Consider the following 57,671-nt stretch of genomic DNA (forward strand, 5'->3'; position numbering starts at 1 on the left):
GCCGCGGTCATTCAGATAAACCGCGGCGCCTGCATCGCCAGCAAGCCGGCTCCTACAGGTTTGGCATTTAGGCGAGCTCGGCCACTACCGAAGCCAACGCCTTGGCCGGATCCGCCGCCTGGCTGATCGGACGGCCGATCACCAGGTAATCGGAACCGGCATCCAGCGCCTGGCGCGGGGTCAGGATGCGGCGTTGATCGTCCTGGGCGCTGCCCGCCGGACGAATCCCCGGGGTCACCAGTTGCAGCGACGGGTGCGCCGCTTTCAGCGCCTGGGCTTCCAGGGCCGAGCACACCAGCCCATCCATCCCGGCTTTTTCCGCCAGTGCGGCCAGGCGCAACACCTGCTCTTGCGGCTCGATGTCCAGACCGATCCCTGCCAGGTCCTCACGCTCCATGCTGGTCAGCACGGTCACGCCAATCAGCAATGGCTGCGGGCCGCTGCGCTTGTCCAGCACTTCACGGCAAGCCGCCATCATGCGCAGGCCTCCGGAGCAATGCACGTTGACCATCCACACGCCCATCTCCGCCGCCGCTTTCACGGCCATCGCGGTGGTGTTGGGGATGTCATGGAACTTGAGGTCGAGGAACACTTCGAAACCCTTGTCACGCAGGGTGCCGACGATTTCCGAAGCACAGCTGGTAAACAGTTCCTTACCGACTTTGACCCGGCACAGTTTCGGGTCCAACTGATCGGCCAGCTTCAGTGCGGCGTCACGGGTAGGGAAATCCAGGGCGACGATGATGGGAGTCTGGCAGGCGGACATGAGTGGGCTCTCAGGCAAGTCGAAATCGGCGCGCATTGTAGCGGAAGCAACGGCCCTGCGGGACCCGATGATCGGTAAATCGTCGAGAACGCTCAGGCAAGACTAGTCTCTGCGGCAATTGTGTCGAGTTCGATACAGTCCACTGCTCAGCGACGGTCATCGACCCGCGCCTGGCTCTTGCTCCAGTCGGTCAACAGGCTATAAGCCACGGCCAGCAAGGTCGGGCCGATAAACAGGCCAATGAAGCCGAACGCGATCAAGCCGCCAAACACCCCAAGCAACACGATCACCAGCGGTAGATTCCCGCCCCGGCTGATCAGGTAAGGCTTGAGCACGTTGTCCACGCCACTGATGATGAACATGCCCCAGATGCCGAGGAACACCGCCATTCCGTAGTCGCCCTTCCAAACCAGCCAGGCAGTGGCCGGAATCCATACCAGCGGCGGCCCCATGGGAATCAGGCTGAGCATGAAGGTCACGATACCGAGCACCAACGCCCCGGGAACGCCGGCAATCAGGAAGCCGATCAGCGCCAGCACGGCCTGGGCCGCGGCGGTGCCGATCACACCGTTCACCACCCGTTGCACCGTGCCCGCCACCAGCTCGATGTAATACCCGGCACGGTGGCCGATCAGGCGCTCCAGCAAACCATGGACAAAGGCCGCCAACCGCGGGCCGTCGCGGTAGAAAAAAAACACGAAGACAATGCTCAGGGTCAGCTCGAGAATGCCGCTGCCAATCTGCGCGCTACGCGCCAGCAACCAGTTGCCGACCTGGCCCAGATAAGGCTTGAGCGACACCATCATCGCCGCACCCTGCTGATCGATACTGTTCCAGATGACTACCAGCCGCTCGCCCACCAGGGGAATGCTGCCCAGCCAGGTCGGCGCTTCAGGCAGGCCGTCGACCTGCACATCCTTGATGAACGCCGTGGCGTCGCGCACATGGTCCGCCAGGTTGAACCCGAGCCACACCAGGGGTGCCGCCACCAGCACCATCCAGCCCACGGTCAGCAAGGCTGCCGCCAGGGATTCGCGGCCATTGAGCCAGCGGGTCAGCAGGCGCATCAGTGGCCAACTGGCAAAGGCCAGTACTGCGCCCCAGAACAGGGCCGACCAGAACGGCGCCATCACCCAGAAGCTCGCGCCAAACAGCACCAGGAGCAGGATCTGCACCAACAGCCGATCGTTATTGATCATCACAGTCTCGAAAAAATCATGTCAGCAAAAAGAGTAGGCGAACACGCCCCGCGTGTTCGCCGTATAACGCCTAGCGCAGCAGTTTGATATGCAGGCCGGAACCGTCGACAGCACCGGTTTCCATCCGTGCCGCACGTACGCCCTGCTCGATCAGCGACTGACGCCAGGCTTCGGCATTGGGGCCGGAGACACTGACTCGCAAGGTGGTGTCCAGGTTCAGTCCCCGGGAGATCAAACGCAGCCAGGTGTCATCGGGTGTTTCAGTGAGCTTGGGGAAGTCGAGTTCGCCGGTGCTCTTGAGCTCGCGCAGCAAGGTCGCGGAGGTCGGCAGCAAATCCCCCAGCGGGGCGACGGCGTCGAATTGTTCGACGTGCAGATAGGCTTTGCGATTACCCCGCGTGATGCTGTAAAGCGCCACCAGCGTATTTTCCCGAGGAGCGGCCAGGCGTAACAGCAGGTACGCCTGCTCATTATCGGCGCCATAGAGCTTGGCGTTGCTGAACACTTCGTTGGCCCACAGGCTGCTTTCGCCGCAATCGCGAGCCTGGCACCAGAACAGCAACTGCGCGTCCTGCTGCTGCAGCGCTTCGCGCGCTGCGGTGAAGGCCTCGGTGGACGAATGCTCCGCCGGCAACTCGTAGGTCACCGACGTGACACTCCCACGGGCACTGACCTGGCCGTCAAAGCGCAACTGGCCGCTGATCTTGCGAATCGAGCCGAGGGGGTAGATCCGCTCCAGCTCTGCCGCAGGGCGATAGTCGACGATCTGCGCATCGGTCATGCGCGGCACGATCGGCAGGTCCTGACTGCCGGGCAGATCGGCGGCTAACGATAGAGGACTGAAACAACAGAGCATCAGCAAACTGAATGAGCGCATGGATAGACTCATCGGATCAGCACGACCTTGTGGCCAATCGGGGGCGCAGCGGTGTAGAGGTCTATCATGGTTGTCTCCCTTTTCAACCCGCCCAGCCTCGACAGTTGCCCGGCGCAAGTCAAGGAATGACGAAGAACCGATTGAAACAGTCTGCGACAAGATCCGCGCCGGCTTCATCATTCAGGTGCAAATGATGGCCGCCTGGCAGCTGTTCACGGCTAAAGGGTAGACGCTCCAGCAACTCGTGGTGCTTGGCGAGCATGCCGTCCGCGGCGACCACCAGTTTCGCCGGGCAGGCGATCCGCTGGACGAAGGCCATGGCCTGCTCGGTGGTCAGGCGCAGTGGCGACGGCAGCGTGAGGCGATTGTCGGTGCGCCAGGTGTAGCCGCCCGGCACCGGCATCAGGCCACGCTGGGCCAGCAGCTCGGCGGCTTCGCGACTGACCGCCACCAGGCCTTTCATGCGTGCTTCGATGGCGCGGTCGAGGGTGCTGTAGACCGGCTTGCGCTTTTCCCGCAGGTCCAGCTGCGCCTGCAGGGCCATGCCCATGCGTTCGGCAGCGTTTTCGCCTTTGTCCGTGGGAGGAATGACGCCGTCAATCAACGCCAGGTGGGTGACACGCTCCGGAAACGAGCCGGCAATGATCAACGATGCGATGGCGCCCATCGAATGCCCAAGCAACGCAAACCGCTTCAGCCCAAGCTGTTCTGCCACTTGCAGCACATCGTGGGCATAGTCCCACATGGCGTAACCGGCGCCCGGCGGGCGGTGCCCCGAGTGCCCGTGACCGGCCATGTCCAGGGCAATGATGCGCAGGCCTTTGAGCTTCGGTGCCAGGCGGGCGAAGCTGTTGGCGTTGTCCAGCCAGCCATGCAGGGCAATCACCGGCAAACCGTCTTCGGGACCAAACAAGTGCGCCGCCAGCTCGATATGCGGCAGGCTCAGGCGGACTTCTTCGACGACATGGCTCATGCGCAATCCTGCTGTTGGCGACCGTCCCAGCGGCTGAACAGGTTTTTCAGCAGCGTGGCCGTGTCCTGCGGGCGTTCCAGGGGAAACATGTGACCGCCAGGCATGCACAGTGATTCGCCCTGGGGCATGCGCCCGACCGAACTGGCATGATGGCGCATCACCACACGACTGTTACGCCCGCGCACCACCGCCAGTGGCACTTTCAGCTGCCGGGTGCTGCCAGGACTCGTGTGCGGCACGCCACGGTAGATGCTGATTTCCGTGGCCGGGTCGAAACGCAGGCGCAGCTTGTCGCCAACCTTGTGCAAACCGTGTTGCAGATAAGCGTCGAAGCATTCCGGGTCGAAGCTGCGAAACAGGGTCTTGCCGGCGAAATAACGGCGGGCGCTGTCGAGGTCGGCGAATTCTTCACGACGTCCCAGGGTGCGACCGGCAGGGGTCAGGCGGTCGATGAAACCGAAACGCTTGGCCGCGCGGATGACCCATTGATCGGTGCGGGTCAGCACCGGCGAATCGAGCATCACCACACCGCGATACAACTCCGGGCAACGCAACGCCGCGTGCAGATGCAGTACACCGCCGAAGGAATGACCGACGCCCCATACCGGCTCCGGCTGTTGCTGCAGGTGGTGGATCAGTTCATCCACCAGGTTGTACCAGTTGTCGTCCGCCGGGAAACGCGGGTCGTGGGCGTGCTGCTCCAGATGCGTCACCTGATATTCGGGCGCCAGCGCCGCGAACAATTTGCCATAGGTACCCGAAGGAAACCCGTTGGCGTGGGCGAAAAATATCTGTTGCGACATACGAGTCGATCCATCAACGAAAACAGAGGTCGATTGTCCGCAAGACCACGTCCCGCAGCAATGACCGTAACTGACAGGAATGATGACAGTCCGGTCAAAGCCATGGCTGGCGATCAACGCGCTGGCGGATTCTCGCCCAAAGGCACCACCGCCATGGTCAGCCGCGACACGCAACTGGCTTTGCCTTCATCACTGGTCAGACGGATATCCCAGACATGGGTCGTTCGCCCGATGTGAATCGCCTTGGCCACCGCCGTCACCCGCCCGCTGCGCAGACCGCGCAAATGGTTGGCGTTGATTTCCAGGCCCACACAATAGAATTTGCTGGTATCGATGCACAGGTAGCTGGCCATGGAACCGACGGATTCAGCCAGCACGACGGAAGCGCCGCCATGCAGCAAGCCATAAGGCTGGTGGGTGCGATGATCGACGACCATGCTCGCCGTCAGGGACTCTTCATCGAAGGCTTCGAAACGAATGTCCAGCACTTCGCCGATGGTGTTTTTCTGGATGGCATTCAACTGTTCGATGTTCGGAGCGGTACGCCACAGACTCATAGCAGATTTTCCTTGTTGATTTTGTTCGTGACTCAATCCTGCCACAGCACCGCTTCGCTGTGCTCGCTCCATTCTTCGAAGCGGGCGCCGTAAGCGGCTTCGATCACGTTGCGCTTGATCTTCAGGGTCGGCGTGAGAAAGCCGTTTTCCACCGCCCAGCTGTCCTTGACCACTACCAGTCGGCGCAAGCGTTCGTGCTTGTCGAGGGCGTTGTTGACCTCTTCCAGTAGTCTTTCCAGGCTTGAATGCAATCCGGCCCGCGCCTCCTGTTGCCCGACGGCCGAGAGCACGCACAGGCCCAGCGGCGCACTCAAGCCATCACCGACCACGCACACCTGCTCGATGCGCGAATGCACCGCCAGGCGGTTTTCGATGGGGGCCGGGGCCACGTACTTGCCTTTGCTGGTCTTGAAGATCTCCTTCAGGCGCCCGGTCAGGCGCAGGTTGCCTTCGGCGTCTTCCTCGCCCTTGTCGCCGGTGCGCAGGAAGCCGTCCTCGGTGAGGGTGTCGGCGGTTTTCTGCGGCTCCTTGAAATAGCCGAGCATGGTCGCACCGCTGCGCACCATGACCTCACCCGATTCGTCGATGCGCACCTCGACGCCCGGGCAAGGCTTGCCGATCCAGCCCGGTTTGTTCTGTCCCGGCAGGCAAATATGCGAGTAACCGCAGCTTTCCGTCATGCCGTAGACCTCCAGCACGTCCAGTCCGAGTTTGCGGTACCACAGCAGCAAGCTCAGCGGCACCGGGGCGGCACCGGACAGGGCTACGCGCAAGGCATCGAGCCCCAACCCGGCGAGGACTTTGTGCCCGACCCGCTTGCCGATAATCGGCAAGCCGAGCAGGAAATCCAGGCGCTTTGCCGGAATCTTGCTGTACACGCCCATCTGGAATTTGGTCCAGATGCGCGGCACGCCAAACAGCGCCGTTGGCCGCGCACGCCGAAGATCAGTCAGGAAGGTATCGAGACTTTCGGCAAAAAAAACGCTTTGCCCCGTATAGATCGAAGCCAATTCAACGAACATCCGTTCGGCAACGTGGCACAACGGCAAATACGACAACAATCGATCCGACTCATTCAGGCCGAACAGTTGCGTGCCGCGCGTGGTGGCGAACCCCAGATTGCCGAAGCTGTGCATCACGCCCTTGGGCATGCCGGTGGTACCGGACGTGTAGATGATGGTCGCCAGTTGATCAGCGGCGGGCTTGGGATCGTCCTGGATCGGCGAGCTGCGTTGCAGGTCGGCCCAACTGAAATCGAAGCTGCCAGGCGGGTGCAGCGGCAGGCTGATGGTCGGCAGATCGGGATTGACGCCCCGCGACATGCCAGGCCAGTCGTCGAGTTTACCGATGAAGGCCAGCGTCGCTTCAGAGTGTTCGAGCACCTGGGCCAACGATTCGGCGGTGAGGTTGGGGTACAACGGCACCGAGACATGCCCGGCCATCCAGATCGCCAGGTCGGCAATGATCCAGTGTGCGCAATTTTTTGAGATCAGGGCGATGTGACTGCCTTGGGGCAGTTCCCGCGACCGCAGCCAATGGGCCGCGCAACGAGCCTGGTGACCGACGTCCTCCCAGGTCAGGGTCTCGACCTGCCCACCGCCCACTGGCTGGACAAGAAAGCGCTGGCGGGGATGACGGGCCTCGCGCTCGTAGAAGATGTCCAGGGGCAAACGAGAAGCAGCAGGCATGGGACTCGCTCCTTTATTTTGGTCTGGAGCAAGCGTAGTCAACCAAGCAAGTGCTTGGTTAACTTTTTTAGAGAATCAAGAGCAAAAGATCGCAGCCGGCGGCAGCTCCTGCAAAAGGCTGCGATCCATTGCTTTTACGGGTGCTTGATACCGTTGAGCTTCATGGAGCCGACCAACAGTTCATCGCCCTTGAGTTCCGCCAGACCGGCAGTGCCGACTCTCTCCGGCGGGTGCCCGGCACCATGTTGCAGGTAACTCAGCAGATTCCCCACCAAGGGGTTGTGACTGACCAGCAGCACGTCGCTGACCGCGACCATCTGTTCGGCCACTTTGTCCGGTTCCGTGTCAGGTGTCAGCCATTCAACAGTGCGGATTTCCGGTTCGAAACCCAACGCGTCTCGCACCAGTTGCGCGGTTTGCTGCGCTCGCAGGTACGGACTGGCGTAGATGGCGGTCAGCGGCTGGCCGATCAAATTTGCAGCGGTGCGCAGCACTTCCTCACGTCCGTGCTCCGTCAATTCCCGCTCCGAATCGTGGGGTTTGGAACCGTGTGGCACGGCTTCCCCATGACGCAATACCCAGAGTTTCATAGTTTGGGTTCCTCATCCCGGGCCGGATGTGGCGCAGGCGCCACGGCGTGGGGCGCTTCACCTTCCGGCGTACGCGGCGTCGGCCAATCGGCGAACGGCCAGGGTTTCTGGTCGCTGTGAAAAGTGCCGAAACGACCGATCTGTGCCAGGAACTGGCTCAGACTGTCGCCAAAGTTCATCAGGCTGGCGCTCGGGGCGCCATAAATCAAACGATAGATCAACTGCACCAGCACCACAGCGCCAAGCATGAACTGCGCCACCTGCCACACCAGCAGGAACACCACCATCCACAGCACTCGAAGCAGAATGGACTCGTATCTGGCTTCTACTTTTTGATCACTCATGTCTCGCTCCGTTCCTGTGAAGTAGTTTTTCAGTTGAAGCCGCTGGTAGAGATAAAGTCGACATCGGTCTTCGGCTCGCCGCGCATCAGCAGCCCGATCACCTGCTCCAGCGTGCGCCCTTCGAACAGAATGGCGTGCAGCCCGGCGACCAACGGCATGTACACGCCAACCTCCTGGGACTTGGCCTTGAGCACCTTGAGCGTGTTCACGCCTTCGGCGACTTCGCCCAGGCGATTGACCGCCTCGTCGAGGCTCAAGCCCTGGCCGAGGGCGAACCCGACCTGATAGTTGCGGCTTTTTGGCGACGAGCAGGTCACGATCAGGTCACCCACGCCCGCAAGGCCCAGAAACGTCATCGGGTTGGCCCCCTGATTCACCGCGAAGCGCGTCATTTCCGCCAGCGCCCGGGTAATCAGCATGCTCTTGGTGTTTTCGCCCATGCCCATCGCTACCGCCATGCCGGCGATGATCGCGTAGACGTTTTTCAACGCCCCACCCAGTTCCACGCCAAAACGGTCGGCGCTGGCATACACACGAAAGGTGCGGCCGTGCAACACCTCCTGGACCTCCTGGCAGAGTTCTTCGTCTTCGCTGGCGACCACCGTGGCGGTCAACGCGTGCTCGGCGATTTCACGGGCCAGGTTCGGACCGGACAACACACCAATGCGTGCCAGTGGCGCAATTTCTTCGAGAATCTGGCTCATCAGCTTGAACGTGTGGGCTTCGATGCCCTTGGTCAGGCTCACCAGCATCTTGCCGCTCAAGCGATCGGCGTGCGGGGCCAGCACCGAGCGCAACGCGCTGGAAGGGAGTGCAACGAAACTCAGCTCGCAGGCCTCCAGGGTGGCCAGCAGATCGTTGACCGGTGTCACGCCGGGCAGAATCTTGATGCCTTTGAGGTAACGCGGGTTCTCGCGATTGACCCGGATGGCCTCGGCCTGTTCGGGGTCCCGCATCCATTGCAGGACTTGATGACCATTTTCTGCCAGCAGGTTAGCCACGGCGGTACCAAAACTTCCGCCTCCCAAGACCGCGATCGGGCGCTGTTCAGTCATATGCAATCCATTAATCCAATACCAGTGGCGATGCCGGCATTATACGGCGCGCCCCCGTGTCGACCAGTCCCTGCTTCAATTACCGACGTGCAGGGGAAGAAGTCCGGCAAAACCGAAGAAAATGCCTACATCGCGACTGGAAAACTCATCGGGCTCGGTTAACATGCGCGCCATCATTCGTTAACAAGAATGCGGCAATTATCAACAATAACTATAAAGAGCGTCGGATGATGTATTTCAGCGCAGAGCTGGCGTTTTAACATGCCCCATCGTCCGTCACGGAAGACGCCAACCCTTGGCCATCTGCTGGCCATGGTCTGCCTGATATTCGGTGGCTGGCTCAACAGCCTGTCGGCCCACGCCGCGGACATTCTCCTGATCGGTGTCGACGACAGCCCCGGCATGCACTCTTTTGCCCAGGCCCTAAGGCAATTGCGTCCGGCCGACAGCGTGCGCTTCCAGCCGCTGGCCAGCCTGCCGCCACCGGGCAAGCTGCCAGCGGACACCCGCTTGATCCTGCTCGACCTGCCCAGCCTAGACTGGCGCCTGCAGGACAGCCGCGGCCCGGCGACACTGGTGCTGTGCATCAGCCGCGTGCAGGCACGGCAATATCTGGGGCACGCCCTGCCCGCGCACCTCAGCCTGCTTTGGAGTGATCCGCCACTGGACCGGCAATTGCGCCTCACCCGCGTGCTGCTGCCCCAGGCCAAACGGATTGGCGTGCTGTACGACGGCCATAGCGAGTTCCTGTTGCGGGAACTGCGCCAGGCCGCCCATCCCCTCGGGCTTGAGGTAGTCACCGAGCGCTGGGACAACACCGAGGACAGTCGTCCTTTGCAGGCGTTGCTGGACAACAGCGATGCATTACTGGGTCTGGACGACCCTGGCCTGTACAACTCGAAAACCGCGAAGAACCTGTTGCTCAGCAGCTATGCTCGACAACGGGCCTTGATCGGCCCGAATGCAGGGTTCGTCAAGGCCGGGAGCCTGGCCAGTACCTACAGCGATCATGGCGACTGGCTGGCGACTCTCGATGAACTGCTCGACCAGCCGCCCGCCACGTGGCCCCGCTCGCAGTACCCACAGCGCTTCAAAGTCGCGAGCAATGCGCAGGTGTCTCGTTCCCTGGATCTTGAACAGGTCAACGATGCGTCTGTCGCCATGCTGCTGGCAGAAGGAGAAAGCCATCCATGACCTTCCGTCGCCGCTGGGACATCAGTACCCGCACCCAGATCATCAGCCTCGGCCCCGCCCTGCTGCTGACGTTGCTGTTGATCAGCTTCTTCACCTTCGTGCGGATCCAGGACCTGCGCCAGGAGCTCAACCATACCGGCCAGTTGATTGCCAACCAACTGGCGCCGGCCACCGAATACGGGGTGATTTCGGGCAATAACGAGGTCCTCGAAAGCCTGCTCAAGGCCACACTGGCCACGCCCAACGTGCGGTTCCTGGAGGTGCAGGACAGCGCCAACCGGATTCTGGTGTACGTCGAACAACCCTCGGCCAGCTACCAGCAGCCGCATCAGGTCGAAGTGTTCCAGGCCCCCGTGCGGCTGCAACGCATCGCCCTGCACAATGATTTTTTCCAGGACCGCAAAGCGGCCCCAACGACTCCCGCCGAGGATTACCTGGGCCGGGTGATCGTCGGCCTGTCCAATGATGCATTCAGCCAGCGCCAGCAGGAGATCCTGCTCAAGGCCGGCATCCTGGCGCTGTTCGCCTTGCTGTTTACCTTCCTGGTCGCCCGACGCCTGGCCTCGAGCCTGTCGCAACCGCTGCGCGATATCGGCAATGCGGTCAAGGCGATCCAGGCCGGCGACTATAAAACGCCGCTGCCTATCGTCGACGACACTGAACTCGGCGCCCTGTCGCAACATATCAACAACCTTGCCAGGGGCCTTGAGCAAGCCAGTCACGAACAACATCAGGCCATGGCGCAGCTGATCCAGACCCGCGAGGAAGCGGAAAAAGCCAACAACGCCAAGTCGGACTTCCTCGCCATGATGAGCCACGAACTGCGCACGCCGATGAATGGTGTGCTGGGCATGCTGCAGTTGCTGGAAACCACCGAGATGACCGAAGAGCAGTTCGAATACGCCGCGCTGGCTTCGGAATCCACCGAGCACCTGCTTAAAGTCATCAATGACATTCTGGATTTTTCCCGTATCGAACGCTCGGAACTGGAACTGGAACATATTCCCTTCAACCTCGCGGACCTGATCGCCAGTTGCGCCCAGTCATTCCAGCACAGCGCGGTGCAACGCGGGCTCGACCTGCAGTTGCAGATTCCGGTGGACATGCGCGCGCTGCAGGTTCAGGGCGATCCGACGCGCATCCGGCAAATACTGGTCAATCTGGTCGGCAATGCACTGAAGTTTACCGAGCAGGGCCGGGTCTCCATCGAGCCGCAGTGGCAGTCCCTGGATCACGAACTGCTGTGGTTCACCTGCACGGTACGCGACAGCGGCATTGGCATTCCCCCCGAGAGCCTGGAATTGATGTTCGACGCGTTTCAGCAAGCCGACAGTTCCATTTCAAGACGCTACGGTGGCACTGGCCTTGGCCTGCCGATTGCGCGAACACTCGCCGAACGCATGGGCGGCACCTTGCGCGCCCAGAGCGAACAAGGCCGTGGTTCGATGTTCACCCTGGAAATTCCGCTGGCGTTGTCTCAACAGGCCTTGCCGGCGCGGGTACCGCGCGTATCGACCCACAAGGGCGACGGCGAAGGGCGCAATGTGCTGCTGGTCGAGGACAATCCGGTCAACCAGACGGTGATCGAAGCCATGTTGCGCAGCCTGGGCTTTACTGTCAGCGTCGCCGCCGATGGCGCACAGGCGGTGCGCAGTGCCGAGAGCCTGATTTTCGAAGCCATATTGATGGACTGCCGATTGCCGATCATCGACGGCTATGAGGCCACCCGCCAGATCCGTGAACTGCCCGGCTGCACCGACTTGCCGATCATTGCCCTGACCGCCAATGCCTTGCAGGGGGATCGCGAAGCCTGCTTGTCGGCAGGAATGAACGATTACCTGGCCAAGCCCTTCAAACGAACTGATCTTCAGCAAATTCTGCAGCGATGGGTGCAGTAGTACAGGCCTTTCGAGCATCTGCGACTGGCGTGAAAGGCGAAAGTGCGGCAGTCTTAGGCACCCGTACAAGTCCGAAATTGGGCTTGATTAAAAATTTCAGTGCACAAGTGTACATTCATGTCCTTGGTACTGTGACTTTCACTACAACGCAATAGTCTATGAGTAGGCTGCCGGTTCGAGGCATGAATGCTTCGATCGGCCGGGAAGATTTGCCCCACCTGCCGCATGGGACTATTGAGGAGCTCGCATGACCAAACAAAACGCCTTTACCCGGGAAGACCTGCTGCGCTGCAGTCGCGGTGAGCTGTTCGGCCCAGGTAACGCGCAACTGCCCGCCCCGAACATGCTGATGGTCGATCGCATCACCCTGATCAGCGAAGAAGGTGGCAAGTACGGCAAAGGTGAATTGGTCGCCGAGCTGGATATCACTCCGGACCTGTGGTTCTTCGCCTGCCACTTCGAAGGCGATCCGGTGATGCCGGGCTGCCTGGGCCTCGACGCCATGTGGCAACTGGTCGGCTTCTTCCTGGGCTGGCAAGGCCTGCCGGGCCGCGGTCGCGCCCTGGGATCGGGCGAAGTGAAATTCTTCGGCCAGGTCCTGCCGACCGCCAAGAAAGTCACCTATAACATTCATATCAAGCGTGTCCTCAAAGGCAAGCTGAACCTGGCCATCGCCGACGGTTCGGTGACTGTCGACGGTCGCGAAATCTATACCGCCGAAGGCCTCCGGGTCGGCGTGTTCACCTCCACTGACAACTTCTAAGGGTTATCCGCATGCGCCGCGTCGTTATCACTGGTCTGGGCATTGTTTCGTGCCTGGGCAATGACAAAGAGACCGTCTCCGCTAACCTGCGTGCAAGCCGCCCTGGCATCCGGTTCAACCCGGAATATGCCGAAATGGGTCTGCGTAGCCAGGTTTCCGGCTCCATTGACCTCAACCTTGAAGAACTGATCGATCGCAAGATCTATCGCTTCGTCGGCCACGCGGCAGCTTATGCCTACCTGGCCATGAAAGACGCCATCACTGACTCCGGCCTGACCGAAGAGCAGGTGTCCAACCCGCGTACCGGCCTGATCGCCGGTTCCGGTGGCGCATCGACCCTGAACCAGATGGAAGCGCTGGACATCCTGCGCGAGAAAGGCGTCAAGCGCGTCGGCCCATACCGCGTAACGCGGACCATGAGCAGCACCGTATCCGCCTGCCTGGCCACGCCGTTCAAGATCAAGGGCCTGAACTACTCCATCGCGTCTGCCTGCGCCACCAGTGCTCACTGCATCGGTACCGCCATGGAACAGATCCAGATGGGCAAGCAGGACATCGTTTTCGCCGGCGGCGGTGAAGAAGAACACTGGAGCCAGTCGTTCCTGTTCGACGCCATGGGCGCCCTGTCCAGCAAGCGCAACGACACCCCGGAACAAGCCTCCCGCGCCTACGACGCCGACCGTGACGGTTTTGTCATCGCTGGCGGTGGCGGCATGGTCGTGGTTGAAGAGCTGGAACACGCCCTGGCCCGCGGCGCAAAAATCTACGCGGAAATCGTTGGCTACGGCGCGACCTCCGACGGCTACGACATGGTTGCCCCAAGCGGCGAAGGCGCGATCCGCTGCATGCAGCAGGCGCTGTCCACCGTCGACACCCCGATCGACTACCTGAACACCCACGGCACTTCGACTCCGGTCGGCGACGTCGCGGAAATGAAAGGTGTGCGTGAAGTGTTCGGCGACAAGGCTCCGGCCATCAGCTCCACCAAGAGCCTGTCGGGTCACTCCCTGGGCGCCGCCGGCGTTCACGAAGCGATCTACTGCATGCTGATGATGGAAGGCAACTTCATTGCCGGCTCCGCCAACATCGACGAGCTGGACCCTGAAGTGGCTGACCTGCCGGTGCTGACCAAGACCCGCGAAAACGCCACCATCAACACCGTGATGAGCAACAGCTTCGGTTTCGGCGGCACCAACGCCACGCTGGTACTGAAGCGCTGGGAAGGCAAGTAATTCCCCGCTGCTGAACGCACAAAAAACGCCCCGACTGGTTCGGGGCGTTTTTTTTTGCCTTAGGTAAATGGAGCAACTCTGCGCCCTGTGGGAGCGGGCTTGCTCGCGAAGGCGGCGGCACATTCAACATTAATGGCGCCTGACACTCCGTCTTCGCGAGCAAGCCCGCTCCCACAGGGTCAGCGTTTTGCCCACAAGGCTTGGGCATGGAGATGAAGCTTTTGTCATGAAACTTAAGGCCCTGCGACTGAATGTCGCGGTTTGCGTGGGCTGCAGGACTGTTGCTGTTTTTGCAAGAAACCCTTTCCAAACTCAGTCGTTTACTTAGCAAGCTACCAAACTCTATAACAGAGTCCTGCACATGCCTTGCTGCAGATAACAGAGATTGGAGCTAGCAGATGACTGTAAAAGTAACTGAACGCGACGATTCACGTATGTCCCACGAAGGCGTAGCCGCCGGTGTGCGGATCTGGGATGTGTACCAACAAGACCTGCTGGTCGGGATGTTCCACTCCGAAACTGACGCCCACAGTTACAAGGCCGAACTGGAAACCCTGGAGCAGCAACGAGAACTACGCTCCGCCTGAGCAATTGTAGGAGCGAGCTTGCTCGCGATGGACTAAAGAGCGCCGCGTTTAGCCAGTAAACACGCGTTATCGTTAACGACCATCGCGAGCAAGCTCGCTCCTACATCGCTTACCACATCAGATCGTCAGGGATCTGATAGGCCGCGTACGGATCGTCCTCGGCGGCGACTTCTTCGGTCTGCACATTCAGCTGCACGATACGTTGCGGATCGCGCTCCTGGATCTTCAGGGCCGCTTCCCGGGGGATCACTTCATAACCGCCGGCGTGATGCACGATGGCCAGCGAACCGTTGCTCAGCTTGTTGCGCATCAGGCTGTTGACCGAGAGACGCTTGACCTTCTTGTCGTCGACGAAGTTGTAGTAGTCCTCGGTCGTCAGTTTCGGCAGGCGCGTGGCTTCGATCAATTGCTTGACCTGTGCTACGCGGGCTTTCGCCTCGGCCTTTTCCTGCTGCTGACGGTTGAGCTCCTGATCGCGCTTGACCTTCTCGGCCATCGCTTCCTGAGCCGCACGCTGCTGGGAGTCGTCCAGTTCGATCTGGCCTTTGTGGGCCAGGCGCTGCTGCTTCTGTTTGTCTTTGCTGACCTGCTTGGCCTGCTTCTGGTTGACCAGCCCTGCTTTGAGCAACTGGTCGCGAAGGGAAATGCTCATGGTGCTTATTACTCACTTAGGCAACTGCTCAACCGCAGCTGGGCACATTCTTTTCCTGGCGTTTGGCTTCACCCCACAGGGCGTCCAACTCTTCGAGGGTGCAATCTTCCATGGGACGGTGGGTGTCGCGCAATGCCTGTTCGATAAAACGGAAGCGCCGTTCGAACTTGCCGTTGGCGCCACGCAGCGCGGTTTCCGGGTCGACCTTGAGATGCCTGGCCAGATTGACCACGGAAAACAGCAGGTCGCCAATCTCGTCGGCCACGGCCTCTGGATCGTTTTCCGACATGGCCTCGAGGACTTCATCGAGTTCTTCACGGACTTTATCAAGCACCGGCAATGCATCGGGCCAGTCGAAACCGACCTGCCCTGCTCGCTTCTGCAATTTTGCCGAGCGGGACAACGCCGGCAATGCTGCCGGGACATCATCGAGCAAGGACAGTTGTTGCGGTGCACTGGAGCTCTCTGCGCGCTCCTCGGCCTTGATCTCTTCCCTGCGCTGCTTGACCTGTTCCTCACTCAGGCGCGGGACATCCATAGGCGCGTACAGATCACCCGTGGGGAATACGTGTGGGTGACGGCGAATCAACTTGCGCGTGATGCCATCGACCACGCCAGCGAACTCGAAGCGTCCTTCCTCCCGGGCCAGCTGGCTGTAATAAACCACCTGGAACAGCAGGTCGCCCAACTCACCCTGCAGGTGATCGAAGTCACCGCGCTCGATGGCGTCGGCGACTTCATAGGCTTCCTCGAGGGTGTGCGGGACGATGGTGGCGTAGGTTTGCCTGATGTCCCACGGGCAACCGTACTGCGGGTCGCGCAGGCGGTTCATCAGGTGCAATAAATCTTCAAGGCTGTACATCAATCCCTCTCATGATAAAGCTCCCCTGTGGGAGCGGGCTTGCTCGCGAAGAGGCCGGCACATTCAAAATTGATGCGTATGGCAAATCGCTTTCGCGAGCAAGCCCGCTCCCACATTGGATTGGCGCTGATCTCAAGGGGTTCGGTTACGCCGGGTTTCGATGATGTTCGGCAGCTGGGAAATCCGCCCAAGCAACCGCCCAAGCGCGTCCAGCCCCGGAATCTCGATGGTCAGGGACATCAGCGCGGTGTTGTCCTCCTTGTTCGAGCGGGTATTGACCGCCAGCACGTTGATCCGCTCGTTGAGCAGCACCTGCGAGACGTCACGCAGCAATCCGGAACGGTCGTAGGCACGGATGACGATGTCCACCGGATAGGTGAGCACCGGTACCGGCCCCCAGCTGACCTGAATGATCCGCTCCGGCTCGCGCCCGCCTAACTGCAGCACCGAGGCACAATCCTGACGGTGGATGCTCACGCCGCGGCCCTGGGTGATGTAGCCGACGATTGCATCCCCCGGCAGCGGCTGGCAGCAACCGGCCATCTGGGTCATCAGGTTGCCCACGCCCTGGATCTGAATGTCGCCACGCTTGCCTGGCTTGTAGCCGGTAGCCTTGCGTGGAATCAGTTCCAGCTGTTCGTTGCCGCGTTCCGGCTCGACCAGTTGCTGCGCCAGGTTGACCAGTTGCGCCAGGCGCAAATCGCCGGCACCGAGGGCAGCGAACATGTCCTCGGCGGTCTTCATGTTGGCCTTGTCGGCCAGCTTGTCGAAGTCCACCTGCGGCAGGCCGAGGCGATTGAGTTCGCGCTCGAGCAGGGTTTTACCGGCGGCGACGTTCTGGTCGCGCGCCTGCAGCTTGAACCAGTGAACGATCTTCGCCCGCGCCCGCGAGGTGGTGATGTAACCCAGGTTCGGGTTCAGCCAGTCGCGGCTCGGCGTGCCGTGCTTGCTGGTGATGATCTCGACCTGTTCACCGGTTTGCAGGCTGTAGTTGAGCGGCACGATGCGCCCGTTGATCTTGGCGCCGCGGCAGTTGTGACCGATCTCGGTGTGGACGCGGTAGGCGAAGTCCAGTGGCGTCGCGCCCTTGGGCAAATCGATGGCGTGACCGTCCGGGGTAAAGATGTAGACCCGGTCGGGTTCGATATCGACCCGCAGCTGTTCGGCCAACCCGCCAATGTCGCCCAGCTCTTCGTGCCACTCGAGCACCTGACGCAGCCAGGAGATTTTCTCTTCGTAGTGATTGGAGCCGGACTTGACGTCGGTGCCCTTGTAGCGCCAGTGCGCGCACACGCCAAGCTCGGCCTCTTCATGCATGGCGTGGGTGCGGATCTGCACCTCCAGCACCTTGCCCTCGGGCCCGATCACCGCGGTATGCAATGAGCGATAGCCGTTCTCTTTCGGGTTGGCGATGTAGTCGTCGAACTCTTTCGGGATGTGCCGCCACAGGGTGTGGACAATGCCGAGCGCGGTGTAGCAGTCGCGCATTTCCGGCACGAGTACCCGCACGGCGCGCACGTCGTAGATCTGGCTGAACTCCAGGCCCTTGCGCTGCATTTTGCGCCAGATCGAATAGATGTGCTTGGCCCGACCGCTGATGTCGGCATCGACGCCGGTGGCCTGCAATTCGTTCTTCAGCTGACTCATCACGTCGCTGATGAAGCGCTCGCGATCCAGACGCCGCTCGTGCAGCAACTTGGCGATCTGCTTGTATTGGTCAGGCTCGAGGTAACGGAAGGACAAGTCCTCCAGCTCCCACTTGATGTGGCCGATACCCAGGCGGTGGGCCAGTGGCGCGTAGATGTCGAACACCTCGCGAGCCACGCGGTTGCGCTTCTCGTCGTCGGCGGTCTTCACCGCACGGATCGCGCAGGTGCGCTCGGCCAGCTTGATCAGGGCCACGCGCACGTCGTCGACCATGGCCACGAGCATCTTGCGCAGGTTTTCCACCTGGCCCTGGGTGCCCATCACCATGGATTTGCGCGGGCTCAAGCTGTCGCTGATCGCGGCCATGCGCTGCACGCCGTCGATCAGTTTGGCGACCACCGGGCCGAAGCGCTGGCTGACCGTGGGCAACGGGATCTGGCCTTCGCGTACGCCCCGGTACAAGACCGCGGCCACCAGCGAATCCTGATCGAGCTTGAGGTCGGCGAGGATCTCGGCGATCTCCAGGCCCGTGCGGAAACTCGAGTTGCCTTCGGTCCACAGATTCTTAGCCGCATTGGCTTGTTGTTCGGCCTCGCGAGCGAACTCGCAGGCTTCTTTCAAGGCTTCGCGATCCAGTGCCAGATCGACACTGACCGCGTGATCGAGCCAAGCCTCGAGATTGATACTGCCGTCGGTGTTGATCGGCTGGTGTGCTCTCACCTGTACCATCTTGCTTACCTTCCCTACGACGCAGATTCAATGCGTCAAATCGCTGACCTTCGTTGCCCATGAGCCCACATCGGGCTGGTACGCGGCTGCACGGGCGGGCCAGTCGGACCAGACGAGCGTCCTAGCTCGCTTCAAATAACGCCATGGCCTCGACATGTGCCGTCTGAGGAAACATATCGAGAATCCCGGCACGTTTTAACCGGTAGCCCTGCTTGATCAATTCGACCGTGTCGCGCGCCAGGGTCGCAGGGTTGCACGACACATACACCAACCGCTCGGCTCCCAGGGACTTGAGCTTGCGCACGACCTCGAAAGCGCCGTCACGCGGTGGGTCCAAGAGTACCGCACAAAAGCCTTCGCCGGCCCATTCGGCATCGGTCAAAGGCTGGGATAAATCGGCCTGAAAAAATTTCGCGTTATGCAGATTGTTGCTGATCGCATTCGCGGCGGCGCGATCGACCATCACCTGCACCCCCTCCACCGCCACGACTTCGCGAACGGCTTTGGCCAACGGCAAGGCAAAGTTACCCAACCCACAGAATAGATCGAGAACGCGTTCATCGGCTTGCGGTTTCAGCCATTCCAGCGCCTGGGCGACCATCGCTTCGTTGACCCCGGCATTGACCTGGATGAAATCCCCCGGCCGGTACGCCAGATTCAGATCCCACTGTTCAAGACGATAGCCCAGGGACTGATCGGCCTCGACCGGATGCGGCTCTCCGTCACCGTGCAACCACAGCTGGGCGTGATGGAACGCGCAGAAATCCTTGAGGATGGTCATGTCGCTTTCGGACAACGGCGCCATGTGGCGCAGCAATACCGCCAACGATGAACCGCTGAACAATTCCACGTGACCCAGTGCTTGAGGTTTACTCAAGCGCCGCAGCATTTCCGGCAAGCGGGCCATGATCGGTTGCAAGGGCTGTACCAGCACCGGGCAATCATCGATGCCGACAATGTCCTGGCTGCCAGCGGCACGGAAACCGACTTCGAGTTTTTTCGCCTTCATGTCCCAACGCACCGCCACCCGGGCGCGACGGCGGTAGGCGAATTCCGGACCGCTCAATGGCGCGGCCCACTCTTCGGGCTCGACGCCTGCGACCTTGGACAATTGCTCGGCGAGCATGCGCTGTTTCAGGGCGAGTTGTTCGTTATGGGGCAGATGCTGCACGCTGCAGCCGCCGCAACGGCCGGCATGGGCACAGGGTGCGGGGCGACGCAGTTCGCTGGCCTTGAACACCCGCTCGGTACGCGCTTCGACCACTTTGCCGTGGGCGCCGAGAACCCGCGCCTCGATCTCTTCACCGGCCAGTGCGCCGATGACGAACCAGGTACGCCCTTCGAAAAACGCGATACCACGACCGTCATTGGCCAGGCGCTCGATGCTCAGGCGCTGCTTTTTGCCGGTCGGGACTTGCGGAGCCTTGCTGCCGCCGGTGGGCTGGAAGCGCAGGCCTCTCTCGTGCTTGGCCATCAGTTGGGCGCGTCGAAAATGCCGGTCGACAGATAACGGTCGCCACGGTCGCAGATGATCGCGACGATCACCGCGTTTTCAACTTCTTTGGACAGGCGCAGCATCGCTGCCACCGCCCCGCCCGAGGACACGCCACAGAAGATGCCTTCTTCGCGGGCCAGGCGCCGGGTGACGTCTTCGGCTTCGCTTTGCGCCATGTCGACGATACGGTCGACGCGCTCGGCTTGATAAATTTTCGGCAGGTATTCCTGCGGCCAACGGCGGATGCCGGGAATGGCTGAGCCTTCCATCGGTTGCAGGCCGATGATCTGCACGCTGTCGCTCTGCTCTTTCAAGTAGCGCGAGACGCCCATGATCGTGCCGGTGGTGCCCATGGAGCTGACGAAATGGGTGATGGTGCCCTGGGTCTGGCGCCAGATTTCCGGACCGGTGGTGGTGTAATGCGCCTCGGGGTTGTCACCGTTGGCGAACTGATCCAGCACCTTGCCACGGCCTTCGGCCTCCATGCGCTGGGCGAGGTCGCGGGCACCTTCCATGCCCTCCTCCTGGCTGACCAGAATCAGCTCGGCGCCATAGGCAGTCATCGCCGCCTTGCGTTCGGCGCTGGAGTTGTCCGGCATGATCAGGATCATCTTGTAACCCTTGATCGCGGCGGCCATGGCCAGCGCAATCCCGGTATTACCGGAAGTCGCTTCGATCAGCGTATCGCCGGCATGGATCTGCCCGCGCAACTCGGCGCGGGTGATCATCGACAGCGCCGGACGGTCCTTGACCGAACCCGCCGGGTTATTCCCTTCGAGCTTGAGCAAAAGGGTATTGCTGGTGGCGCCGGGCAGGCGCTGCAAACGGACCAGCGGAGTGTTGCCGACGCAATCGGCGATGGTTGGGTACTGCAAGGTCATGGCGTATTCGCAATCCAGACTGCGGGGGCGCCTATCATACCGGCAAACCATCCAAGGCCATATCACGCAAAGTGCGGTGCTTATGGCTTGTGGGAATAAGGGTTCACAAAGCAGGACTTGAAGCCGCTTCTGCGCCCTCCCCATGCGCCGTATTCAGTGTATAAAACTCATGCAATTTGGCCTGCAACAACTGTTTATCCGGTAATTGTACCTGGTACTCGGCGATCAGCGCTGGCGACAGGCTTCGGTTAAGGGCGTATTCGACGACTTCGTCCTCTTTACTGGCGCAGAGCAATACCCCGATTGCAGGGTTTTCATGAGGTTTGCGTTCTTCGCGATCCAGGGCCTCCAGGTAGAAGCCCAACTTGCCCAGATACTCCGGCTCGAAACGGCCGACCTTGAGCTCGATGGCCACCAGGCAGTTGAGACCACGGTGGAAGAACAACAGGTCCAGTGCAAAATCACGCCCGCCAACTTGTAAAGGGTACTCGGAGCCGACAAAGCAGAAATCGCGGCCAAGCTCACTCAAGAATTGCTTGAGGCGCCCCAGCAAGCCCAGATGCAGATCGGTTTCGGCGTGGGCGCCGGGCAAGTCGAGAAATTCGACCATGTAGGCGTCGCGGAATATCTCTAACGCGCAGGGGTGGGTTTGTTTCAGAACCGCGGAAACTTTGGCCGGCTGGGTCACGCTGCGTTCAAACAGCGCTGTCTTGAACTGACGCTCCAGCTCGCGCTTTGACCATTTTTCCTGAACGGCCATTCGCAGGTAAAACTCGCGCTCTTCCGGGCGTTTGCTCTGGCCGAAAATGATCACGTTGTGGGACCAGGACAATTGTCGCGCCAGTGGTGCGACTTTTTCTTCTGCGCAGTAAATCTCATAAAACTGGCGCATGCGGAACAAATTCGAGCGAGTGAAGCCACGCAAACCGGGCTGAGTCTGAGCCAGATGCACAGCCAGTTGACCGACCACGGAATCACCCCATTCGGCATTCTCCAGCTTGCGGCTGATATAGGCACCCACCTGCCAGTACAACTCGATCAGCTGGGTATTCACCGCCTGCATAGCCTGGCGCCTGGCACTTTGAATCAGCGCAAGCACTTCATTGAAACGATCGTCGGTTTTGCTTGCGGGAGCGAAGGGTACGGTCATGCCTGGATCCTTGTACACGAGTAAAAGCGTGAGCTTAAACCGCCAGGGATGCTTGAAATGACCGGTGATACCCTTTGGGAAATGTCGTACAGAAACTCGGGAACGCTCCGGCAAAAACAGAACGGGTGTTGAAGGCCGCCCACTATGTGTGCTACGAGGTTGCCATCTTTGGCGTACTGGGCTCGGTGATGGCTAGGTACTACAAGGTCATGGCGTATTCGCAATCCAGACTGGGGGGCTGACATACCGGAAAACACTCGCAGGCCATCTCACGCAAGTGCGGTAGTTATGTTCCATGCGAACAAAAAAAATGTGATGGGTATTAGTCCTACAGAATTGGTGCACTAACAACGTACGAAAAAAGACAAAACTCAGAAAAAACGGTTCCAGAAGAATTTTCTTTCGGACATTTCATTCAGATTTTGGCGGTTATCGTGAACTGGTAACCTTTGGACTTCATCGATAGTCTTTGTACTGCGCTCGCGCTCCAGCGGGATGCAGCACACCGTAGACCGACTGAAGACCCAATGACGATGTCCGATGCTTTAGCTCTATTTCGCCCTGAAGTTGCCAATGCAAATAATGAACAAAGTTTCGGAAAAGTACTAATCCACCAACCGTTGGGATATGGCGTAGCGGCCATTCTGGCCGGAACATTAATAGTGATGGTCGCGGCCTATTCTTACTTTGGAACCTATACCCGTAAAGCTACCGTCGGAGGTTTGCTCATGCCCGAAAACGGTATGTTACGCCTAACTTCGCCCACTACAGGGTTGCTCACTGAAGTGTTTGCTTTTGAGGGTCAGACCGTAAAAACGGGTGACGACCTGTTTATAATCTCCGGCGAACGAATCAGTGCGACTGGCGGCACACAACAGTTGATTGCAGACCAACTTAATAAGCGCTTATTGATACTCGAGCGCAACCGCACAGTTGCAAATGACCGCATCTCGGGAAAAATTCGTCTCATGGATAGCCGACTCGCGGCGATTAGCGGCGAACTTAGTCAGTTTAGTGAAGAGATACGTCTGATCGCTCGACGGGTAGATCTGGCTGGAATTCAGCACAAAAGACAAAAGGACCTATTAACTACCGGCTTCATCTCTGTCGCACAGTTTCAACAGGAGGAAGGAGAACTCCTAGCTCTGCTCGGACAACAGCAAAGTGTGCAGAGAGCGCGTGCAAGTCTTAATCGCGAGTACACAGAGTTACATACCCTGCGCCAAGAGGCAGAGTTGCACCACCGCAACGAAATAGCTGACATAGACAATGGAATCTCACTTGTAAGACAAGAGCAGGCAGAAAATAACGTGCGTAAACAACAAGTTAGCACTGCACCATTTCCTGGAACTGTAACCGGCGTGAATATTCAGGTTGGTCAACACGTCGCACCTGGAACACTGCTTGCCAGTTTGATTCCTCAAGGCACCGATCTTACTGCTCACATGTATATTGCTTCTCGGCAAGTGGGTTTCGTAGAGAAAGGACAGACAGTACTAATACGCTATTCAGCCTATCCTTATCAGAAATTTGGTATGGCACGAGGGCGGATCGTAGATCTGGCGAAAAGCCCTTATGCCGTTCAAGAACTACCATCGCACATTGCAAATATCGTTCAAAAAACACCCGAGCCAACTGAGCTCTTCTACCGTGCCACGGTCAATCTCGATTCGCAGACGATTAACGTATACGGCATCTCACAACCACTACAGGCCGGCATGTTGCTGGAGGCTGATATCATCCAAGATAAACGTCGCATCTATGAATGGGCTTTGGAGCCGATTCACTCAATCACTGGCAAGCGTGCAGACTAAAACCCCGAAAGCACGAGACATGGAGCAATATGCATATCACAAGAAGGGAGCAAGAAGTCCTGAATTTACTTCTACAAGGAAAAGCCAACAAACAAATTGCACGAGAGCTTGGAATTAGCGACTTCACAGTTCGCGATTACATATCTTCTATTTTTCACAAGCAAGGCGTTAGCTCAAGGAGTGAACTTTTCGCAGCACGATTAAAAAAATAAAGAAACAAAAACACCCCTACAACTGTAGGATTACAAATAAGCAACAGCCGAACGACAATCTCATCGCACCTAGACGCAGAGTTACCAGATCAACCTCAAAGCCTTCGCCCGGATACTAAGACGAAACAACCAAATATATGTACATCGCACACAAATTGCCCCACCCCCAAATAAACTCCGACAAGTAGATCGCGAAAAACCCAGCGCATGAAGAATTCTGATAACGTAATTGAAGATGAAAGCCTTTTCGCATTTGGAGTTCGCATCGTAGAAGGCTCCCTATCTAACGCCCTTACATCTGCCGCGGTAGTATTGATTTCATACCTTTTCCTTTACGGATTTTATCGACTACTTCGCATACGATGGAGCGTACACAGAAGCATAATAATCATCATACTAACATGTCACATAGCTCCACTTCTTATACTGTGGGCAATACAATAACCAAATCAAACCAAACATACAGGAACCTAATAATGCGAATACTATCAATACATGACCTGGAAATAGTTTCAGGGGCAGTAGGTCCTCAGGGAGCGTTAATTGGAGCTGTCTCGGGAGCTGCTGGGTATGTTGGGAACGCTATGGCAACGGGAGAAGGTGATGTTGGAGGTCTCATAGGAGCAACGACAGCCGGCGCGGTGGGAGGATTTCTACTAGGACCTGCTGGGTTAGGAGCCGGTCAACTTACTGCATCAACTATACTCGGTGCGGAGGTTGGTTACTACTCAGGAATGCTTGGCGGCCAAGTTCAAAATGCATTCTCAGCCGGTACAAATTACAACTAATCCGCGCCACGCATTCTTTCAACAATATTTGGCAGCATACATCTGAGATCAACAGAATGGCTATAGCGTTCAACATTCCCGCAGAAAAATTCAAAGAGAAATATCAGGAAAAAAAACCACTACTGATAAAGCAAGCAGTATCTAAAACCTTTTTTTCCTGGAAGGAGGCAAATGAAGTCTATACTCACAGCGACGCTGTATCAGAGGATCTCAAATTATTACTGGATGGATTGATTCCTAAAAACCAATACGTTGAAAGCTTCCTCGAAATTGGCACTCTACGATATCGACTGATCAAACCCGCAGTATATGAATACTTAAGAAACGGCGCTACATTGATCGCCAATAAAATCAAGCACTCCGCAAAAGTCGAACATCTGTCCAGGCAAATCTCCTTATTTACTGGCCAGCAGGCGATCAGCAGTGCTTACGTGGCGCTAGGTGAAAAAGAATCGTCTCCTTGTCATTGGGACACACGGGATGTATTCGCAATTCAATTGATTGGGCGCAAGCGCTGGATCATCTATGAGCCATCAATGGAACTTCCCGTGTTTACCCAGCAAAGCAAAGACTATAAAAACCAGTATCCTTGCCCAACCGATCCTTATATGGATATCATCCTTGAAGCCGGAGACATTTTATATATCCCGCGCGGCTGGTGGCACAACCCGAAACCATTGGGCGAACCTACTTTTCATCTTTCCGTTGGAACTTTCCCTCCTTTAACCACCGATTATTTATCGTGGTTGTTCAAGCACATCGAAAATCACGTAAACTCACGAAGATCTCTAAAAAACTGGCAGCAGGATCGCTTGAATATTGCATCAGTAGGGAATCACATCAATAATTTGCTAACCAACCCCGAGATCTATCACCGTTTTATTGATGAATATAACGGTGCAACCCGCATAGACTCTAGCCTAGCCCTAGAGTTGTTCGGCAATCCTAACTGCATAACATTTCCCGAGCACATTAATTTTCGAATATGTGCTAACTGCCACCCAGGCTTAGACAGTGGCTATATCATTGCTAACGGAACACGAATAAACCTTGACTCAAAAAGTAAAAAAATAATTCAACACATAGCAGAATCGCATGAATCTAGCACTATAAAACTAAGCAGCGCATTCTCAGAATTATCTGAATCGGACCTTAACCGAATACTTACCGAACTGTGTCGGCAAGATATTCTGGAAATACTCAATCACTGATTGTAATTTCACAACGGTATACTTAGTCATGCGAGTAACGTTACAGTCAGAAAGACAAGAATGCGGACTAGCCTGTCTAGTCATGATTGCTGAATTTCACGGACTCAATCTAAACCTAGCGAATATTCGCCGAAAATTCTCCACCTCCATAAAAGGTACAAATCTAGCCCAACTAGTAAATTTTGCTAACTCACTAAACTTCTCATCCCGCGCACTACGTCTGGAATTAAACGAAGTTTATAAGTTAAAAACCCCATGCATCTTACACTGGGACCTCAATCACTTCGTAGTACTGGAAAAATCAAAAGGACGAAAACTTACACTACTTGACCCTGCCTTCGGTCGAAAAGTTGTGACAATCACAGAACTCTCAAACCATTTTACTGGAGTAGCATTAGAATTAACGCCCAATACTGAATTTCAGGCCGAACCTCTGAAACCTCGTATCCGCCTAAAGTATTTGACTAAACATATTGTCGGACTGAAGCGCGCCCTTACCAATATTTTCGTACTCGCAATAGCCCTTGAGACGATTGCCCTTCTATCCCCCCAAGTAACACAGTGGGTGGTAGATGGAGCATTGGTATCGTCAGATCACGACCTATTGCTTTTGACGGTAATTGGAGGTTGTTTATTAACAGTGATTGGCTTTACTTTAAGGATCCTACAAGGTTGGATGGCGCTGCGCTTAAGCCAACAACTAAACCTTCAATTATCCGGAAATTTGTTCGGCCATATGCTACGTCTGCCTTGGTCGTATTTTGAAAAGCGTCAACTTGGGGATATTGCGGCTCGCTTTCAATCACTATCCGCTATTCGGAGTGTTTTAACCAACGGAGCAATCACAGCGATACTCGATGGAATAGTCGCATTAACTACCCTAACAATGATGTTTCTTTACAGCCCAACCCTTACAGCCATTGCTGCGACCGCATTAATATCATACGGCACATTAAGATTGGTATTTTATTTACCTCTGAGAAATGCTTCTGAGGAACGCATCGTATTGAGCGCACGAGAACACTCGTACTTCCTGGAAACTTTAAGGGCAATCTTACCGCTAAAATTGTTTAACGGCACCTCACTGCGACTAGCAAACTGGCAAAACCTAATCGTGGACGTTCAAAACAGGGATACAACAACACAAAAACTACTACTTGGATTTGCCAGCCTTAACACACTAATATTCGGACTAGAGGGAATGTTACTTCTTTATGTCGGAGGCGTAGCAGTACTAAATGGTGCACTGTCGCTAGGTATGTTGTTGGCTTTCATCGCCTACAAAGGGCAATTCACCGGACGAGCGAGCAAATTAATCGATTTGAGCATTGAAGTTCGAATGCTTTCACTCCACGCCGAACGCTTGGCAGAAATCGCGTTAGAAGAACGAGAGCCAGAAGGAACAATTGAAGTAGACCTAGGAAGTTTAGAGTCAAGCGTTGAATTCAGAGAGGTGTCCTTTAGATACGCTGAAAACGAACCGTGGATAATTAAAAAACTGTCACTTATGGTTAAGTCAGGTGACTCAGTTGCTATCGTAGGCCACTCTGGATGCGGAAAAACAACACTGTTCAAGCTGTTAGTAGGTTTGCTTACCCCGACAGAAGGAGATATTTTAATCGGAGGGATACCAATTCGCCAGTTAGGCCCTCTAGCTTGTCGAAACTTGGTTGGAGCAGTTATGCAAGATGATCAATTACTGACCGGATCACTAGCTGAAAACATAAGCTGCTTCGAGTCAAGCATTTGCTACGAGCACATGAAGGAAGTCGCTAGACTTGCCAATATCGAACAAATTATAGACGGCATGCCCATGGGCTATCAGACGTTGGTATCAGAGTCGGGAACGGGACTATCTGGGGGAGAAAAACAACGTATATTACTAGCTCGAGCCTTATATCGAAAACCAAAAATACTCGCTTTGGACGAGGCCACCAGCCATTTGGACTTAATCAGCGAACAAAATGTGATTAATTCGCTTAAGGAACTGTCGACAACTCGACTATTTATTGCACACCGTCATGAAACCCTAACTTTCGCTAAACGCATTGTCCGCTTAGGTGGAGGAATTCTGCTGGAAGATACTTATGTCGACAAAACCAAGGTCAACAGTGAAAATCCTGATTATATTGATAGGAATAATAAGCCTATCAGGGATTATGAACGCGCAGGCGAAAAATTCCGACCTCGTACAGACCTACCGAAAAGCATTAGCACATGACGCCCTATACTCTGCTGGCAAGGCACAACTACTTGCGGAATATGAACGCTCATCACAATGGAAAGCAGGGCTTTTACCTCAAATATACGTCGACGCTCAGACCAATTGGATGGAGGCAGATTATCAAGCTCCAAATGGTAAAGTTCAACATAAAAAATATAATCGTAGTTATGGCGTGCAGTTGATACAACCTGTTTTTCGTTGGCAAAACTGGGTCCAATTTCAGCAAGGAGAGCTTCAACGTTCGCAAGCGCAGATTCAATTCCAGCGCGCGGAACAGGATTTACTGCTGCGCGTTGCTAAAGCCTATTTCAATACCTTGAATGCAACTGACGTGCTTGTGGCCGTTCAAGATCTACGCACCGCCGAGGTGGAACAATTGGCGAAAGCAAAAAAAAGTTTCGAATTAGGTAACGTCAGCGTAATCGATATGCATGAGGCCCAGGCCAGCTTTGATCGCAGCACGGCGCAATTGGTCAAGGCTAGAAGCGATCTTGATTTAGCTAAATTTACCTTGAGTCAAATCACCGGAGACAATCCCGGACCGCTGAACGGTTTGCGTGACAACATAACTCTTTTACCTCCGCAACCATCTGAGTTTGACATATGGGCAGCTGCGGCTCAGCAGGGCAACCTTGAAGTGCAATCTCAGAAGATTCTTCTAGATATCGCCGGCAATGACGTACGTATCAGAAAAGCAGAACACCTTCCGACTGTGGATTTAGTTATCAGTCAAACCATGCAACAAAATCCTAATTTAAATACCAAACGCACTGACTCCTCAAGTATTGGGTTACGCTTCAACATTCCACTTTATAGCGGGGGACGACTTGGATCTGCTACTCGACAAGCTTTGGCCATACAAGAGCAAACCGAGTTCGAGTATGAGAATGCACGCCGCTCCGCGGCATTAGCAGCAAGACAGGCTTGGTTGGGGGTAGTGGACGGAATTGAACAAATTAAAGCACTTGAGGCGGCGAAGTCATCCGCACTTTCGGTACTGACCTCCAATCAAATTGGTTATAAAATCGGTTTGCGAGTCGGTATCGATGTATTGGAAGCTCGAGGGAAATTAAGTGACATCTTTCAAGAGCTGTCGCGCGCACGTTATGACACGTTGCTGGCTCAGTTACAGCTTAAAGCATCGACTGGTGCGCTAAGTGAGGCTGATATTGCAGAAGTCAACGATTTGTTGAGCGGATAGAATACTGCCTGGACTAATTGAAATTACAAACTCTCAAATCAAAAGTTCACATTTGCACAAGGAAATTATCGTTACTGAGTTCACTTGGAACTTGGAACTTGGAATAAAGGCTTGTCATAATGCTTGGTGAGCAACCAACCGCATATTCATCCGCAACCCGCTCCCGGTGTTCTGCGCCCAGAGCTTTCCGCCCTGACGCCGCACTGCATTCTGGGCAATACTCAAGCCCAGGCCAAATCCACCGTCCCCCGGCCGCGAGCCGTCGAGGCGGGTGAAGGGCAAGAAGATTCGCTCAAGATCGTTTTCCGCCACGCCGCCGCCCTGATCCTCCAGCCATAGGTGCCAGAAATCACCATCGCGTTGCCCGCCCAGATGGACAATGCCACCCTTGGGCGAATGTCGAATCGCATTACGCAGCATGTTCTCCAGGGCCTGGGCCAGGGTATTGAGGTGGCCGCGCACCCAGCAGGAGGCGTCCACCGAACATTGCAATTGCCCATCCGGCCAGCAACTTTCGTAGCAGGCGTTTTCTGTGAGCATTTCCCACAAGGCCTGGACCTGAATCGCTTCGTCGGGCAATCGCGTGCGTTCCGTGTCGAGCCAGGCCAATTGCAGCGTGTCTTCCACCAGCCGTTGCATGCCGTCGACCTCGCGGCCGATGCGCTCGCGCAACTGCTCCAGGCCCTGCTCGCTTTCACTGGCCACCCGCAGGCGGCTCAACGGCGTGCGCAATTCATGGGACAGGTCGCGTAATAGTTGTTGCTGCAGCGCCACGGTGCTTTGCAGACGTTCGGACATGTGATCGAACGCCCTGCCCAGTTCTCCCAGTTCGTCGGCGCGATTGGTGGTGCGGCGCGACAGTCGCACGTTGAGCTGATCGGCACGCCAGGCGTTGGCTTGTTCGCGCAGGTGATTGAGCGGCACCACCAGCAAGCGGTACAGGCCGACGCACAACAGCAAGGTGAACAACCCGGGAATGACGCCGTTGGTGATCACCCGCCAGAACACCCGATAGCGTCCCGGCACAAAGCGTTGGGGCAGTTCGATCACCAGGCTGCCGACGGAAGGGTCGCCGGGAAACGGCACCCTCATCCACGGCCGGCCTTTCTTGTGGATAGGCCAATCCAGGCCGCGCAGAAACGTCAGGTGTTCAATTTCATCGTCCGTCAGCGCAAAGCTGCTCAAGGACTGCAGGTCACCGCCAATGACACCGACCCAACTCTTTTCCTGGCGATGCATGGTCTGCAGCCAGTCATCGACCCCCTCGGTCCGGCGCTGTTGCCACGCCTGTTCCGCCTCGGCGGCATAACGCGTCAAGGTGCCTCGGGCCTCGTCCGAGAGGAACTGGTTGCGCTGCTCCATGTAGCGGCCCCAGGACCAGCTCAACCAGATCATCAGCAGGCAGAACGCCACCAACAGGCAGGCCAGTTTCCAGAACAGCGAATGCCGGCCCGGCAAGTTACATTTCATCGCCGGCACTCAGGATGTAGCCCTTGCCCCAGACCGTGCGCACCTCGCGCTCGGTATAGCCGATGGCCTTGAGTTTGCGGCGAATCTGGCTGATGTGCATGTCCAGGCTGCGATCGTGGGCGGCATAACCTCGTTGCAGGACCTGCTGATAAAGGAAGGCCTTGCTCAACACTTCATCGACGCTGCGGCTCAGGGTTTCCAGCAGGCGATATTCACTGCGGGTCAGGCCGGCAGGCTGCTGCCGATAAAATACGTCGCAGCGCTCGTCGTCGAAACGCAGGCTGTCCACCTCGGCCACCAGCGCCACCGGCGTCGGCCGGCGATCGAGCGCTACCCGGCGCAGGATGGCTTCGATACGTACGCGCAACTCGGCCATGCTGAAGGGTTTGGGCAGGTAATCATCGGCCCCCAGTTGAAAGCCGCTGATGCGATCGGCCTCGGCGCCGAGTGCCGACATCAGCAACACCGGGGTGGAATGGCTGCGGCGCAGTTGCGTCAGCGCCGCCAGCCCGTCCAGCCCCGGCAACAGGATGTCCATCAACACCACATCGAAGGCTTGCTCGCGGGCCATGTCCAGGCCTTCCTGGCCATTCTGGCACCAGGTTACCTGAAAGCCGCTACGGCCCAGATGTTCATGGACATAGGCACCGAGTACGAGATCGTCTTCGATGGCGAGGATACGGGGATGGCCAGCGCTGATGGTCGTCATTATTATCTGCAAATAATTCTCAGTTGTTAATTATTCAAGATTGCCTCGCCCGGGGCAACCCGAGGGCTTGCGCAAGACGCAAAAGCCCACGAACAACCGACGAGTGACGACATCAATTACCGAGGATCGCCCGCGTGCAAATCGCTACACTGCGCAAGTGGCGCGTGCCGGACGCATGCGCTGCCCTATAAATAGCCGGTTGCAGGAGAGAGGCGTGCTGACGAAACTGGGAATCAAAGGCCGCGTGCTGTTGCTGACGCTGCTGCCGACCAGCCTGATGGCATTGGTCCTGGGCGGCTATTTCACCTGGATGCAGCAATCGGACCTGCAGACCCAACTCCTGCAGCGCGGCGAAATGATCGCCGAGCAACTGGCGCCGCTGGTGGCGCCCGCCATGGGCCACAACAACAACGAACTGCTGGAACGTATCGCCACCCAGTCCCTGGAACAGCCGGACGTGCGCGCCGTGACCTTCCTGGCCCCGGACCGCACGCCGCTGGCCCACGCCGGGCCGATCATGCTGACCCAAGCGCCCATGGGCGAAGGTTCGCAAATGCTGCGCCGCAGTGGCAGCGAAGCCACGCGTTACCTGCTGCCGGTGTTCGGCAAACACCGCAACCTGGCCGGCGACGTGATTCCCGATGAAGCCGACCGCCTGCTGGGCTGGGTCGAACTCGAGCTGTCCCACAATGGCATGCTGTTGCGTGGCTACCGCAGCCTGTTCGCCAGCCTGCTGATGATCGGCGCCGGCCTCGGGGGCGCGGCGCTACTGGCCTTGCGCATGGGCCGCACGATCAATCGGCCGCTGACCCAGATCAAACAGGCCGTGGCCCAACTCAAGGACGGTCACCTGGAAACCCGCCTGCCGCCCCTGGGCAGCCAGGAGCTGGATGAATTGGCCTCCGGCATCAATCGCATGGCCGGCACCCTGCAGAATGCCCAGGAAGAACTGCAACACAGCATCGACCAGGCCACCGAGGACGTGCGCCAGAACCTCGAGACCATCGAGATCCAGAACATCGAACTCGACCTGGCGCGCATGGAAGCCCTGGAGGCGAGCCGGATCAAGTCCGAGTTCCTGGCCAACATGAGCCATGAAATTCGCACGCCGCTCAACGGCATCCTCGGCTTCACCCACCTGTTGCAAAAAAGCGAGCTGACCCCGCGCCAGCTCGATTACCTGGGCACCATCGAAAAATCTGCCGACAGCCTGCTGGGCATCATCAACGAGATCCTCGACTTTTCGAAGATCGAGGCCGGCAAGCTGGTGCTCGACCATATTCCGTTCAATCTGCGTGACCTGCTGCAGGACACATTGACCATTCTCGCCCCCGCAGCCCACGCCAAACAGCTGGAGCTGATCAGCCTGGTGTATCGCGACACGCCCCTGTCGCTGGTGGGCGATCCGTTGCGGCTCAAGCAGATCCTGACCAACCTGGTCAGCAACGCGATCAAGTTCACCCGCGAGGGCACCATCGTCGCCCGGGCCATGCTCGAGGAAGAACACGAAGACAGCGTGCAACTGCGCATCAGCATCCAGGACACCGGCATCGGCCTGTCGAGCCAGGATGTGCGCGCGTTGTTCCAGGCCTTCAGCCAGGCCGATAACTCGCTGTCGCGGCAACCCGGCGGCACCGGCCTGGGGCTGGTGATCTCCAAGCGCCTGATCGAACAAATGGGGGGCGAGATTGGTGTCGATAGCACCCCGGGCGAGGGATCGGAGTTCTGGATCAGCCTGAACCTGCCCAAGGCCCGCGACGATGCCGAAGACCTGCCGAGCGCGCCGCTGCTCGGTCGGCGGATTGCCGTGCTGGAAAACCATGAGCTGGCGCGCCAGGCGTTGCAGCATCAACTGGAAGACTGCGGCCTGGACGTCACCCCGTTCACTACCCTGGAAAGCCTGGCGAACGGCGTCACCGGCGCGCATCAGACCGATCAGGCGATCGAACTCGCGGTGCTCGGGATCACCAGCAACGACATGCCACCGGAACGCCTCAACCAGCACATCTGGGACCTCGAGCACCTGGGCTGCAAAGTGCTGGTGTTGTGTCCCACCACCGAACAGACGCTGTTCCACCTGTCGGTGCCGAACCCCCACAGCCAGCTCCAGGCCAAACCGGCTTGCACCCGCAAACTGCGGCGCGCACTGTCCGACCTGGTCAACCCGCGGCAGTTGCGCAGCGAAGCCAGCGAGCCGGTGTCCAGCCGCGCGCCGAAGGTGCTGTGCGTCGACGACAACCCGGCCAATCTGCTGCTGGTGCAAACCCTGCTCGAAGACATGGGCGCCAAGGTGCTCGCCGTGGAAAGTGGTTATGCGGCGATCAAGGCGGTGCAGAACGAGACGTTCGACCTGGTGCTGATGGACGTGCAAATGCCCGGCATGGATGGGCGCCAAAGTACCGAGGCGATCCGCCAATGGGAAAGCGAGCGGCATTGCACGCCGCTGCCGATCGTAGCCCTCACCGCACATGCCATGGCCAACGAAAAACGCGCCTTGCTGCAAAGCGGCATGGACGATTACCTGACCAAGCCGATCAGCGAGCGGCAACTGGCGCAGGTGGTCCTCAAATGGAGCGGGCTGGCACTGCGCAACCACACACCGGACCGCGCAGGCGACAGCCACGGCAGCACCTACGAGTTGCAGGTGCTCGATCACGAAGAAGGGTTGCGCCTCGCTGCCGGCAAGGCCGATCTGGCCGCCGACATGCTGGCAATGCTGCTGGCGTCGCTGGAAGCCGACCGTGAAGCCATCCGCCAGGCCCAGCAAAGCAACGACCACAACGCCCTGATCGAGCGGGTTCATCGCCTGCACGGCGCGACCCGTTATTGCGGCGTACCGCAACTGCGCGCCGCCTGCCAACGCAGTGAAACCCTGCTCAAGCAGAAAGACCCGAAGGCCTTTGGCGCACTTGAAGACCTCGACCGGGCGATCAATCGCCTGGCGGCCCAGGCGCGCATCAACGCCTGATGCACATTCCAGGAGGACCACATGCGCACGATACTTTTCAGCAGCCAGACCTACGACCGCGACAGCTTTCTCGCCGCCCACCTGCCGCCCGGTATCGAGCTGCACTTTCAGCCGGCACGCCTGAGCCTCGACACCGTGGCGCTGGCAGAGCATCACGAGGTGGTCTGCGCCTTCATCAATGATGACCTCGGCGCCCCGGTGCTCGAACGCCTGGCCGCAGGCGGCACACGCCTGATCGCCCTGCGCTCGGCCGGCTACAACCATGTCGACCTCGCGGCGGCGAAGCGCCTGGGGCTGGCGATCGTGCGCGTCCCGGCCTATTCGCCCCACGCCGTGGCCGAGCATGCCGTCGCCCTGATCCTGGCACTCAACCGCCGCCTGCACCGCGCCTACAACCGCACCCGCGAAGGCGATTTCAGCCTGCACGGGCTGACGGGGTTCGACCTGGTGGGCAAGACCGTCGGCGTGGTCGGCACCGGGCAGATCGGCGCGACTTTCGCGAAAATCATGAACGGGTTCGGCTGCCAGTTGCTGGCCTACGACCCCTTCCCCAATCCCCAGGTCGAAGCCCTTGGCGCCCGCTACCTGGACTTGCCGCAGTTGCTGGCCGAGTCGCAGATCATCAGCCTGCACTGTCCGCTCAATGCCCAGAGCAAGCATTTGATCAACCGCCAGACCCTGGCGCACATGCAGCCAGGCGCCATGTTGATCAACACCGGCCGCGGCGGCCTGGTGGACACCCCGGCGCTGATCGATGCCTTGAAGAGCGGCCAACTGGGTTATTTGGGACTGGATGTGTATGAAGAAGAGGCCCAGTTGTTCTTCGAGGACCGTTCCGACCTGCCGTTGCAGGACGATGTACTGGCGCGGTTACTGACCTTCCCCAACGTGATCGTCACGGCCCACCAGGCCTTCCTGACCCGTGAAGCCCTGGGCGCGATTGCCGCGACCACCTTGCAGAACATCGCGGCGTGGGCGGCCGGGTCGCCAGAGAATCAGGTCGAGGGTGATTGAACCTGATCGAAGGTCATATGCCTGCGGCATGCTTCGCGTAAGCCCGTGCTAGCATATCGCGCATATTTGGAGGACCCATGGTCGAACACGATTTCCGCTACACCCTGATGAACCCGCAACACACCCTCACCGAATGCCGCGCCCTGGTGCCGGGGCGTTATCAGGTCACCGGCAACGGCGGCTCGATTCGTAATAATGACGTGCTGGTCGTGACCCTCAAGGGCGCCAAGGACTTGTCCATGCGCCTGACCGTCGAAACGGTTCGCCACCTGATCAACCCTCCTGGCCAATGGGTCGCGGTGGCCAGTGGCCCGGTGTTCGGCGAACTGGCGATCCATACCTGGCAGGCGAATTGCGACAGCTGCGCCAAAGAACTGAGTTTCGAGTTCGCCGTGGACGCCAAGCTTGGCAACAAGGCTGAAAAGCCTGCCGCCACCGCGCGGATTGCCGAGTTGGGATGGACCACCGTTGGCGAAAAGCACCTGTGCCCCAAATGCCAGGAGCCTGCGTGATGAAACGCCTCGCCCTGACCGCGATGGTCGGTGCCAGCCTGGTGGGCTGCGCCGCCGAACCAGTGCAACTTGAACAAAACCGCAGTTACATCCTGGAGTGGATCGGCGAGCGTCCGTTGATGGATTACAGCCACCTGACCATCACCCTGGGTGAAGACGGTCGCGCCTACGGTAACGGCGGCTGCAACCACTGGTTCGCGCCGTACACCCTGGAAGGCCACAAGCTGAGCTTCGGCAAGATCGGCAGCACCCGCAAACTCTGTGCGCCGGCCCTGATGGAGCAGGAAAAACGCTTCCTCCAGGCACTGGAAGGTGTGCAGCGCTGGGACGTCTCGTCGATCGACCAGATGCGTTTCTGGCCTGCCGAAGGCAAGCCGCTGCGCTGGTGGCTGGAAGAGGGTTGATCCCTCTGAACCTGTAGGAGCCGGCTTGCCGGCGAAGGCGTCTTTGACCATTTCGCTGGACTGTCGGACCTCTTCGCTGGCAAGCCAGCTCCTACACGGTTTGTCGTTGCCACCCGCCTAATTTTTCGCCTGTAATGCTTCGAGCTTGGCCACCACCCCCGCCGCCGTCTGCTCGCCCATCAACTGCTCCCGCACCTTGCCCTTGTTATCGATGATGTAGGTCACCGGCAACGCCTCGCTGCGCGGCAGTTCGAACAACTCGGAAGGGTCCTGCGCCAGCACGGTGAACTTGATCCCGAGTTTCTCGCTGGCACTTTTCAGCTCTTCGCCCTGCACGTTGTCGAAGTTGACCCCGAACACGCCGATCTTCCTGTCCTTGAGCTGCTCGGCCAGGGTGTTCAGCTCCGGAATCTCGGTACGGCATGGGCCGCACCATTCCGCCCAGTAATTGATCACCAGCCATTTGCCGTCCAGACGCTCGGCGGCGACCTTCTGTCCGTTCTGATCGATCCCGTAGTCGTTACCGCAGCCCCCCAGCATCAACGCCCCGATAATCGTCAATGCCGCTGCCAGTCGCCTTGTCATGTCGTGTTCCTTGTCAAAAATTGAAAGCGCCTGCGACCCGTCGCCTGCCAAGGTTCAGGATTAGGCGCTGCCCAGTTAGAATAGCCGCCACCTTACGCAAGATGCGACCCGCTCATGACCGATCTGACGCTTTATCACAACCCGCGCTGCTCGAAATCCCGCGGTGCGCTCGAACTGCTGGAAGCCCGCGGCCTAACCCCGACGGTGGTCCGCTACCTGGAAACGCCGCTGGACGCCGCGCAAATCCAGAGCCTGCTGGGCAAACTCGGGATCAGTGCGCGGCAACTGCTGCGCACCGGCGAAGACGAATACAAGACCCTGAACCTGGCCGACGGCAGCCTGAGCGAGGCGCAGTTGATCGCCGCCATCGCCGCCCACCCGAAACTGATGGAGCGACCGATCCTCGAAGTCGGCGACAAGGCCATCATCGGCCGTCCGCCAGAGCAGGTCCTGGAGCTGTTGCCGTGAGTGCGCCGTACATTCTGGTGCTGTATTACAGCCGCAGCGGTTCGACCAATGAAATGGCCCGGCAGATTGCCCGTGGCGTCGAACAGGCCGGCCTTGAAGCCCGACTGCGCACGGTACCGGCGATTTCCACCGAATGCGAAGCCGTGTCCCCGGATATCCCGGACGAAGGCGCGCTCTACGCCAGCCTCGATGACCTGAAGAACTGCGCAGGCCTGGCGCTGGGCAGTCCGACCCGCTTCGGCAACATGGCGGCGCCGCTCAAGTACTTCCTCGACGGCACCAGCAACCTGTGGCTGACCGGCGCCCTGGTCGGCAAGCCTGCCGGTGTGTTCACCTCCACCGCAAGCCTGCATGGCGGGCAGGAAACCACCCTGCTGTCGATGATGCTGCCGTTGTTGCACCACGGCATGCTGATCACCGGCCTGCCCTACAGCGAGTCGGCACTCCTGGAAACCCAGGGCGGCGGCACGCCGTACGGCGCCAGCCATCACGCCGGTGCCGATGGCAAAAGCGGCCTGGATACCCACGAAGTGGCGTTGTGTCGCGCACTCGGTATGCGCTTGGCCAAGACTGCTCAGAAACTGGAGGGTTGAGGGTGGCCAAGAAGCCGAAGGTCCTGCCCGCTATCGAATGGCTTGAACCACGGGTTCGGGCCATGCGCGTCATCAGCCTGCTGTGTTTCCTTGGCCTGGTGGGATTGCTCTGCGTTTACTACCTGATGGTCGCCGACCTGCACGGTGCGCGGCCGTGGGTGATTCTGCTGATCGAGCTGGTGCCGTTGTTGCTGCTCGCGCCGGGGATGATTGTCGGCAATGCCCGGGGGCATTCATGGATGTGCTTTGTGGTGAACCTGTATTTCATCAAGGGTGCATTGGCCGCCTATGACCCGAACCGGCAGGTCTTCGGTGTGCTGGAGATGGCCGCAAGCCTGGCGGTGTTCTGTTCGGCATTGTTGTATGTGCGGTGGCGGTATCAGTTGAACCGCAAGTTGGCTGGCGAGGGCGAGATCTCCGTCGCCTGACAGAATGCAATCGCCAGCAGGCTGGCTCCCACAGGGGACTTGTGTCCTGCACAGATCCAATGTGGGAGCCAGCCTGCTGGCGATTGGAGCCACGCGGTCTCAATGATTGACGGTGTAAGCCAGCATCATCGAGATCTGGCTCATCGGCCGCCCGCCACTTTCCTCATGCCACTGGTTGAACACTTCCTGCACCAACGCCAGGTCGCGCAAGCTGGTCGGCACCTTGTCGACGATCTTCTGCGCGTTCAACGCCGCCACCACGTCATAGCTCGGCACAAAGGTGTCCTTGCCGACCATGCGCAAGAAGCGCGGAGCTGACAGGCCGCCCAACTGATGGCCGCGTTTTTTCAGGAAGGTCCAGAGCCCGACGATATCGGTCACTGGCCAATCGGCAATCAGCGCGCCGAAGCTGCCCTTTTCATGGGCCACGTCCAGAATGAACTGCGCATTGCGCGGCACGCTCTTGAGCTTGCCCAGATGGCGGATGATCCGCGTGTCCTGCATCAGCCGTTCCAGGTGTTCAGCGCTCATCAGCACGACTTTTTCCGGGTCGAATTTGAAAAACACTTCTTCGAAGGCTGGCCACTTGGCGTCCACCAGGCTGTGCTTGAGCCCGGCGCGGAAGACCCGCAATGCCATGGTCGAGAGGTAGCGGTCATCGCTGATCTTGCGCAATTGCGCCGGGGTCTTGGGCAGGGGCAGATGGGCTTCCAGTTCAGCGGCCGAACCGAAGCGGTTCAGACAGTATTCGTTCAGCCACTTGTAATCGCGCATGCCCTCTCCTGAGGATTGAAAAATGAACTGCCAACTGGTGACAAAACCTGTGGGAGCCAGCCTGCTGGCGATGAAGCGGTGTCAGACAACAATGAAGCGCCTGACACTCCGCCATCGCCAGCAGGCTGGCTCCCACAGTAATCGGGTTTAGAGGTTGACCACATTGACGAAACGCGAAGCGGCGCTTTCGTCGATCTTGAGGCTGGTGAAGTCGAACAGGTTGCGGTCCGCCAGTTGCGACGGGATCACGTTCTGCAGGCTGCGGAAAATGCTTTCGGTACGGCCGGGGGTCTTGCGCTCCCAATCCTGCAGCATTTCCTTGACCACCTGGCGCTGCAGGTTTTCCTGGGAGCCACAGAGGTTGCACGGGATGATCGGGAACTGCTTGAGGTCCGAGTAGGCCTGAATGTCCTTCTCGTTGCAGTAGGCCAACGGGCGGATCACCACGTTGCGCCCGTCATCGGCGCGCAATTTCGGCGGCATGGCCTTGAGCGAACCGTTGAAGAACATGTTCAGGAAGAACGTCTCGACGATGTCGTCGCGGTGATGGCCGAGAGCCATCTTGGTCGCGCCAATTTCGTCGGCAAAGGTGTAGAGCGTACCGCGACGCAGGCGCGAGCACAGGGAGCAGGTGGTCTTGCCTTCCGGGATCAGCTCCTTGACCACCGAGTAGGTGTCTTTCTCGACGATGTGGTACTCGATCCCCAGTTCCTTGAGGTAGGCCGGCAGCACATGCTCGGGGAAACCCGGCTGTTTCTGGTCCATGTTCACGGCCACGATCTCGAACTTGATCGGCGCGACCTTCTGCAAGTGCATCAGCACATCAAGCATGGTGTAGCTGTCCTTGCCGCCGGACAGGCAGACCATGACCTTGTCACCGTCTTCAATCATGTTGAAATCGGCGACCGCCTCACCGGCCTGTCGGCGAAGGCGCTTTTGCAGTTTGTTCTGGTTGACCGTAAGAGTGCCCATGACGCGAAATCCGTGAGGTGTGACGAAAGGCGCGCATTTTACGCAAAAACCCATCAGGAACGAAGTACCCCGACGGATCGCGTGCCCTACAGATGCAACAGCGATTACCCGGGGGCTTTACAGCGCAATTTGCTCTAAGCCCTACCCCCTGTGGGGTTAAGACCTTCCTATACTGCGTCATAAGGTCGCAATCACATACAGACCTATTACTTACTTGGCCACATTGGCCCGTAGGGCGCTCCACTGGGGGGCGACGGTAAAAACAAGAGGAGTGACTGGCATGATCCATCACGTAGTGGGGCTCTTCACCCACCCTGACCAAGAATGGAAAGAGATTCGTGGCGATCAGGAAGAAAGTATCAGCCACATGTACCTGACCCATACGCTGATCCTGGCGGCGATACCGGCGGTATCGGCCTTTATCGGGACTACGCAGGTGGGCTGGGTCATCGGCAATCGCCCCCCGGTGATGCTGACCGTGGAAAGCGCACTATGGATGACAGTCATGTCGTACCTGGCGATGCTTGGCGGCGTAGCGGTAATGGGTGCGTTCATCCACTGGATGGCTCGCACCTATGACGCCAATCCGAGCCTGGCACGCTGCATCGCGTTCGCAACCTATACCGCTACACCGCTGTTCGTCGGCGGCCTGGCGGCCCTGTACCCCCACCTGTGGCTGGGGATGGTCGTTGGCACTGCGGCCATCTGCTACACGGTCTACCTGCTGTATGTGGGGCTGCCAACCTTCATGAACATTCCATCTGACGAGGGCTTTCTGTTTTCAAGTTCGGTGCTCGCCGTAGGCCTGGTGGTGCTGGTCGCCATCATGGCGTTCACCGTGATTGTCTGGGGACTCGGCGTGGGGCCGGTCTATACCAATTAACACTCACCACAAAAAAATCAGATCTGCCGACACAGGCCGCCGCAAGGCGGCCTTTTAATGCCCGCGCCACAAGAGCGCCGAAGACCATTCGGCGCTTCGCAGATTCGCAAGGCCCCGGGCTTGCGGCATACTGGACTGCTCTGGAGATCCATCAAGCATGCCCGAGCAACTCAATACCCGCGTCGAAGACTGTTTTCAACAAGCCGAATCCTTTTTCAAACGACCTTTCAAACGTCCTGTGGTGAGCTTCAAGCTGCGCGGGCAAAAAGCCGGTGTCGCGCACCTGCACGAGAACCTGCTGCGTTTCAATCCGCAGCTGTACCGGGAAAACACCGAAGATTTTCTCAAGCAGACCGTCGCTCACGAGGTCGCGCACCTGATCGCCCATCAACTGTTCGGTGACCGCATCCAGCCCCATGGCGAAGAGTGGCAACTGATCATGCGCGGCGTGTACGAATTGCCCCCCAACCGTTGCCACACCTACGACGTCAAACGCCGCAGCGTGACCCGCTACATCTACAAGTGCCCGTGCGCCGACAGCGATTTCCCGTTCTCGGCGCAGCGTCATGGTTTGGTGCGGCAGGGGCGGCGGTATTTGTGTCGGCGGTGTCGCAACACCTTGGTGTTCAGTGGGGAAATGCGCATCGAGTAGTGAGATTTGTGGTGTCTGGGTCGACCTCTTCGCCAGCAGGCTGGCTCCCACAGGGGAAGATCCATTGTGGGAGCCAGCCTGCTGGCGATGGCGGCCTGACAGGCGCTAGAGAATTACCTTGGCACGCCGAAGTTCCTCAATCCGCTCTACACCAAACCCCAACTCCCCCAACACCTGATCGGTATGCTGCCCCAGCGCCGCGCCAATATGCCTGGGCTGCGGCAACCCGCTTGAAAACTTCAATGGACAAGCCATCTGCGCCTGACTCGAACCATCCCCCCGCGGCACTTCAGCCACCAGTTCCCGCGCCTGCAACTGCGGATGCCGCACCGCCTCACCCAGGCTCAAGACCGGCTCGACACACGCATCGAGCTCGGCGAACAGCGCGCACAACTCGGCAAAGTCATGCTTTTCGAACTCAGTCTTCAACGCCTCCTTGAGCTGGCGTTGCTGTGCAGGCTGTGCAGATAACCCCAGGCTCGCCCACTCCTCCAGCCCCAGCGCCACACACAACTGTTTCATGAACCCCGGTTCCAGGCTGCCCACCGACAACCAGCGCCCATCCCGGGAGCGGTAGTAGTCATAGAAGCTGCCGCCATTGAGCACCTGGTCTTCCCGACCCGGTTCGATCCCACAAGCCAGGTACCCGGCACCCGCCATGGCGTTCAGGCTGAACGCGCAATCGGTCATGCTCACGTCCAGATGCTGGCCCTGCCCGCTGTGCTGGCGTGCGATCACGGCCGCCAGCAGGCCGATGACCCCGTGCAGCGAGCCACCGGCGATGTCTGCCACCTGCATGCCCAGCGGCAGCGGGCCACTGTCGGCGCGTCCGCTGTAGCTCGCAAGCCCGGCCAGGGCAAGGTAGTTGATGTCATGGCCGGCGCGGTCCTTGTAGGGGCCGGTCTGGCCGTAACCGGTGATCGAAACATAGATCAGCCGGGGATTGATCGCTTTCAGGGCCTCATAGCCCAACCCCAATCGCTCCATGACGCCGGGGCGGAACTGCTCCAGCACGATGTCGTAGTCCTGCAGCAATTGCGTGATCACTTCCAGCGCTTCGGGCTGCTTGAGATCCAGGGCCAGGCTGCGTTTGTTGCGATTGAGGTAGGCATGGCTGGCCGAAACGCCCCGGTCGTGGGGCGGCAGCACGCGCAGCAGGTCCATGCGGGTCGGCGATTCGATGCGCAGCACCTCGGCGCCCATGTCCGCCAGCAATAGCGAAGCGAACGGACCCGGCAGCAGTGTCGAGAAATCCAGAACCTTGAGTGATGCCAGTGGACCGAGCATGAGAATTCTCCCTGGATGATGCCCCAGCCTAGGCAGCCAAGCGCTTTGCAGCAATCACCTTATGCGCCACATGCAATGACCGTTGTGCTCAAATCCCGGGCATGAAAAAACCCGCCGAAGCGGGTTTTTCATTCAACAAGACTTACCTGGCGTTGGTCGGGGCTACCTCTTCGACGTGGCCCAGAACATCGTCTTTAGGCTCGTCGGCAATGCCGCGACCGCCAGACGCCAGCTCGGATTGCAGCACGTCGGTGTCCAGCTCCTTGACCCACTTCGCCACGACGATGGTGGCAACGGCGTTACCGACCAGGTTGGTCAGTGCGCGGGCTTCGGACATGAAGCGGTCGATACCCAGGATCAGCGCCAGGCCGGCAACCGGCAGGTGGCCGACGGCGGACAGGGTCGCCGCCAGTACGATGAAGCCCGAACCGGTAACGCCCGCAGCCCCCTTGGAAGACAGCAGCAACACCACCAGCAAGGTGATCTGGTGGGTGATGTCCATGTGGGTGTCGGTGGCCTGGGCAATGAACACAGCCGCCATGGTCAGGTAGATCGCCGTACCGTCGAGGTTGAACGAGTAGCCGGTCGGGATCACCAGGCCAACCACGGACTTCTGCGCCCCCAGACGCTCCATCTTGATCAGCATGCGCGGCAGCACCGACTCCGAAGAGGAAGTACCCAGCACGATCAACAGTTCTTCACGGATGTAGCGGATCATCTTCAGCACGCTGAAGCCGTGCAGGCGGGCAATCGAACCCAGCACGATCAGGATGAACAGCAGGCAAGTGATGTAGAAGCAGGCCATCAACTGGCCCAGTTGCACCAGCGAGCCGACACCGTAGGCACCAATGGTGAAGGCCATGGCACCGAAGGCACCGATCGGCGCGAGCTTCATGATCATGTTGATGATGTTGAACATCACGTGGGCGAAACGATCGATGAAGTCCAGCAGCGGCTTGCCGTAGGCACCCAGGCGATGCAGGGCGAAACCGAAGATCACCGAGAACATCAGCACTTGCAGGATGTCGCCCGTGGCGAACGCGCCGACGATGGTGGACGGAATCACATTGAGCAGGAAGCCGATGACGCTTTGGTCAGCGCCAGCAGCGACATAATGGGCAACCTTGGAGGCATCCAGGGTGGTCACGTCGATGTGCATGCCGTTACCCGGCTGGACGATGTTGACCACCACCAGGCCCACCAGCAGCGCGATGGTCGAAACGATCTCGAAGTACAGCAATGCGTAACCGCCGGTCTTGCCGACCGACTTCATGTCCTGCATGCCAGCGATACCGCTGACGACGGTACAGAAGATGATCGGCGCGATGATCATCTTGATCAGCTTGATGAACCCGTCACCCAGCGGTTTTACGGCCACACCGAGCTGTGGATAGAAGTGACCGAGCAAAATACCGATGACAATTGCAACGATCACCTGGAAATACAGGGATTTGTACAGTGGCTGACGAGTCGTCATTGCAAAGTTCCTCAAGAGTGCGCGGCGACAACATCCGACTGTTGCCCACCCCAACTCAATTGCGAACCCTCCTGCACTGGAGGGATTTGTTTTTTCGAGCTGCGCGACGGCAGGCATCTACGGGTTCTATCGCAAGGCTCGTGCCACCTTGTAGGAAAAGCCTGAAAGCCTTATGGCATCAAGGGTTGCAGGTTGGTCCAGGTCAACACACGACGACTGCGCAGTGGCGGATTTCCGCCCAGCCGTCGAATCACATCCTGTAATCTGGCGGATATCCGCCTTGTTCATGCCCATGCAGCGCGGCTACCATCCGTCGTTCTATGGACGGACTTGCCTCTATGCGCGAACGCACCATTGCCAGTCATTTCGCCCGTGCCGCCCTCGGTGGCGCGCAACGGCGTGGCTACGATTATTCGATACTGCTGCAGCAAGTGGGGATCAGCCCCGAGCTGCTCGACGAGCCTCGAGCGCGCATCCCTCCAGAACAGTTCACCCGGCTGATACAGGCACTATGGCTCGCGCTGGACGACGAATACCTGGGTTTCGGCCGGGGCATCAGCAAGCCCGGCAGCTTCGCGATGATGTGTCATGCCGTGATCCATTGCCGCAATCTGGATAAGGCACTGCATCGCGGATTATTGTTTTATAGCCTATTCCCGGACGCCCCGCGCCTGACGCTGACCCGTGAAGACGAAATGATTCGACTGAGTCTGGACGATTCGCAACTCTGGGACCCGGAACATTTCCTCAGCGAATGTCTATTGGTGATCTGGCATCGCTTCGCCAGCTGGTTGATCGGCCAGCGTATTCGACTGGAGCACGCCACGTTCAGCTACCCGCGACCGGAACATGGCGCCGAATACGAGCTGCTGTTCTCGTGCCCGCTCGAGTTTTCGGCACAACAGAGCAGCCTGCTGTTCCACGGCCGCTACCTGAACATGCCACTGCTACAGGACGAACGCACGCTCAAGCAGTTCCTTGAACGCTCGCCTGCCGATCTGTTATCGCGCCCGGACGACGGCCATAGCCTGAGCAGCCAGTTGCGACGCCTGCTCAGTCGCGACCGCTCCCCCTGGCCGGACCTGGAGGCCGTGGCTGAGCACCTGCATATCAGCCCGCAAACGCTACGTCGGCATCTGCGTGAAGAAAACACCAGTTTTCAGGAACTCAAGGACCAGCTACGCCGCGACATTGCCATTTATCACCTGGGCCGCAACGACTTGCCCTTGCAACAGATCGCCGAGCAATTGGGGTTTTCCGAGCCCTCGGCGTTTCACCGGGCATTCAAGAAGTGGACCGGGCTGACGCCGGGGGCTTACCGGGCCAGGGATTTGTAGGAGCCGGCTTGCTGGCGATAGCGTCTGTACGATCGCCATCGCCAGCAAGCCGGCTCCTACAAGATCACGCCAGCGGAAAATGAATACGGAAGGCGGCACCGCCCAAGGGTGAGTCGCCCAGAGTGAGTTTTGCGCTATAGCTTTCGATGATGTCCTTGACCACCGCCAGGCCAATACCCTGTCCTGGATGCTGACGGTCCAGGCGTTCACCGCGCTGCAGGATCCGCGTGCGCTGATCGAGCGGGACGCCTGGGCCATCGTCTTCCACGCATATCTCGATACCATCGAGGGTATGCATGCTGATGCGCACTTCGCTCAGGCACAGTCGATAGGCGTTCTCCAGCAGATTGCCAAGCATTTCCAGCAAGGCGCCCTGCTCGATAGGGACCAGACACTGCGGCGGCAAATCGAAGGTAACCTGCACCTGTTTGTCGCGATAGACCTTGTCCAGCGTATCGCAAAGGCTCTGCAACACCGGTTGCAGGCGTACCTGATGGCGCACCAGTCCGCTCTTGCGCAGGCTGGCGCGTTGCAATTGGTAACCGATCTGTTGGCTCATGCGCTCGATCTGGGTCTGCAGCACCCAGGCCTGATCCCTCTCCTCAGGGCGTTGCGCCATGCCTTCGCTGACCCCCTGCAATACCGCCAATGGGGTTTTCAGGCTATGGGCCAGATCGTCGAGGGAATCGCGATAACGGCTACGCTGTTCACGCTCGCTGTGCAGCAATCGGTTTAAAGAGCCGGTCAGGCGCAGCAGCTCACGTGGGTGTTGCTCGCTCAGGCTTTCACGGGTGCCGCTTTCGATCTCGTCCAGCTCCTGGCTCAGCCGGCGCAATGCCTGCAACCCCCAGGACAAGCCGCCCCATAGCAATGCCAGAAGCACCAGTAATGCCGCGCCGAAACCCAGGTAAAGGTTTTCCCGCAGGCCGCCGAGCGTAGCATCGTATTCACGCGCCGGTTGCAACGCGACGAAGCTGAACGCCGCGTTTTTGCCGCCGAGCAGTTTGACCTCGACGTCATAGACGAAGAATTCCTGGCCAGTGTCCTGGCGAATCCTGGCAAATTCATTACCGCGCCCGTCGTAACGCGGCTTGTAATTGATGTTCTTTACCAGGGTGTCTTTCGAGCGCCAGACTAACTGACCTTCGCGGTTATAGATGTAACCGAGCAAGTTGCCATCGGCCAGGTTGAAGCGCTCGTCGGGCAACTGTTCTGGCATCAGCAAGCGGTCGTCCTCGACCCGTGCAGCAGAGATCAACGTGGTGACGTCCGACGCCAGTCGCTGCTCGATGGCGTCCTGCAGCGCCAGGCTGAACGCTCCCTGCATCGCCGGCAGCAACGCCAGCATGAACAATACTGCGAGGATCGTGGCGGCGAGCATCAGGCGAACGCGAAGAGAACCGATCAAGTGCAACGCTCAGTGAACAGATAGCCCAGGCCACGCACCGTTTCGATTGGCTTGAAACCGGACGGACCTTCAAGTTTTCGACGCAGACGGCCGACCAGCACTTCGATCACGTTCGGATCGCGCTCGTCATCGTCCGGGTAAAGCTGCTCCATCAAACGGTCCTTGGGGACCACCTGCTGATGATGGCGCATCAGATACTCGAGAATCCGGTACTCATACGCGGTCAATGCCAGTGGTTGCTCCTCAAGGGACGCCTGCTTGCGATTAAGGTCCAGCAGCAGCGGCCCGGCAACGATCGTTGACTGGGTAAATCCGCTGGAGCGGCGCAACAAGGCATTCAGCCGAGCTTCCAGTTCTTCAAACTGGAAGGGCTTGACCACATAGTCATCGGCACCGGCAGCAAGGCCTTCAACCTTGTCCTGCCAGTTACCGCGTGCAGTGAGGATCAGGATCGGGAAGGTCTTGCCTTGCGAGCGCAACTGACGGATCAGATCCAGCCCGCCCATGCCCGGCAAGCCGAGATCGATCACCGCCAGGTCGTGGTTGAACTGCTCGGTCTGATACAGCGCATCGACGGCGTTGGCCACGGACTCGACCACATGGCCGCTGTCCGTCAGGCGGGTTTGCAAGTGATGACGCAACAGCGCTTCATCCTCGACAACCAGCAATTTCATGTCGCTCTCCCAGGCAAATCAAATACCCCGGAGGCACGATCGACGCACCTCCATGACTAACAGGCTGCGCCGGAACAATCTCCTGGATTGATCCGGCGCAGCCTGCTGCACACGCTTTTCAGAAAGCATAGTTGGCTGAAAGGTAGGTCTGTGCGCTGCTATTCAAACTCAGCGATCCCTGCTTGCTACCACCTTGTGCGCTCATTTCGGTGCTGGCGTTGCTGCGCAGGTAACGGTACCCCAGTTCAACTGAAGTGTTTTGCGAAACCTGTTGCAGAATGCCTGCCTGTGCGCCAATGGTGTAACCGAAGTTGGTGTCGCGACTGAAGCCTGATGACTCCTGGGTCAATTTGGTCAACCCGGCGGAGGCACCGCCGAATAGCCTGGTGTCAGCACCCAAGGGATGGAACAGATCGTAGCTGCCCAACAGGTTCTCCTGACGCAGTTTAATGCCATTGTGCGAGCCCGACACGTTATCGTACGTGGCGTAGTAACGGCCTTGGCTGTTTTGCTGCCCCACACGCAAGCCCCAGGTGTGGTCCTTGGCAATCACGCCGTCGGCGTTCGGACGGTCGAGATTATCGTTCAAGGCGCTGGACTTTTTGATCTTGTCGCTGGTCTGCCCATAAGTAAGGCTGGCAAAATTGTCGTTGGCACCGAATGCGGCAGTGCTCGCGCCGAAAACGGTGAATGCCAGCAGCAGTTTTTTGATTCCAGTCATGGGTGAAGCTCCTCATAAGTTCGTGCTTGAGTTCGTGTTGTTTTGGCTACGGAGCAAGACTACTCACGCCGCCCTGAACTCACCCTGAACGCGCGCTTAACCTGAGCTGAACCATATCCACCCAGCTGTTTTGATGATTTTCCAGCAGGAAATCCCCCAGGACTACCCAGCATCAAGGCAACCCGGCAAAATGCCCGACATGAATCCCGTCCCCGCCCTGCCCGTCTTCTGCACGCCCCTCGACGCCCATTGGCCGCTGCCGCTGGTGCTGCCCGATGCGGTGCTGTTGAGTACCCACTTCGATACGTCGCAACTGCTCAGCGATGATTTCCAGCGCAGCGCCATCGAGGCGCCCGCGAGCATTCAGCGCTCGGTCGCCAAACGCCAGGCAGAATTTCTCGCCGGGCGGATCTGCGCCCGCGCAGCCCTGCAACAACTGGAAGGCCTGAACTTCAGTCCGGCCATCGGTGATGACCGGGCGCCTGTCTGGCCTGCGCACATTACCGGTTCGATCACCCACAGCACTGGTCGGGCCGCGGCGATCGTGGCGAAGAAAAGCCATTGGCGCGGGTTGGGGATGGACATGGAAAACCTGCTCAATGCCGAACGTGCCGAACGCCTGGCCGGGGAAATCCTCACCCCGGCGGAACTGCAGCGCATGGCCGCCGGTCATCGCGATCAGCTCGCGTTGCTGGTCACCCTGACGTTTTCAGTGAAGGAGAGCCTGTTCAAGGCGCTCTACCCGATCGTGCGGCAACGTTTCTACTTTGAACACGCCGAGGTGCTGGAGTGGACCGAGTCAGGTGAGGTGCGGTTGCGGTTGCTGACGGACCTGTCCGGTGAATGGCGTAACGGCACCGAGCTGGAGGCGCAGTTCGGGGTCAAGGATGGGCAGTTGTTGAGTCTGGTCAGTATCAAGGCCTGAAGATATTTGCTGTTTGTCAGGCCCTCTTCGCTGGCAAGCCAGCTCCTACAGGGGATTTGGGGCGCGGGGTCTCAGCGTTTCTCCTGATTGCGCGGCCAGCTCAGGCTGAAACATGCGCCGCCCAGGCTTTTGCTCTTGCCGATCAACGCCCGACCGTCGTGCCAATGGATGATCCGCCGCACGATCGACAATCCCAAGCCATGGCCGCCCGAGGCCCGGGTGCGGCTGTCGTCGAGGCGCAGGAATGGCGTGAAAATTTTCTCCCAGGCCATTTCCGGCACACCCGGCCCGTCATCTTCGACATCCACCCGACAACGTTGCTGCCCCACCTGATAGCTGATGGTGACTCGCGATTGAGCGTGGCGCATGGCATTGGTCACCAGATTCTGCAGCGCCCGGTGCAGGTAGCGCGGCTCGGCCTCGACCCAGGCGTCATCACAGTCGGCGGCTGACAGGCACAACCCCCGCTGCACCGTGACCTCGGCGCGCAAGGGCGCCAGCTCATCGATCACCTGATTGACCAAGGCATCCAGATCGATACGCTGAAAATTCAGGGCTGGCGAGCCTTGTTCCAGCCGCGCGTACGTCAGCATCTCGTCGACCAGGCGGTCGAGGTCCTCGATATCGTGGTCCATGCCTTCGCAGTATTTTTCCAGGTCTTGCGGGGTCTTGGCCGAGCCGATCATTTCCAGGCCAAACCGCAGGCGGGCCACCGGCGTGCGCAATTCGTGGGACACGGCACGCACCAGCTCTCGCTGAATGGCCAGCAGCTGTTGCAGGTGCTCGGCCATGCCGTTGAACGCCGACGCCAGTCGCCCTACCGAGTCTGCACCCCGCGCCGGCACACGGGTTTCCAGGCTGCCCTTGGCGATCCGCGTGGCCGCCGCTTCCAGCCCGCGCAAGCGGCGCTCCAGTTGCCGCACCAGCAGGTAGACGATCAAACCGATCAGGCTCAGCCCCAGTGCGGCAATCAGCACCAGCCACTCCGGCGGATAAGGATTCATCTGGTACAACGGGCCGATTTCCAGCACCCAGGGCGTGCCGACCATGCCGGCGAACACCCGGATCGAATCACCCTCCTTGCCCAGCGCCATCACGGTGTCGCCCTCGGACACGCGGCGGCTCTGGTCTTCGTCCATGTCGGCGTCTTCGACCGTGACCAGGCGCAAATCGAAGCCAAACCCCTTGTCCTGTTTCAATTGCGCCAGACGCACCGGTTGCTCGCCTACCGGGTAGCGCACCAGTTCGTCTGCCAGCAGATAGATAGTCGCCCGGGCGAGTTGTTCGCTGATCTGCTGGACTTCACCGGTGAGAACAAGCTGCTCCTGGTCGCTGACCAGCCGATAAACCCTGGCCGCATGCGGGCCGGTCTGCTCCACCAGGGCCTGGCCGCGCAATACCCGGGTGCGCTGGGTGAGGTCGAGGTCGGTCTGGGCAAAGGTTTTCAGCGCCAGCGGAATCCCCAGCAGCCGCTCCCACACCAACAGGGCCCGGCGGCGTTCGGTCTGGTTCATCGGCTGCAGGTTGTCGGCCATCAGCGAAAACGTGCCGTGGGCCAGGCGTTCGCGATACTGCTCGCCGCGCACCTCATTGAGCAGGTGCAAAGCCAGCACACCGAGTACCGCCACCAGTATCAGCGCGGCACACATGCCGCCGTAGATCCGCAGGAAGATCGAGTTCACAGGGTCGGGTCTACGCAGGCCTCGGGGACAAACAGGTAGCCTTTGCTGCGCACGGTCTTGATCAGCCGCGGATGGTCCGGGTCATCACCGATCTTCGGGCGGATGCGCGAGATGCGCACGTCAATGGAGCGGTCCTGGCCGTCATAGCCGATGCCGCGCAACGCGGTGAAGATTTCTTCCCGGGACAGGATGCGCCCCGCGTTGGCCACCAGCAGCCAAAGCAAATCGAACTCGGCGCTGGTCAGTTCGATGCCGTTGTCGTGCAGCCAGGCTTCGCGCAATGCGTTATCCACCACCAGCGGGCCGAACTGCAGGCGCCGTTGTTTTTCCGGGACGACCTCCGGCGCTTCACTGCGGCGCAGCAAGGCCTGGATGCGCGCCAGCAGCAAACGCGGGCGCACCGGCTTGCACACGTAGTCGTCGGCCCCCAGGTCCAGGCCGAGGATCTGGTCGGTGTCGTCGGTGCGCGCGGTGAGCATCAGGATCGGGCCGTCATACCGGTCGCGAACCTTGCGGCATATGCTCAGGCCGTCTTCGCCCGGCAGCATCAGGTCGAGAATCACCAGGTCCGGTTGTTCCTTGATGATGCGGGCCGCCGCCAAGGCACCATTGCCTTCAATCGAGACACTCAGGCCATTGGCTTGCAGGTAATCGCGCGTCAGTTCGGCCAGACGCTGATCGTCCTCCACAATCAATACCTGCCAGGCTTCTTGCTCCACCGGTGACCTCTACTTGCCAGAACGCTCATAAGGAAGGATCCGCCCGTCTTTTTGTAATGATAGGGGTGGATAAATTGCATACATGCTGACCGATTGTATAAACGTCGCCCACGCAGAACACAAGCCGGTAAATGCGTTCGGACACCCAGGTTTTTTGTGATAGGGTTCGCGCCCTTAAAAACCTGATCAGTCATTTTCGTTCGTTAAAAATCACTGAAAAAAGCTTCAATCCAGCTAGGTCGCGGCCTACACGCCGGTTCCCTCTTTCACACACAATTTACGCACAGTTTATCCACAGGCAGCACGTTGCATTCGCCCCCCAAAACGCATTATCTTGTAGCCAGCGCGTTATAAAATCCCTACATGTAGGGTTTTAAGCTAAAAACCAAACACAAACCGGACAGCAATTTCAAGCGCTTTTCATGCGTCTTTCCGGTTGAACCAAACGTATTTTTCGAAGACCAAACCGCGCGTGCGGATGGCTACTGTATTTCGACCCAAAATGGTGAAAACGGTACGGGTGTTGCAGTCATTACTGACACTTGGAAAGGAATGCGGTATCGAGCAAAGGCTCGCACCTGAACTTCGGCACGGACGGCCTCATTAGCCTTTTTCCTACTGTCCCGAAGTTGTTATGCCCGACACCCACGTCGGTTGTAGTGCTTCAGGACAGAACGGTGGGCACCGTAAAGGTGCCCAAACAAACATAGAGAATGTGGAGACACCCCCATGCAAACCGACACAACTCGCGAGAACCCGCAGGGTACCTTGCCGCAGGCCGCTGATTCGAATTCGGATCTGTCCGCCACCGCGCCTGGTCAATTGCGCGTGATCAAGCGTAACGGCACTGTCGTTCCTTACACCGATGACAAGATCACCGTCGCCATCACCAAAGCGTTTCTCGCAGTTGAGGGCGGCACCGCTGCCGCTTCGTCGCGCATCCACGACACCGTGGCGCGCCTGACCGAACAGGTCACTGCCACCTTCAAGCGTCGCATGCCATCGGGCGGCACCATCCACATCGAAGAAATCCAGGACCAGGTCGAACTGGCCCTGATGCGTGCCGGCGAGCAGAAAGTGGCCCGCGACTACGTGATCTACCGTGACGGTCGCTCGAAAGAACGCGCCGCCCACGCTCCGGTCGAAGCCGCGGTCGACGCTCACCCGTCGATCCGCATCACCCGCGCCGACGGCAGCCTGGCACCGCTGGACATGGGCCGCCTGAACACCATCGTCACCGAAGCGTGCGAAGGCCTGGAAGAAGTCGACGGCGACCTGATCCAGCGCGAAACCCTGAAGAACCTGTACGACGGCGTGGCCCTGACCGACGTCAACACCGCCTTGGTGATGACCGCCCGTACCCTGGTCGAGCGTGAGCCGAACTACTCGTTCGTGACCGCCCGCCTGCTGATGGACACCCTGCGTGCCGAAGGCCTGGGCTTCCTCGGCGTCGCCGAGAGCGCGACCCACCACGAGATGGTCGACCTGTACGCCAAGGCCCTGCCTGCCTACATCGCCAAGGGTATCGAATTCGAATTGCTTAACCCGGTCCTGGCCGACTTCGACCTGGAAAAACTCGGCAAGGCGATCAACCACGAGCGCGACCAGCAGTTCACCTACCTGGGCCTGCAAACCCTGTACGACCGTTACTTCATCCACAAGGATGGCGTGCGTTTCGAACTGCCGCAGATCTTCTTCATGCGCGTGGCCATGGGCCTGGCGATCGAAGAGAAACAGAAAGAAGACCGTGCGATCGAGTTCTACAACCTGTTGTCGTCCTTTGACTACATGTCTTCGACCCCGACCCTGTTCAACGCCGGTACCCTGCGTCCACAGCTGTCGAGCTGCTACCTGACCACCGTGCCGGATGACCTGTCGGGCATCTACCACGCGATCCACGACAACGCCATGCTGTCGAAATTCGCGGGTGGCCTGGGTAACGACTGGACGCCGGTGCGTGCACTGGGTTCGTACATCAAGGGCACCAACGGCAAGTCCCAGGGCGTTGTACCGTTCCTGAAAGTGGTGAACGACACCGCCGTTGCCGTCAACCAGGGTGGCAAGCGCAAAGGCGCTGTGTGTGCCTACCTGGAAACCTGGCACATGGACATCGAGGAGTTCATCGAACTGCGCAAGAACACCGGTGATGACCGCCGTCGTACCCACGACATGAACACCGCCAACTGGATCCCTGACCTGTTCATGAAGCGCGTCTTCGATGACGGCAAGTGGACCCTGTTCTCGCCGTCCGAAGTACCGGACCTGCACGACCTGACCGGCAAGGCTTTCGAAGAGCGCTACGAGTACTACGAAGCGCTGACCGAGTACCCGGGCAAGGTCAAGCTGTTCAAGACCATCCAGGCCAAGGACCTGTGGCGCAAGATGCTGTCCATGCTGTTCGAAACCGGCCACCCATGGCTGACCTTCAAGGACCCGTGCAACCTGCGCAGCCCGCAGCAGCACGTCGGCGTGGTCCACAGCTCGAACCTGTGCACCGAGATCACCTTGAACACCAACAAGGACGAGATCGCCGTTTGCAACCTGGGCTCGATCAACCTGCCGAACCACATCGTCAACGGCAAGCTGGATACCGCCAAGCTGCAACGCACCGTGAACACCGCCGTGCGCATGCTCGATAACGTTATCGACATCAACTACTACTCGGTGCCACAAGCGAAGAACTCGAACTTCAAGCACCGTCCGGTCGGCCTGGGCATCATGGGCTTCCAGGACGCCTTGTACCTGCAGCACATCCCTTACGGTTCCGACGCTGCCGTCGAGTTCGCCGACAAGTCGATGGAAGCGGTCAGCTACTACGCGATCCAGGCATCCTGCGACCTGGCTGACGAGCGTGGCGCCTACGAGACGTTCCAGGGTTCGCTGTGGTCCAAGGGCATCCTGCCGCTGGATTCTCAACAAATCCTGATCGAAGCCCGTGGCCAGAAGTACATCGATGTCGACCTGAAGGAATCCCTGGACTGGGCACCGGTTCGCGCCCGTGTACAGAAAGGCATTCGTAACTCGAACATCATGGCCATCGCACCGACCGCGACCATCGCCAACATCACTGGCGTTTCGCAGTCGATCGAACCGACCTACCAGAACCTCTACGTGAAATCGAACCTGTCGGGCGAATTCACCGTGATCAACCCGTACCTGGTTCGCGACCTGAAGGCTCGCGGTCTGTGGGACTCGGTCATGATCAACGACCTGAAGTACTACGACGGTTCGGTGCAGCAGATCGAGCGCATCCCGCAAGAACTCAAGGAGCTCTACGCGACTGCCTTCGAAGTGGACACCAAGTGGATCGTTGACGCGGCCAGCCGTCGTCAGAAGTGGATCGACCAGGCTCAGTCGCTGAACCTGTACATCGCCGGTGCTTCGGGCAAGAAGCTGGACGTGACCTACCGCATGGCCTGGTACCGTGGTCTGAAAACCACTTACTACCTCCGTGCCCTGGCCGCGACCAGCACCGAGAAGTCGACCATCAACACCGGTAAGCTGAACGCTGTTTCCAGCGGCGGCAACCACGGTGATGATTCGGTCCTGGCAGCTCCAGCAGGTCCAGCTCCAGTGCCGAAGGCTTGCGCCATCGACGAGCCGGATTGCGAAGCTTGCCAATAAGCTGAACCGGTAACACCAAACCCCCGACAGGCCCCTGGCTTGTCGGGGGTTTTCTTTTGCCCATGAAAAAGATCGCAGCCTCGATCCCTGTAGGAGCTGTCTCGCGAAGCGAGGCTGCGATCTTTTGATCATCGAGTAGGAGGCGGATTTACATCCGCCGTCCTCTCACACCACCGTACGTACGGTTCGCTTGAAGTAGCCAGCCCAACCGCGCAGTACAGGGTTAATCCGCTCGATGACGCTCGCCATCTTGCAGCCCTGCGCTCCGCGCAGCAGGTCTCTAAGCCGGTCGCGCAAGCGGCCCAGGCTCATCACAGCTACTCTCAGTCTCGGCTGCTGATGCCAGCTCATCCCGTAACCCAGGTAATCGCACCTCCAGGATCCGGCTACCCGGCTCTTGTCCCGATTCAGCGTCAATTTAAGGCGCTGGTTCAGAAACCGCTCCACGCCGGCCATCACTCGCTCGCCAGCACGGCGACTGCGCACATAAATGTTCGCATCATCGGCATAGCGCACGAAGCGATGACCCCGTCGTTCCAATTCGCGATCGAGTTCGTTGAGCAGGATGTTCGACAGCAACGGCGAGAGCGGGCCGCCTTGCGGCGTCCCTTCCTGCCGTCGGCTGGCAAGACCACCTGACATCGTCCCCGCTTCGAGGTAGCGACGGATCAGCGTGAGCACACGTTTGTCTTCGATTTGACGCTCGATGTAGGCCATCAATACATCGTGGTTGACCCGATCAAAGAACTTCTCCAGATCCAGTTCCACGCACCAGCGGTGACCCGCTGCCACGTGGGCACGGGCTGTTTCGATGGCTTGATGAGCGCTTCTGCCCGGACGAAAACCGTAGCTGTAGTCCGAGAACAACGGATCGAAGATCGGCGTGAGCTGTTGCAGCGGGGCCTGTTGGATCAGGCGATCCACGACGCAGGGGATTCCCAGCTGTCTTGTTCCGCCTTTGGGTTTGGGGATTTCGACGGCGCGTACACCTTGCGGGTGATACTCGTCGGCCAGCAACCGAGCCTTGAGGATCGGCCAATACTGTTTCACGTAGCCCGCCAATTCGTCGACCGTCATGCCATCGGCACCCGGCGCGCCCTTGTTGCTGACTACGCGTTGATACGCACGCTTGAGATTGGCGGGTGCAAGCACCCGCGCCATCAGCGTGTCCGGCTCCGCGTTCGTCCACGTCACAGACGCCGTCGATGCTTGCGCCCTGTCAGCCGTCATCCTCGGATACCGTCCGGGACCTGGGGTAACAGTTTCCTCTTGGAGAATATTCTGCGTTTCAGCATTCGACGAGACTCTGACGCCTACTGGCGGCATAACCTGTTCGGCCCTTCATCGACCCGGTTTCGGCGATTACTACGGCTTCGGCTGACTTCTGCACGCTCATCCCGTCGCCTCTCGACGCTCGGTAGCACAGTGGCAAACGTGCAGATCTCCCAGGGTAATTCGCGCGACCTTCCTGCTTATGCCTGTCGGATATACGTCACAGCGTTCCGTGCAAGTATTGGGCTTTGGCAATTTTGGCTACCTTGCCCCGCTGCACCGCCTAATCCGCTTCCTGTTCGTCAGGCCAGCATTTTGCCTCGGGCTTCCTTCAGATTCGCAGTCGCCCGCGACACCCTTGCCTCTGGCTAACACTTCCCCTTGCCGGGTGTGTAGAGGACTTTCACCTCCAAGTCACCAGCGTGGCCACCACAGCCAAGCTGGTTGCGCTTCGCGCAACGCGCCATGCCTGGCGCACCAAAAAAAACCCCTCTTGCGAGGGGCTCCTTGTGCAGGCTTTCAACCAACCCGCATCAAGCCATCTGAATGATGGTCTGCATGATGGTGCTCTGGGTCGAGATGGTCTTGGCGTTCGCCTGGTAGTTGCTCTGCGCCTTGATCAGGTCGACCAGTTCGTTGGTCACGTTGACGTTCGACTCCTCCAGGGAGTTGGAGTGGATTTCACCCAAACTCCCGGTTTGCGGAGCATCGTAGCCCGGAA

51 protein-coding genes and 1 pseudogene (1 of these 52 running past the window's edge) are annotated in these 57,671 nt (G+C 58.8%); 22 read left to right on the plus strand and 30 right to left on the minus strand.

Going from position 1 to position 57,671, the window contains the following annotated elements:
- Positions 1-67: 67 nt before the first annotated feature.
- The 10 genes from pyrF to SOP85_RS20735 form a co-directional block, all read right to left on the minus strand.
- Entirely contained in the window at positions 68-766 is a 699-nt protein-coding gene (gene pyrF, locus SOP85_RS20690) for an orotidine-5'-phosphate decarboxylase (RefSeq protein ID WP_274072934.1), read from the minus strand.
- Between the two features lie 146 nt (positions 767-912).
- Positions 913-1,965, minus strand: coding sequence for an AI-2E family transporter (locus tag SOP85_RS20695; protein ID WP_274072933.1), 1,053 nt, complete (start codon positions 1,963-1,965; stop codon positions 913-915).
- A gap of 70 nt (positions 1,966-2,035) precedes the next feature.
- On the minus strand, positions 2,036-2,842 hold the full coding sequence (locus SOP85_RS20700; RefSeq protein ID WP_323628076.1) for a DUF4892 domain-containing protein: 807 nt from the start codon (positions 2,840-2,842) through the stop codon (positions 2,036-2,038).
- A 118-nt stretch (positions 2,843-2,960) separates the two neighbouring features.
- Entirely contained in the window at positions 2,961-3,815 is an 855-nt protein-coding gene (locus SOP85_RS20705; protein ID WP_274072931.1) for an alpha/beta hydrolase, read from the minus strand.
- Entirely contained in the window at positions 3,812-4,618 is an 807-nt protein-coding gene (locus SOP85_RS20710) for an alpha/beta fold hydrolase (RefSeq protein WP_274072930.1), read from the minus strand. The genes SOP85_RS20705 and SOP85_RS20710 overlap by 4 nt, the downstream gene beginning before the upstream one ends.
- A gap of 113 nt (positions 4,619-4,731) precedes the next feature.
- Positions 4,732-5,175, minus strand: coding sequence for a hotdog fold thioesterase (locus SOP85_RS20715; RefSeq protein ID WP_274072929.1), 444 nt, complete (start codon positions 5,173-5,175; stop codon positions 4,732-4,734).
- 32 nt (positions 5,176-5,207) lie between these two features.
- On the minus strand, positions 5,208-6,863 hold the full coding sequence (locus SOP85_RS20720) for an AMP-binding protein (protein WP_323628077.1): 1,656 nt from the start codon (positions 6,861-6,863) through the stop codon (positions 5,208-5,210).
- Between the two features lie 134 nt (positions 6,864-6,997).
- Complete coding sequence (gene sixA, locus SOP85_RS20725; protein WP_274072927.1) at positions 6,998-7,453, minus strand: phosphohistidine phosphatase SixA; 456 nt, start codon at positions 7,451-7,453, stop codon at positions 6,998-7,000.
- The gene (locus SOP85_RS20730) at positions 7,450-7,797 is read right to left on the minus strand and encodes a DUF4389 domain-containing protein (RefSeq protein ID WP_323628078.1); all 348 of its coding nucleotides are present in this window, start codon (positions 7,795-7,797) and stop codon (positions 7,450-7,452) included. Before SOP85_RS20730 ends, sixA begins: the two co-directional genes overlap by 4 nt.
- Positions 7,798-7,826: 29 nt before the next feature.
- Entirely contained in the window at positions 7,827-8,852 is a 1,026-nt protein-coding gene (locus tag SOP85_RS20735; RefSeq protein ID WP_274072925.1) for an NAD(P)H-dependent glycerol-3-phosphate dehydrogenase, read from the minus strand.
- Positions 8,853-9,113: 261 nt separating this feature from the next.
- On the opposite strand from SOP85_RS20735, the gene SOP85_RS20740 reads away from it, so the two are divergent.
- The 5 genes from SOP85_RS20740 (at position 9,114) to SOP85_RS20760 (ending at position 14,526) form a co-directional block, all read left to right on the plus strand.
- The gene (locus tag SOP85_RS20740; RefSeq protein WP_323628079.1) at positions 9,114-10,046 is read left to right on the plus strand and encodes an ABC transporter substrate-binding protein; all 933 of its coding nucleotides are present in this window, start codon (positions 9,114-9,116) and stop codon (positions 10,044-10,046) included.
- Positions 10,043-11,944 carry an ATP-binding protein gene (locus SOP85_RS20745; RefSeq protein ID WP_274072923.1) on the plus strand — a complete coding sequence of 634 codons (1,902 nt, stop codon included), beginning with the start codon at positions 10,043-10,045 and terminating at the stop codon, positions 11,942-11,944. Before SOP85_RS20740 ends, SOP85_RS20745 begins: the two co-directional genes overlap by 4 nt.
- Before the next feature lie 247 nt (positions 11,945-12,191).
- Complete coding sequence (gene fabA, locus SOP85_RS20750) at positions 12,192-12,707, plus strand: 3-hydroxyacyl-[acyl-carrier-protein] dehydratase FabA (RefSeq protein ID WP_003179264.1); 516 nt, start codon at positions 12,192-12,194, stop codon at positions 12,705-12,707.
- Positions 12,708-12,718: 11 nt separating this feature from the next.
- The gene (gene fabB, locus SOP85_RS20755) at positions 12,719-13,939 is read left to right on the plus strand and encodes a beta-ketoacyl-ACP synthase I (RefSeq protein WP_015096439.1); all 1,221 of its coding nucleotides are present in this window, start codon (positions 12,719-12,721) and stop codon (positions 13,937-13,939) included.
- Positions 13,940-14,337: 398 nt separating this feature from the next.
- Positions 14,338-14,526, plus strand: coding sequence for a hypothetical protein (locus SOP85_RS20760; protein ID WP_274072922.1), 189 nt, complete (start codon positions 14,338-14,340; stop codon positions 14,524-14,526).
- Positions 14,527-14,635: 109 nt separating this feature from the next.
- Here the strand turns inward: SOP85_RS20760 and SOP85_RS20765 are convergent, their stop codons facing one another.
- From SOP85_RS20765 to SOP85_RS20790, 6 genes are all read right to left on the minus strand, one after another.
- Entirely contained in the window at positions 14,636-15,178 is a 543-nt protein-coding gene (locus SOP85_RS20765) for a DUF2058 domain-containing protein (RefSeq protein ID WP_274072921.1), read from the minus strand.
- 28 nt (positions 15,179-15,206) lie between these two features.
- Entirely contained in the window at positions 15,207-16,040 is an 834-nt protein-coding gene (mazG, locus tag SOP85_RS20770; protein WP_323628081.1) for a nucleoside triphosphate pyrophosphohydrolase, read from the minus strand.
- A gap of 132 nt (positions 16,041-16,172) precedes the next feature.
- Complete coding sequence (gene relA / locus SOP85_RS20775) at positions 16,173-18,416, minus strand: GTP diphosphokinase (protein WP_274072919.1); 2,244 nt, start codon at positions 18,414-18,416, stop codon at positions 16,173-16,175.
- 121 nt (positions 18,417-18,537) lie between these two features.
- Complete coding sequence (gene rlmD, locus SOP85_RS20780; protein ID WP_323608139.1) at positions 18,538-19,890, minus strand: 23S rRNA (uracil(1939)-C(5))-methyltransferase RlmD; 1,353 nt, start codon at positions 19,888-19,890, stop codon at positions 18,538-18,540.
- Positions 19,890-20,792: a cysteine synthase CysM gene (gene cysM, locus SOP85_RS20785; RefSeq protein ID WP_274072917.1), complete on the minus strand. Its 903-nt coding sequence runs from the start codon at positions 20,790-20,792 to the stop codon at positions 19,890-19,892. Before cysM ends, rlmD begins: the two co-directional genes overlap by 1 nt.
- Positions 20,793-20,895: 103 nt before the next feature.
- A complete protein-coding gene (locus SOP85_RS20790; RefSeq protein WP_323628108.1) occupies positions 20,896-21,942 on the minus strand; it encodes a PDDEXK nuclease domain-containing protein in 1,047 nt (348 codons plus the stop codon).
- A 527-nt stretch (positions 21,943-22,469) separates the two neighbouring features.
- Between SOP85_RS20790 and SOP85_RS20795 the strand changes: the two genes are divergently transcribed.
- The 5 genes from SOP85_RS20795 to SOP85_RS20815 all read left to right on the plus strand — a co-directional run bounded on the left by SOP85_RS20795 (position 22,470) and on the right by SOP85_RS20815 (position 29,392).
- Positions 22,470-23,756: an HlyD family secretion protein gene (locus tag SOP85_RS20795; protein ID WP_323628082.1), complete on the plus strand. Its 1,287-nt coding sequence runs from the start codon at positions 22,470-22,472 to the stop codon at positions 23,754-23,756.
- A gap of 29 nt (positions 23,757-23,785) precedes the next feature.
- Entirely contained in the window at positions 23,786-23,968 is a 183-nt protein-coding gene (locus SOP85_RS20800) for a LuxR C-terminal-related transcriptional regulator (protein WP_323628083.1), read from the plus strand.
- Between the two features lie 844 nt (positions 23,969-24,812).
- Positions 24,813-25,967, plus strand: a complete 1,155-nt coding sequence (locus tag SOP85_RS20805; RefSeq protein WP_323628084.1) for a JmjC domain-containing protein — start codon at positions 24,813-24,815, stop codon at positions 25,965-25,967.
- A gap of 28 nt (positions 25,968-25,995) precedes the next feature.
- A complete protein-coding gene (locus SOP85_RS20810) occupies positions 25,996-28,188 on the plus strand; it encodes a peptidase domain-containing ABC transporter (protein WP_323628085.1) in 2,193 nt (730 codons plus the stop codon).
- Positions 28,127-29,392, plus strand: a complete 1,266-nt coding sequence (locus SOP85_RS20815; protein WP_323628086.1) for a TolC family outer membrane protein — start codon at positions 28,127-28,129, stop codon at positions 29,390-29,392. Before SOP85_RS20810 ends, SOP85_RS20815 begins: the two co-directional genes overlap by 62 nt.
- Positions 29,393-29,506: 114 nt before the next feature.
- Here SOP85_RS20815 and SOP85_RS20820 read toward each other — a convergent pair whose 3' ends face one another.
- Both SOP85_RS20820 and SOP85_RS20825 read right to left on the minus strand, forming a co-directional pair.
- A complete protein-coding gene (locus SOP85_RS20820; protein ID WP_323628088.1) occupies positions 29,507-30,862 on the minus strand; it encodes a sensor histidine kinase in 1,356 nt (451 codons plus the stop codon).
- Positions 30,852-31,571, minus strand: a complete 720-nt coding sequence (locus SOP85_RS20825; RefSeq protein ID WP_323628090.1) for a response regulator transcription factor — start codon at positions 31,569-31,571, stop codon at positions 30,852-30,854. Before SOP85_RS20825 ends, SOP85_RS20820 begins: the two co-directional genes overlap by 11 nt.
- Positions 31,572-31,785: 214 nt before the next feature.
- Here SOP85_RS20825 and SOP85_RS20830 point away from each other — a divergent pair, with 214 nt between their 5' ends.
- The 4 genes from SOP85_RS20830 to SOP85_RS20845 all read left to right on the plus strand — a co-directional run bounded on the left by SOP85_RS20830 (position 31,786) and on the right by SOP85_RS20845 (position 36,469).
- A complete protein-coding gene (locus SOP85_RS20830; RefSeq protein ID WP_323608136.1) occupies positions 31,786-34,539 on the plus strand; it encodes a response regulator in 2,754 nt (917 codons plus the stop codon).
- A 21-nt stretch (positions 34,540-34,560) separates the two neighbouring features.
- Positions 34,561-35,553 (plus strand): 2-hydroxyacid dehydrogenase, encoded by a 993-nt coding sequence (locus SOP85_RS20835; protein ID WP_323628091.1) that lies wholly within the window; start codon positions 34,561-34,563, stop codon positions 35,551-35,553.
- 77 nt (positions 35,554-35,630) lie between these two features.
- Entirely contained in the window at positions 35,631-36,065 is a 435-nt protein-coding gene (locus tag SOP85_RS20840; RefSeq protein ID WP_323628092.1) for a hypothetical protein, read from the plus strand.
- Entirely contained in the window at positions 36,065-36,469 is a 405-nt protein-coding gene (locus SOP85_RS20845; RefSeq protein ID WP_274072911.1) for an META domain-containing protein, read from the plus strand. Before SOP85_RS20840 ends, SOP85_RS20845 begins: the two co-directional genes overlap by 1 nt.
- 117 nt (positions 36,470-36,586) lie before the next feature.
- Here SOP85_RS20845 and SOP85_RS20850 read toward each other — a convergent pair whose 3' ends face one another.
- Complete coding sequence (locus SOP85_RS20850) at positions 36,587-37,054, minus strand: TlpA family protein disulfide reductase (RefSeq protein ID WP_274072910.1); 468 nt, start codon at positions 37,052-37,054, stop codon at positions 36,587-36,589.
- 114 nt (positions 37,055-37,168) lie between these two features.
- Here SOP85_RS20850 and arsC point away from each other — a divergent pair, with 114 nt between their 5' ends.
- Genes arsC through SOP85_RS20865 form a run of 3 tightly spaced genes read left to right on the plus strand, consistent with a single transcriptional unit; the run spans position 37,169 to position 38,543 of the window.
- A complete protein-coding gene (gene arsC / locus SOP85_RS20855; RefSeq protein ID WP_323628094.1) occupies positions 37,169-37,522 on the plus strand; it encodes an arsenate reductase (glutaredoxin) in 354 nt (117 codons plus the stop codon).
- Complete coding sequence (gene wrbA, locus SOP85_RS20860; RefSeq protein ID WP_273919074.1) at positions 37,519-38,115, plus strand: NAD(P)H:quinone oxidoreductase; 597 nt, start codon at positions 37,519-37,521, stop codon at positions 38,113-38,115. Before arsC ends, wrbA begins: the two co-directional genes overlap by 4 nt.
- Before the next feature lie 2 nt (positions 38,116-38,117).
- Positions 38,118-38,543 carry a DUF2069 domain-containing protein gene (locus SOP85_RS20865; RefSeq protein ID WP_323628095.1) on the plus strand — a complete coding sequence of 142 codons (426 nt, stop codon included), beginning with the start codon at positions 38,118-38,120 and terminating at the stop codon, positions 38,541-38,543.
- Positions 38,544-38,642: 99 nt separating this feature from the next.
- On the opposite strand, the gene SOP85_RS20870 is transcribed toward SOP85_RS20865, so the two are convergent.
- Positions 38,643-39,317, minus strand: a complete 675-nt coding sequence (locus SOP85_RS20870; RefSeq protein WP_274072907.1) for a DNA-3-methyladenine glycosylase I — start codon at positions 39,315-39,317, stop codon at positions 38,643-38,645.
- 147 nt (positions 39,318-39,464) lie between these two features.
- The gene (gene ttcA, locus SOP85_RS20875; RefSeq protein ID WP_090324525.1) at positions 39,465-40,289 is read right to left on the minus strand and encodes a tRNA 2-thiocytidine(32) synthetase TtcA; all 825 of its coding nucleotides are present in this window, start codon (positions 40,287-40,289) and stop codon (positions 39,465-39,467) included.
- Between the two features lie 280 nt (positions 40,290-40,569).
- On the opposite strand from ttcA, the gene SOP85_RS20880 reads away from it, so the two are divergent.
- Both SOP85_RS20880 and SOP85_RS20885 read left to right on the plus strand, forming a co-directional pair.
- The gene (locus tag SOP85_RS20880) at positions 40,570-41,172 is read left to right on the plus strand and encodes a Yip1 family protein (protein WP_046817737.1); all 603 of its coding nucleotides are present in this window, start codon (positions 40,570-40,572) and stop codon (positions 41,170-41,172) included.
- Positions 41,173-41,329: 157 nt separating this feature from the next.
- On the plus strand, positions 41,330-41,824 hold the full coding sequence (locus tag SOP85_RS20885; protein ID WP_274072906.1) for a SprT family zinc-dependent metalloprotease: 495 nt from the start codon (positions 41,330-41,332) through the stop codon (positions 41,822-41,824).
- A gap of 105 nt (positions 41,825-41,929) precedes the next feature.
- Here SOP85_RS20885 and SOP85_RS20890 read toward each other — a convergent pair whose 3' ends face one another.
- Both SOP85_RS20890 and SOP85_RS20895 read right to left on the minus strand, forming a co-directional pair.
- Complete coding sequence (locus SOP85_RS20890; protein WP_323628097.1) at positions 41,930-43,111, minus strand: CaiB/BaiF CoA transferase family protein; 1,182 nt, start codon at positions 43,109-43,111, stop codon at positions 41,930-41,932.
- Between the two features lie 142 nt (positions 43,112-43,253).
- Complete coding sequence (locus SOP85_RS20895; protein WP_323628099.1) at positions 43,254-44,588, minus strand: dicarboxylate/amino acid:cation symporter; 1,335 nt, start codon at positions 44,586-44,588, stop codon at positions 43,254-43,256.
- Between the two features lie 338 nt (positions 44,589-44,926).
- On the opposite strand from SOP85_RS20895, the gene SOP85_RS20900 reads away from it, so the two are divergent.
- A complete protein-coding gene (locus SOP85_RS20900) occupies positions 44,927-45,925 on the plus strand; it encodes an AraC family transcriptional regulator (RefSeq protein ID WP_323608129.1) in 999 nt (332 codons plus the stop codon).
- 64 nt (positions 45,926-45,989) lie between these two features.
- On the opposite strand, the gene SOP85_RS20905 is transcribed toward SOP85_RS20900, so the two are convergent.
- The 3 genes from SOP85_RS20905 to SOP85_RS20915 form a co-directional block, all read right to left on the minus strand.
- Entirely contained in the window at positions 45,990-47,333 is a 1,344-nt protein-coding gene (locus SOP85_RS20905) for an ATP-binding protein (protein WP_274072902.1), read from the minus strand.
- Positions 47,330-48,007, minus strand: coding sequence for a response regulator transcription factor (locus SOP85_RS20910; protein WP_274072901.1), 678 nt, complete (start codon positions 48,005-48,007; stop codon positions 47,330-47,332). The genes SOP85_RS20905 and SOP85_RS20910 overlap by 4 nt, the downstream gene beginning before the upstream one ends.
- A 118-nt stretch (positions 48,008-48,125) precedes the next feature.
- Complete coding sequence (locus SOP85_RS20915) at positions 48,126-48,728, minus strand: hypothetical protein (protein WP_323628100.1); 603 nt, start codon at positions 48,726-48,728, stop codon at positions 48,126-48,128.
- A gap of 199 nt (positions 48,729-48,927) precedes the next feature.
- Between SOP85_RS20915 and SOP85_RS20920 the strand changes: the two genes are divergently transcribed.
- Entirely contained in the window at positions 48,928-49,653 is a 726-nt protein-coding gene (locus tag SOP85_RS20920; protein ID WP_274072899.1) for a 4'-phosphopantetheinyl transferase family protein, read from the plus strand.
- Positions 49,654-49,724: 71 nt separating this feature from the next.
- Here SOP85_RS20920 and SOP85_RS20925 read toward each other — a convergent pair whose 3' ends face one another.
- Both SOP85_RS20925 and SOP85_RS20930 read right to left on the minus strand, forming a co-directional pair.
- Positions 49,725-51,335: an ATP-binding protein gene (locus SOP85_RS20925; RefSeq protein WP_274072898.1), complete on the minus strand. Its 1,611-nt coding sequence runs from the start codon at positions 51,333-51,335 to the stop codon at positions 49,725-49,727.
- Positions 51,332-52,054 carry a winged helix-turn-helix domain-containing protein gene (locus tag SOP85_RS20930; protein WP_323608127.1) on the minus strand — a complete coding sequence of 241 codons (723 nt, stop codon included), beginning with the start codon at positions 52,052-52,054 and terminating at the stop codon, positions 51,332-51,334. Before SOP85_RS20930 ends, SOP85_RS20925 begins: the two co-directional genes overlap by 4 nt.
- Before the next feature lie 729 nt (positions 52,055-52,783).
- Between SOP85_RS20930 and SOP85_RS20935 the strand changes: the two genes are divergently transcribed.
- Positions 52,784-55,678, plus strand: a complete 2,895-nt coding sequence (locus tag SOP85_RS20935; RefSeq protein ID WP_323628101.1) for a ribonucleoside-diphosphate reductase subunit alpha — start codon at positions 52,784-52,786, stop codon at positions 55,676-55,678.
- A 189-nt stretch (positions 55,679-55,867) separates the two neighbouring features.
- On the opposite strand, the pseudogene ltrA reads toward SOP85_RS20935, so the two are convergent.
- Together ltrA and flgE are read right to left on the minus strand one after the other, a co-directional pair.
- Positions 55,868-57,004, minus strand: a pseudogene (gene ltrA / locus SOP85_RS20940) (group II intron reverse transcriptase/maturase); the annotation flags it as partial.
- Between the two features lie 479 nt (positions 57,005-57,483).
- Positions 57,484-57,671, minus strand: partial view of a flagellar hook protein FlgE gene (gene flgE, locus SOP85_RS20945; protein ID WP_323608125.1) — the final stretch only. 1,123 nt of this gene lie beyond the right edge of the window; the window shows 188 of its 1,311 coding nt (coding positions 1,124-1,311); the start codon falls outside the window, past its right edge; its stop codon occupies positions 57,484-57,486.

Source organism: Pseudomonas sp. YuFO20 (genome assembly GCF_035064975.1).
Taxonomy (GTDB): domain Bacteria; phylum Pseudomonadota; class Gammaproteobacteria; order Pseudomonadales; family Pseudomonadaceae; genus Aquipseudomonas; species Aquipseudomonas putida_AE.

Bases quoted from the DNA above. Each gene is read 5' to 3' on its own strand.
- SOP85_RS20715 (WP_274072929.1), bottom strand. From the start codon at position 5,175: ATGAGTCTGTGGCGTACCGCTCCGAACATCGAACAGTTGAATGCCATC.
- SOP85_RS20885 (WP_274072906.1), top strand. From the start codon at position 41,330: ATGCCCGAGCAACTCAATACCCGCGTCGAAGACTGTTTTCAACAAGCC.
- SOP85_RS20815 (WP_323628086.1), top strand. From the start codon at position 28,127: ATGAACGCGCAGGCGAAAAATTCCGACCTCGTACAGACCTACCGAAAA.
- fabB (WP_015096439.1), top strand. From the start codon at position 12,719: ATGCGCCGCGTCGTTATCACTGGTCTGGGCATTGTTTCGTGCCTGGGC.
- SOP85_RS20790 (WP_323628108.1), bottom strand. From the start codon at position 21,942: ATGACCGTACCCTTCGCTCCCGCAAGCAAAACCGACGATCGTTTCAAT.
- relA (WP_274072919.1), bottom strand. From the start codon at position 18,416: ATGGTACAGGTGAGAGCACACCAGCCGATCAACACCGACGGCAGTATC.
- SOP85_RS20880 (WP_046817737.1), top strand. From the start codon at position 40,570: ATGATCCATCACGTAGTGGGGCTCTTCACCCACCCTGACCAAGAATGG.
- pyrF (WP_274072934.1), bottom strand. From the start codon at position 766: ATGTCCGCCTGCCAGACTCCCATCATCGTCGCCCTGGATTTCCCTACC.
- SOP85_RS20765 (WP_274072921.1), bottom strand. From the start codon at position 15,178: ATGAGCATTTCCCTTCGCGACCAGTTGCTCAAAGCAGGGCTGGTCAAC.
- SOP85_RS20720 (WP_323628077.1), bottom strand. From the start codon at position 6,863: ATGCCTGCTGCTTCTCGTTTGCCCCTGGACATCTTCTACGAGCGCGAG.
- SOP85_RS20870 (WP_274072907.1), bottom strand. From the start codon at position 39,317: ATGCGCGATTACAAGTGGCTGAACGAATACTGTCTGAACCGCTTCGGT.
- SOP85_RS20805 (WP_323628084.1), top strand. From the start codon at position 24,813: ATGGCTATAGCGTTCAACATTCCCGCAGAAAAATTCAAAGAGAAATAT.
- SOP85_RS20735 (WP_274072925.1), bottom strand. From the start codon at position 8,852: ATGACTGAACAGCGCCCGATCGCGGTCTTGGGAGGCGGAAGTTTTGGT.
- SOP85_RS20700 (WP_323628076.1), bottom strand. From the start codon at position 2,842: ATGCGCTCATTCAGTTTGCTGATGCTCTGTTGTTTCAGTCCTCTATCG.
- SOP85_RS20835 (WP_323628091.1), top strand. From the start codon at position 34,561: ATGCGCACGATACTTTTCAGCAGCCAGACCTACGACCGCGACAGCTTT.
- mazG (WP_323628081.1), bottom strand. From the start codon at position 16,040: ATGTACAGCCTTGAAGATTTATTGCACCTGATGAACCGCCTGCGCGAC.
- SOP85_RS20825 (WP_323628090.1), bottom strand. From the start codon at position 31,571: ATGACGACCATCAGCGCTGGCCATCCCCGTATCCTCGCCATCGAAGAC.
- ttcA (WP_090324525.1), bottom strand. From the start codon at position 40,289: ATGGGCACTCTTACGGTCAACCAGAACAAACTGCAAAAGCGCCTTCGC.
- arsC (WP_323628094.1), top strand. From the start codon at position 37,169: ATGACCGATCTGACGCTTTATCACAACCCGCGCTGCTCGAAATCCCGC.
- SOP85_RS20845 (WP_274072911.1), top strand. From the start codon at position 36,065: ATGAAACGCCTCGCCCTGACCGCGATGGTCGGTGCCAGCCTGGTGGGC.
- SOP85_RS20800 (WP_323628083.1), top strand. From the start codon at position 23,786: ATGCATATCACAAGAAGGGAGCAAGAAGTCCTGAATTTACTTCTACAA.
- rlmD (WP_323608139.1), bottom strand. From the start codon at position 19,890: ATGGCCAAGCACGAGAGAGGCCTGCGCTTCCAGCCCACCGGCGGCAGC.
- SOP85_RS20695 (WP_274072933.1), bottom strand. From the start codon at position 1,965: ATGATCAATAACGATCGGCTGTTGGTGCAGATCCTGCTCCTGGTGCTG.
- SOP85_RS20710 (WP_274072930.1), bottom strand. From the start codon at position 4,618: ATGTCGCAACAGATATTTTTCGCCCACGCCAACGGGTTTCCTTCGGGT.
- SOP85_RS20760 (WP_274072922.1), top strand. From the start codon at position 14,338: ATGACTGTAAAAGTAACTGAACGCGACGATTCACGTATGTCCCACGAA.
- SOP85_RS20820 (WP_323628088.1), bottom strand. From the start codon at position 30,862: ATGAAATGTAACTTGCCGGGCCGGCATTCGCTGTTCTGGAAACTGGCC.
- SOP85_RS20850 (WP_274072910.1), bottom strand. From the start codon at position 37,054: ATGACAAGGCGACTGGCAGCGGCATTGACGATTATCGGGGCGTTGATG.
- SOP85_RS20900 (WP_323608129.1), top strand. From the start codon at position 44,927: ATGCGCGAACGCACCATTGCCAGTCATTTCGCCCGTGCCGCCCTCGGT.
- SOP85_RS20705 (WP_274072931.1), bottom strand. From the start codon at position 3,815: ATGAGCCATGTCGTCGAAGAAGTCCGCCTGAGCCTGCCGCATATCGAG.
- SOP85_RS20740 (WP_323628079.1), top strand. From the start codon at position 9,114: ATGCCCCATCGTCCGTCACGGAAGACGCCAACCCTTGGCCATCTGCTG.
- SOP85_RS20840 (WP_323628092.1), top strand. From the start codon at position 35,631: ATGGTCGAACACGATTTCCGCTACACCCTGATGAACCCGCAACACACC.
- SOP85_RS20795 (WP_323628082.1), top strand. From the start codon at position 22,470: ATGACGATGTCCGATGCTTTAGCTCTATTTCGCCCTGAAGTTGCCAAT.
- SOP85_RS20895 (WP_323628099.1), bottom strand. From the start codon at position 44,588: ATGACGACTCGTCAGCCACTGTACAAATCCCTGTATTTCCAGGTGATC.
- cysM (WP_274072917.1), bottom strand. From the start codon at position 20,792: ATGACCTTGCAGTACCCAACCATCGCCGATTGCGTCGGCAACACTCCG.
- SOP85_RS20915 (WP_323628100.1), bottom strand. From the start codon at position 48,728: ATGACTGGAATCAAAAAACTGCTGCTGGCATTCACCGTTTTCGGCGCG.
- SOP85_RS20920 (WP_274072899.1), top strand. From the start codon at position 48,928: ATGAATCCCGTCCCCGCCCTGCCCGTCTTCTGCACGCCCCTCGACGCC.
- SOP85_RS20730 (WP_323628078.1), bottom strand. From the start codon at position 7,797: ATGAGTGATCAAAAAGTAGAAGCCAGATACGAGTCCATTCTGCTTCGA.
- SOP85_RS20745 (WP_274072923.1), top strand. From the start codon at position 10,043: ATGACCTTCCGTCGCCGCTGGGACATCAGTACCCGCACCCAGATCATC.
- sixA (WP_274072927.1), bottom strand. From the start codon at position 7,453: ATGAAACTCTGGGTATTGCGTCATGGGGAAGCCGTGCCACACGGTTCC.
- SOP85_RS20890 (WP_323628097.1), bottom strand. From the start codon at position 43,111: ATGCTCGGTCCACTGGCATCACTCAAGGTTCTGGATTTCTCGACACTG.
- SOP85_RS20810 (WP_323628085.1), top strand. From the start codon at position 25,996: ATGCGAGTAACGTTACAGTCAGAAAGACAAGAATGCGGACTAGCCTGT.
- SOP85_RS20910 (WP_274072901.1), bottom strand. From the start codon at position 48,007: ATGAAATTGCTGGTTGTCGAGGATGAAGCGCTGTTGCGTCATCACTTG.
- SOP85_RS20935 (WP_323628101.1), top strand. From the start codon at position 52,784: ATGCAAACCGACACAACTCGCGAGAACCCGCAGGGTACCTTGCCGCAG.
- fabA (WP_003179264.1), top strand. From the start codon at position 12,192: ATGACCAAACAAAACGCCTTTACCCGGGAAGACCTGCTGCGCTGCAGT.